The sequence below is a fragment of the Chelonobacter oris genome (assembly GCF_000772535.1).
Lineage (GTDB): Bacteria > Pseudomonadota > Gammaproteobacteria > Enterobacterales > Pasteurellaceae > Chelonobacter > Chelonobacter oris.
Genome location: NZ_JSUM01000019.1, coordinates 1 through 50378, shown reverse-complemented (window position 1 = coordinate 50378; position 50378 = coordinate 1). Strand labels below are relative to the sequence as shown.

Sequence of the window (50378 nt, the reverse complement as noted above, 5' to 3'; positions counted from 1 at the left end):
TTGATTACAACGGCGACGGTACAGTAGATCAGGAGATCGTCTTGAAGCAAGATGATATTGATAACGGCGTAACCATCACCGTACCAAAAGACAGCGTACCGACAGACGGTGAACTGAAAGTGGTAGCGACGGTGACTGACACCGCAGGCAATACCGGTGAGGAAGGCAGTGATACCAGCACCGTTGACAGCACTGCACCTAATGCAACATTGGTTATTAATCCGGTAACGGAAGATAATCGAATCAATCTCTCTGAGGCGGGTTCGGACATTCCGGTAACAGGAAAAATTACAGGGGAATTTACTGCCGGTGATGAAGTTACTTTGGTTGTGAACGGTAAATCATTCACAGGTGCGGTAAATGCCGCAGGAGAATTTTCAATTAACGTACCGGGTGCTGATTTGTATAAAGATCCTGATGTGAAAATTGAAGGTTCTGCTGTTGTGCACGATAATGCCGGTAACTCAAACACAGTGACGGCTGAAAGAGAGTACGCTATCGTTGAGCCGACATTATCACCTGAAACCGTGAATGTATCGGAAGAAGGCTTGGTAAATGGTTTGAAAGACAGTGACGGCGTAGACGATACGACTGATGCTGCTAATGTTACCGGTACAATGACCTTTGACAATTTTGCCGCTGTAGATTTCAGCTTGTCGTTCGATAGTGCCAATTCAGGCTTGACCACAAATAGCGGCGCAGCTGTGACTTGGGTACAGGTAGATGCAGAAAATGTTGTTGGGCGTGCGATAGAAAATGGTCAGCAAGTAGATGTTATCAAAGCCGGTATTAATGACAGTGGTGAATATAGTGTTACCTTGTTGCAGGCGGTGAAGCATCCTGATATGACTAAAGAAGATGTTGTTTCTACTGCGTTGAAAGTGACGGCGACCGACACTGTCGGCGGTGTCAAACTGAGTGAGAATCTCTCTATCAGTATCGAAGACGACACTCCGAATGCGGAGAATATTACACAGGGATTGAGTTATTCCGGCAATGGCGGTGCGGCACAGGATACCAATGTGATGTTTGTGGTGGACGTGACTACATCAATGTCCAATGAGCAAGTGGCGGCGACTAAAGAAGCGATTGTAAATCTGTTGAATCAGTACCAAACAATGGGTGATGTGAAAGTGACTTTGATTACTTTCGGTCGTATTGCAGAAAGCCATTTCTCTACTTGGGCTGATGCGGATAGTGTGATTAATCTGGTTCAAAACAGTAATGTGATTACCAATAAAAATACATCGTATGGCGGTAGTACTTTCTACCATGAAGCGCTATTTGGTGCTCAGGGGGCGCAAGCTGTATGGCAATATAATGGTAAGCTGAATACGGATATCACCAAGAATGAGCTGTTCTTTATCTCTGATGGTGCGCCAACAGGAGTACCTAATTGGCTGAGAACTTCATTGGAAGGAACCGGACGTTCCGACTGGAAGCCGTTTTTGACAAATAATAAAATTAATGCCGAAGCATATGGTGTGGGCGTGCCGACTAGCCAACAAGCGGCTGCCAAAACATGGCTTGACAGAATTGCATATGACGGAGCAACCCAAACGGATACAAGTGGAGTCTTTACCGAGCCGACTGCTTTAGGTGATGCTATATCTATTGACATGGTCGGTACGGCGGAAGGAACATTGCTAATCGGTGAGACCATTGGGTTTGGCGCAGATGGCGGATATATTTCTAAAATCTCTTATGGCGATGTGGACTATTTATTCAATGGCACGGTTTCCGGCAGTACTTCTAACGGAACTTGGGATGTTGCAGACCATGAATGGAAGATTACAACGGATAACGGTACTTTCACTATTGACATGGATGACGGCGTATACAGCTATACTACCGAAAAATCCGACGTAACCGAGGAATTCAGCTATACATTGATTGATAATGACGGCGATCAAGCCATGGCGGCATTCAAGCTTGTCAGCAGTAACATCATTAGTGGAGACGGCGGTGACAATATCCTGATCAGCGGCGCGGGTAACGATACATTGACAGGTGGTGCCGGCGCCGATCGGTTTGTATTCCAAACAGACAGTAAAAATGGTGAAGATACGATTACCGACTTCTCTGCAAGCGAAGATAAGTTGGTATTTTCTGACCTTGTCGATGCCAATGAGCTGAAAGCGTTAGATGCCAAGTGGGATGATGCCACCCATACGCTCAGCTTCACCGGCAAAGATGATAATGCGGCTTATAGCATCACTGTCAACGGGTTGTCGTCCGGTGAAACCCTTGATACAGTGCTGACGAAGTACGTTGAATTTATCGGCTAAGTTTTATCCGAATCAAAGCCCTGCTTCACGGCAGGGCTTTTTTTGTCATAACAGGCTAGGGTTTTAAGCACGGTTGTTCATGGATGAAAATACGATTTTAATTGGCAATTAAACAATAAAAACATAAAATCCGGGAAGGGAGTTCTAGATTTATCTTATTGAATATACAATAAAAGCTAGGTTTATATGAAAAAAATCATGACGATGGTGATCATGGCGGTATCGTTTAGCGTCGGCGCGACGGGAATACGGCAAACCTCACTTTTTAATCGTTGGCTGACGGATACTTCGACATTTTTTGATGCAGAAGAATTGGACAGACATCAATCACAGGTCATTTTCTATCGCGAAGCGACTGCAATCAATGGGCCGGCAGTAAATATTTATGTGGACGGTAATTATCACACCTCTTTATTGCCTGAACACTATAAAGCTGTTGTGCTGTGCGCACAAACACATTTTTTCAGCACGGCATTTAGTCGTGCGACAAATTTTGCCGATAAAAGTCAAGGCGTCTATTTTACCGTTCCGTCCAAGCAGAGCAGTTTTATCAAAGTCGTCAGCGGCAGTAACGGAGAGCCTGAATTTGAACGGGTCGATGCCGTAACGGGCAAAAGTGCGGTTCAACGTATGCCGCCGCAAAAACAGACTTTATCAAGGGTCGCTTCAGCGGGCGAATGTCGGGAAAAAATTGTGCTGCAAAATTTTGCACTCTCTGCAAAAGCGTTGTTTCAAAATGGCAGAGCGGATTTGAATGGTATGCTGGAAGCGGGGAAAAAAGAAATGCATGATTTGGCAAGTGATCTCAAACGGTTGGATCCGCGCCGTATCAGCCATATTGTGATCAGCGGGCACAGTGCGCCGGGAGAAAGTGTTGCCACCAGCATGAAGTTATCGGCAGAGCGGGCAAAGACAGTATTGAATTTTTTGCAGCGTGAAGGCGTGCAATTTCCGATGGAAGTGACCGGATACAGTTCACAGCAGTCACTGTCCCAAAGCTGTGCAGCCGGAAATTCGAATGATATTAATTCGAATAATATTAAAATGAAAGAAGCTTGCGATCAATCGAATCGTCGGGTTGAGGTAACGGTTTATGCCATTCAGTAAATTAAATTGAATTCCTGAAAATTTTAATTGGCAAATTTTTATATTTTTTATTTTGTAATTTAAATTGCAATTGAGTAAATTTAATAATTATGATATAAGAACACCGGTTTATTTAATTATTTATTATTCAGCTCTGCTGAAACTCCAAAAAGGAAATCTGATGAAAAAACAAATGATATTATTGGCTACAGTATTTAGCTTAAGTGCTTGTTCTTTGCCTGATTCCGGCAGGCCGTTGGAGACATGGCAAAATTATATCCCGGCAACAGTCAGCACAGAGAATCTGGCGGTGAATCAAGGTTTAGTCGTCTTTTATCGTGATTCCAGTGTACACGGTCCGGCAGTTAATGTATATGTCAACGGCGATTACCAAACATCATTATTAGAAAACGGCTTTAGTCCGATTATTCTTTGTGCGGATCGCAATTTAATCACAACCTCTTTCAGTACAAATACGGGAGCCGGTAACCGCACTCAAGGTATCAAATTTGTGACCCCGAGCCAGCAAGTCACTTATATCAAAATCAAGCAGTCAAAACGTGACGGTTTGCCGATGTTTGAACAAGTTGATCCGGAAATAGGCTTTGAAGAAGTGAAAGCATTGCAAATGCAGTCGCAAACCCTTTCTCGTGTTTTGCCGACAGCTTGCAACCAAACCGACTATATTTTGGATGCGAAATTACTGAATGCAAATGCTACTTTTCCATTAAACAAATATAACTACAACGATGTGCTGCCGGAAGGCAAACGCAATATACAAGAATTTGCCGATAAAATTAAAGGAATGACCAAACAGACGATCAGTAAAATTGAAATTAATGGGTATACTGATCCGGCCGGTTCTCCTGTTTATAACCAAACATTATCCAAGCGACGTGCCGATGCAATTCGTGAGGTATTGGTAAATGAAAATATCACATTTTCGATGACGGCTGTAGGATACGGCGAAAAAGATTTGGTCGTACCAAACTGCCAAGCCGAACATCCTAAAAGTGTTGCAGCCAGAACGGCTTGTAATCTGCCGAACCGCCGTGTAGAAATTATTGTTTACGGTAATCAGCCGAATTAATAAACAAACCTAGATTAAAATAAAAAAATCTCTCTTTTTTCTGTATCTAAGCCTTAATTCCGCTTACCATATCAGAAATGGAGAGATTTTTATTTTGATATGAAAATAAGGTGGTCAATTTTATGTTAGATATTCAACCCAGCCACTTTTTTGCCTGTTTGGATCGCCTGAAGCTGATTCAGCGTTGGTCGTTAATGCGAAATATCGATAAAGAAAATCTGGCGGAACACAGTTTGCAGGTGGCGTTTGTCGCCCATGCGTTGGCGCTGATTAAAAATACGTTTTTTAACGGAAGCGTCAATCCGGAGCGGATTGCATTGATTGCGATGTATCACGACAGCAGTGAAATTTTCACCGGTGATCTGCCGACACCGGTAAAATATTTTAATCCGCAAATCACACAAGCTTATAAACAGATTGAAGTCGAAGCGGAAAAGCATCTGCTGCGTTTATTGCCGCAGGCGTTGCAGCCACAGTTTGCGCCGTTATTGTGTGCGGAATTGATCAGCCGTGAGGATAAGCATTTGGTCAAACAGGCGGATTTGATTTGCGCTTATATCAAAGCCAGAATGGAATTGGAACACGGCAATCAGGAATTTATCCCGGCATTGAAACGGCTGGAAACACTTCTGGACGAATGGCAAAGTGAAGAAATGCAGTATTTTTTAACGGTGTTTGTGCCGAGTTTCGGGCGGGCATTGGACGAATTGACATTGTAACGGCAAAGTGCGGTCAGGGGCGGCTATGGCAATAACAATCAAAAAAGAATGGAAACAACGTTATATCGATGATCCGAAACGTGAACATGATCATCGTTCTCCGTTTCAGCGCGATCGCGGCAGGATCTTGCATTCGGCGGCATTTCGCTGTTTACAGGCAAAAACCCAAATTCATGCGGTCGGGGAAAATGATTTCTACCGCACTCGGCTGACTCACTCGCTGGAGGTGGCGCAAATCGGCAGCAGTCTGGCGGCACAGCTCGGATTAAACGAGCCTTTCCAAGCGTTATCCGCGCAGCTGAATATCGCAGAAAGCGAACTGCAAAGAAAATTGAAACCGCTGTTGCCGCCGATCAGTTTGATTGAAACACTGTGTTTTGCCCATGATATCGGGCATCCGCCTTTCGGACACGGGGGTGAGGTGGCGCTGAATTATATGATGTCGCAGGCCGGCGGATTTGAAGGCAATGCGCAAACATTCCGCCTGATCACGAAATTAGAGCCGTATACTGAAAAAGCCGGTATGAACCTGACCCGTCGTGCCATTTTGGGTGTGGTGAAATATCCGGCGATTTTGGATGAAGCCTCGCCGCAATATGATAAGTGCGGTCTGCAACCGCACTTGACCGATCCGCGTTATGTCAATATGCGGCATTGGAAGCCGGGCAAAGGGCTGTTTCGTGATGATCTGGCGGTATTCGATTGGTTATTAAAACCGTTAACGGCGGAAGATCGGCAAGCGTTCCGCCGTTATCAAAACGGGCGTTCTTCAGCGCAAGATAGCCTGAAAACAATTTATAAGTCAATAGATTGCAGCATAATGGAGTTGGCGGACGATATTGCATATGCGGTGCATGATCTGGAAGATGCGATTGTAGTCGGTGTGGTCAATCTGCAACAATGGCAACAAGCGCAGCGTGAACTAAGTGCCTGCCGTTCGGCGTGGATTCAGAAAAATATTGATGAATTGAGTGAAAAGCTGTTTTCAGAACATCATTACCAACGTAAAAATGCGATTGGGGCGTTGGTCAACTATTTTATCACCGCCGCCCGTTGGAAAATCAATGAAACACTACAGGAGCCGTTATTACGTTACAATGCGGAACTGCCGCCGGAAGTGGTGGAGGTGTTGGGGATTTTCAAGAAATTTGTCTGGCAGTATGTAATTTGCCATGTGGATACGCAGCGGATCGAATATAAGGGACAACGGATTTTGTCGGAACTGTTCCGAATTTTTGAATCCGATCCGCAACGGTTGTTGCCGCCGAATACGGTAAAACGTTGGCAGGCGGCGGCAGATCGGGATAAAAAACGGGTTATTTGCGACTATATCGCCGGCATGTCCGATGCCTATGCATTAAAAGTCTACCAACAATTATAACGATAACCAAAAGGCGAAACATGATTTTATCCGGTGTATTGGTCAATGCCGTGTTAGTGATTCTCGGCGGCATTATCGGCAGTCTGCTTGCCGCCCGTGCCAAACAGCATATTATCGACAGTGTGTTACAAGGTTTGGGCTTGTGCGTGCTGTATGTGGCGGTGCAGAATTTAATCGCAGGCGGCAATATTTTTATTATCGTCTTGTCGATTGTATGCGGGGCGATTATCGGCGAAGCATTGAAAATCGACAGTAAACTAACCGCACTTGGCGACTGGGTGCAGGCGAAAGTGAATCGTGGCGGCAGACAGTTGGCGATTGCCGAAGGGTTTGTCAATGCTTCGCTGCTGTTCTGTGTGGGGGCCATGGGATTGGTCGGATCACTGGAGAGCGGTTTGGCGGACAATCATGAAACATTATATGCCAAAGCGGTGATCGACGGCATGGTGTCGATTGCGTTTGCTTCGACGATGGGCATCGGTGTGGCGTTTTCGGCGGTGTCGATTGTGATTTATCAGGGCGTGATTGTGCTTAGCGCCAGCCTGATCAGTCCGTATCTGTCCGAGCAGGCGATCACCGAAATGAGCTGTGTCGGCGGCTTGTTGATCTTAGCCATTGCATTGAATATGCTGAAAATTACTAAAATCAGAGTTGCCAATTTTATCTTCGCCCCCTTGTTGGCGATCGTGTTTTCGCTGTTTTTGTAACATATGGTGAAACCGCACTTTGATGTCGGCGGCTGTATTCAGAGCAAAATCCGGACAAAAAAAAGCCCTTTACAAGAAAGGGCAAACTATATTTGGAGTCATACTTTTTTAGGGTATGGCGTAATTATACCTAACTAATTTCACAAATCAATAACAAAAGTGAAATATTTTGTTAAATTTGGTGTTTATTTATTATGCGGATTGCGTGTGGTGCCGCCCGCAAGGTTACGCATTAACAGCGCATAATTCAGTTCAATGTCGTCAGGAACGCTCAAAAAGACAAAATGACCGTCGCCCGGCGCAACATCAACCGTTTCATTTTTGCGATTTAACATTTTCTCAATCTTAAAGACGATATTGCCTTTCGGCGTCATTAATTCCACGTCATCGCCGAGCAGAAATTTGTTTTTCACCGCAACTTCCGCCATGCCGTTTTTGCGGATGCCGGTGAATTCGCCGACAAACTGTTGGCGTTCGGAAATAGAGTAGCCGTAGTCGTAGTTTTGGTATTCGTCATGGGTATGGCGGCGCAGAAAACCTTCGGTATAGCCGCGATGCGCCAACGATTCGAGCGTATCCATCAAGGATTCGTCAAACGGCTTGCCGGCAGCGGCATCGTCAATCGCTTTACGGTAAACTTGGGCTGTTCGCGCACAATAGTAGAACGATTTGGTGCGCCCCTCTATTTTTAACGAATGCACGCCAAGTGCGGTCAGTTTTTCAACGTGTTGTACCGCTCTTAAATCTTTGGAATTCATGATATAGGTGCCGTGTTCGTCTTCAAATGCCGTCATTTCTTCGTCAGGGCGTTGTGATTCGGTCAGTAGGAAGACTTTATCGCTCGGTTTGCCTTCGCCGAGTGTCGGCGCAACGTTTTTGACGTCAATCATTTGCTCAGGATTGATAATATTGCCGATGGCGTCTTCTTCCCCTTCCTTGACGTTGTATTCCCAGCGGCAAGCATTGGTGCAGGTTCCCTGATTCGGATCGCGTTTGTTGATATAGCCCGACAGCAGGCAACGACCGGAATAGGCCATGCACAATGCGCCGTGTACGAAAATTTCCAGTTCGATTTCAGGTACTTGTCGGCGGATTTCGGCGATTTCGTCCAGTGACAATTCACGGGATAAAATCACACGGGTCAAGCCCATTTGCTGCCAGAATTTAACGCTCGCCCAGTTGACGGCATTGGCTTGCACGGAAAGATGAATATCCATGTGCGGAAAATTTTCACGCACCAGCATAATCAATCCCGGGTCGGACATAATCAGCGCATCGGGTTTCATGTCGATAACCGGTTGCAGATCGCGGATAAAGGTTTTCAGTTTGGAATTATGCGGCGCAATATTGACCACCACATAAAACTTTTTGCCCAAAGCGTGGGCTTCGTCGATGCCGATTTTCAGGTTGGCATGGTTAAATTCGTTATTGCGCACCCGCAGGCTGTAGCGAGGCTGTCCGGCATAGACCGCATCGGCACCGTAAGCAAAGGCATAGCGCATGTTTTTGAGTGAGCCGGCAGGAGAGAGCAGCTCCGGTTTGAAATTCGTTTGGGTCATGATGTTTCTCTTGTCTGATGTCAGGTCAGGTTATACCTGTTTGCCTGTGCGATAAGCGGCAAAGCAAAGTGCGGTATAAATCGAGCGGCGATTTTATCCTGTTGCTATTTTTTGTGCAAGCAGGGAAATTGTGTGAGCGTTCTCACGAAAAAAAGTGAAACTGGGTTTGATATTCAATGATAATCACGGCATACTATGCACTAGTATGATAGTACAACATCAACAGGACAAAAAAAATGAAATTAGTCAAAACCCTACTGACAACCGCACTTGGCGGGTTACTTTTTTTCACGGCTGCGCAAGCGGCAGAATCCCAACAAAAAGTTGCGATTACGACAATCGTTGAACACCCTGCCTTGGAAGAAATCCGCAAAGGGATTATTGAACAGTTGGCAAAAGAGGGATTTGTCGACGGTGAAACGATTAAAATTGATTATCAAAATGCACAGGGCAGTTCGGCAACGGCGGCACAGATTGCCCGTAAATTTGTCGGCGATAAGCCGGCGGTGATTATTCCGATTACCACCCCAAGCGCACAACCGGTTGCCGCCGCAACCCGTCAGATTCCGGTGATTTTCAGTGCGATTACTGATCCGATCAGTGCCAAGCTAGTGAAACAGTGGGGCAAAAATGCCGGCAATGTTGCGGGAATTTCCGATCAAATTCCGCTGGAACCGCAAGTGGAATTGATTCAGGCATTGGTGCCGACGGTGAAAGCCATCGGTTATGTTTATAGCCCGGGCGAAGTGAATTCGGTTGCCGTACTCGATATGCTGCAAGCTGCGGCTGAAAAACAGGGGCTTAAAGTCATTGCCGTACCGGCGCAGCGCACCATCGACATCAGTACGGCAGCACGCAGTTTAATCGGCAAAGTGCAGGTGATTTACACCTCCACCGATAACAATGTGGTTTCGGCTTATGATGCGCTGTATAAAGTTGCCGTCGAAAATAAAATTCCGTTGGTTGCGGCGGATTTTGGTTCGGTGGAGCGGGGCGCTATCGCCGCTTTGGCGACCAACCAATATCATGTCGGCGTTGAAACCGGCAAAATGGCGGCTGAGGTATTGCGCGGTGCGAAAGTTGCCGATCTGGATACCATCCGTATGCCGGATCAGGATTTGTATTTGAATCCGCAAGCGGCGGCATTGCAAGGGGTTGAGATTCCACAGGCATTGTTGGAGAAGGCGACAAAATTGACTCAACCTTAAATATGCTTAATGTCTTTTTGAAACCGCACTTGTCTTGCTGATGAGTGCGGTTTTTTGTGCGCCTATTTTTGTTGTGCTGCCACTGACGGGATTAATGACTTATAAGTGGATAGTTTTTGTTACGAATGTATTGCTTTTATTACAAGGCTTGATTATCTTTAGTAGTCAGATAATGGTGTCTTACAAGGAGTGAAGCATGAAAACAGGAAAAACAATGAAAACAATCTGGTGGTCGGTATTCAGTGCGGTTTTGATCTGCGGCAGTGCCGTAGCAAACGAGGTGAAAAATGTGGCGATTACCGCCATTGTAGAACATCCGGCATTAGATGCGGTGCGTGACGGGGCATTGGCAGAGCTGAAAAAAGCCGGTTATGAACCGGGTAAGAATCTGAAAGTAGATTTTCAAAGCGCACAGGGCAATACTGCAACGGCGGCACAGATCGCCCGTAAATTTGTCGGGGATAAGCCGGACGTCATTTTAGCTATCGGTACGCCGAGTGCGCAATCGGTTGTGGCGGCAACCCGTACTATTCCGGTGGTATTTTCAGCCATCTCCGATCCGGTGGCGGCCAAGCTGGTGAAAGATTGGGGCGCTTCCGGCACCAATGTGACCGGTGCTTCCGATACACTGTTGATCCAGCCGCAAATCGATCTGATCAAACAGTTGATCCCGAATGTGAAAAAAATCGGCTATGTTTACAGTAGCGGCGAGGTGAATTCGGTTGTGGTATTGAAACAGTTGCAAGAAGCGGGCAAAACAAACGGCTTTGAGGTTGTCGAAGCGCCGGCGCCGCGCACCACCGATATCGGCACTGCCGCCCGCAGCCTGAAAGGGCGAGTCGATGTCATTTACACCTCAACCGACAATAATGTGGTCTCGGCCTATGAATCGTTGTATAAAGCGGCACTGGATTCCGGCATTCCGTTGGTGGCATCGGATACCTCGACCGTGGCGCGCGGTGCGATAGCCGCCTTGTCGAACAACTATTATGGCTTGGGTGAGGAAACCGGCAAAATGATGGCAAGAATCCTTGACGGTGAAAAAGCGGGCGATATGCCGGTGAAAACCATGGACAAGTTGGATTTGCATTTGAATCTGAAATCGGCTAGCGCTTTCGGCGTGAGTGTACCACAGACGTTGATTGATTCGGCGAAGGAAGTGATTGCGCAATAACTGCCTGCTTTTTAGGCAGTCTGCCGGTTTGACCGAAATGATACAGGCATAAAGCTGTATCGCTGTGATAGTATAGCGAGACGTTTATGCCTTGTTTTGTATACCGCACTTGCACCGATTTGCCGGTACTAAGTGCGGTTTTGACGATTAAAGATTGATTATTATGACTTCGGTATTATTTTTAGGCGCATTAGAGATTGGTTTGATTTATGCTTTGGTTGCATTGGGCGTGCTGATTTCCTTTCGTATTTTGGACTTTCCCGATTTGACTGCCGACGGCAGTTTTCCGCTTGGCGGTGCGGTGTGTGCGGTGTGTATCGTCAACGGTGTCGATCCCTGGATTGCGACTTTTGCGGCGGCGTTTGCCGGTGCGGCGGCAGGGTTGGTGACGGCATGGTTACACGTTTCACTCAAAATCTTACAGCTGCTTGCCAGTATTTTGGTGATGATCGCGCTCTATTCGGTGAATTTACGGGTGATGGGGTCGCCGAATCTTTCGTTGCTGAACGAGCCGACCATTTATGCGCCGTTTGTAAATGAAGATGCCAGCAATCAGCTTTACATTCAGCCGCTGTTTGTGCTTGGATTTGTGATTGTGGCGAAATTGGCACTGGACTGGTTTTTCAATACTGAAATCGGTTTGGCGGTGCGGGCGACCGGCGCAAATTTACGCATGGCAAAAGCGCAGGGGATCGCGACCGGAAAAATGATTTTTCTCGGTATGGCGATTTCCAATGCGTTGATTGCTTTGGGCGGATCGCTGTATGTGCAGACACAGGGCGGCGCTGATATGTCAATCGGCGTAGGTACGATAGTCATCGGTTTGGCGGCGGTCATCATCGGGGAAACCCTGATTCCGTCGAAACGGATTCTGGTGATTACGCTGGCGGTGGTGGTCGGCTCGATTTTATACCGCTTCTTTATCGCCGTTGCGTTGAGCAGCGAGACCTTGCGTGAAATTGGATTCGGCGCACAGGATTTGAATCTGGTGACGGCAATTTTGGTGGTGCTGGTGCTGATTGCGCCGCAAATGAAAAGTCAATTTTTAGCGAAGAACAAGAAGTCGTGACAGATATGATGAAATTAGAAGAATTGAGAATCACCTTTAACCGTGGAACGCCGATTGAAAATCCGGTGTTGCGCGGGCTTTCGTTGGATATTGCCGACGGCGAATTCGTGACGGTTATCGGCAGTAACGGCGCCGGAAAATCGACGTTGTTAAATGCGATTTGCGGTGATTATTTAGTTGATTCCGGTAAGGTATATTTAAACGGCAAAGATGTCACCCGCCGCAGCACTTGGCAACGCGCGGCATCGGTTGCCCGTGTTTTTCAGGATCCGATGCTCGGCACGTGTGAAGGGCTGACTATTGAAGAAAATATGGCGTTAGCCTATAACCGCGGCAGAAAACGGGGCTTGGCTTTCTTCACCGACAAATCGGCAAGGGAGCTGTTTCGTGAAAAATTATCGATGCTGAAATTGGGCTTGGAAAACCGCCTGACCGATCGCATGGGCTTGTTGTCCGGCGGACAGCGGCAAGCGGTGAGCCTGTTAATGGCATCGTTGCAGCCGTCGAATATTTTGTTGCTCGATGAGCACACCGCCGCCCTCGATCCGAAAACCGCCGCATTTGTGATGGAGCTGACCGACAGAATCGTTAAAGAGAATAATTTGACGGTTATGATGGTGACTCACTCAATGCGGCAAGCGCTTGATCACGGCGAACGAACCGTGATGTTGCATCAAGGACAAGTAGTGCTTGATGTGAAAGGCGAAATTCGCGATAAGATGGACGTGCCGGATTTATTGCATATGTTCGAGAAAACCCGGGGTGAAGAAATTAGCGATGATAGTCTGTTGCTGGGCTAAAATATGTCAAAACGGGAAGCCTACACTTCCCGTTTTTTATCGGCTTAAATCTCAGGGCGGTGGCTGCAAATAAATTCGCCTTCTTCCCCTTCCCACTCGATTTCGGCGATCGTGCCGGTACTGAAGCCGACTTGTTGCGGCGATTCGCAAAGTGCGGTCACCAAATCTTCCACAAACGGCAAATGAGAAACAATCAATACGTTTTTTACGCCTTCTTTATGAAGGGTTGCCAAATAATCCACAACAATGGTGCTGTTGCCGTACGGTGTGACCGCTTCCCAAGTCTCGATTTCCAACGGCAGGCGGGTTTCGGTTTTGCCCGCCAGATGGTCATAGCTTTGCAGCGCACGGTTATAAGGGCTGACAATCACTTTGTCGATATGGTTGGCGGCTTCGCTCAACCAAAGTCCCTGCTCTTCGGCTTGCCGAATGCCGTGGACGGTGAGATTGCGTTCCGCATCGCTTTTCGCCGCCATTTCGGCTTCCCCGTGACGCATAATAAAAATTCGCATATAACCTCCTGATTATTTATCATGATTTTCCCTTACTAAGATAACCGTTTGTAATGGCAAACAAAACAAAAATTTCCAGTTTGTGATCTCGATCTAAATTTAATTTCAGCGTATAATACCGCCAATTTGCCGATTGGTCGTGATTTGCTTGTCAATCGGTCTAAATTAACATTGAGTAACCGATAACCAATACTTTTAGGGGTATGTTCATGTCCAGAAGACTGAGAAGAACGAAAATTGTTTGTACTATGGGGCCGGCAACGGACCGTGATAACAACTTGGAAAAAATTATTGCCGCCGGTGCGAATGTGGTTCGTATGAACTTTTCGCACGGAACTCCGGAAGATCATATCGGACGTGCCAATAAAGTTCGTGAAGTTGCGAAAAAATTAGGCAAACAAGTGGCGATTCTGGGCGACTTGCAAGGGCCGAAGATTCGTGTTTCTACCTTTAAGGACGGGAAAATTTTCCTGAATATCGGTGATAAATTTGTGTTGGATGCCGATTTACCGAAAGGTGAAGGCAATCAGGACGGTGTCGGTCTGGACTATAAAGAGTTACCGAAAGACGTTGTGCCGGGCGATATCCTGTTATTGGACGACGGCCGTGTACAATTGAAAGTGTTGTCCAGCGAAGGCAATAAAGTGTTCACTGAAGTCACTGTCGGCGGCCCGCTGTCGAACAACAAAGGGATCAACAAATTGGGCGGCGGTTTGTCGGCCGATGCTTTAACTCCGAAAGACAAGGCGGATATCATCACGGCTGCGAAAATCGGTGTCGACTATTTGGCGGTGTCTTTCCCGCGTAACGGCGCAGATTTGCATTATGCCCGTCAATTGGCGACTGAAGCCGGCTTGAATGCCAAAATCGTTGCCAAAGTGGAACGTGCCGAAGCGGTTGCATCGGACGAAGCTATGGACGATGTGATTTTGGCCTCCGATGTGATCATGGTCGCCCGTGGCGACTTAGGCGTTGAAATTGGTGATCCTGAGTTGGTCGGCGTGCAGAAAAAACTCATTCGTCGTTCACGCAAATTGAATCGTGTGGTGATCACCGCAACTCAAATGATGGAATCAATGATCAGTAATCCGATGCCGACCCGTGCCGAAGTCATGGACGTGGCGAATGCGGTCTTGGACGGAACCGATGCGGTGATGTTGTCGGCGGAAACGGCGGCAGGTCAATATCCGGCGGAAACAGTCGCATCAATGGCGAAAGTGTGTCTGGGCGCAGAAAAAATGCCGAGCATTAATGTCTCTCGCCACCGTATGGACGCCGTATTCAGCAGTATCGAAGAGTCGGTGGCAATGTCGGCGATGTATGCTGCCAACCATTTGAAAGGCGTGAGTGCGATTATTGCGATGACCAGTTCCGGCCGTACCGCACTTTTAATGTCCCGTGTCAGTTCCGGCTTGCCGATTTTTGCCTTGTCCCGTAACCAAAAAGCCTTGAATTTGGCGGCATTGTATCGCGGCGTTACCCCGGTTTATTGTGAAGAAGCCAGCCGTACCGTCGAAGGCGCACGCAATGCGATCGAATTGTTAAAAGAAAAAGGCTATTTGGTCTCCGGCGATTTGGTCTTGCTGACGCAGGGCGATGAATTGGCGGAAGGCGGTACCAACACGTGCCGGACTTTAGTGGTAGAATAATCGTTTATTCTCGTTAACGTAATAAAAAACCTCTTGTCTGATTTTACAACAGCAAGAGGTTTTTGTTTATCGGAGAGATATTGAAAGTGCGGTATTATGTGCGATGATTTGAGGATCGCCAATCATATGACAAGGGCAGAGATCAATCCGCCCTTGTGTGTTTATCTGAAATCGCTACGTTTAACGGCAATAAAACCGCACTTTAGCTTGTTGTAGTTTGTCATAAGCCGATAGCAGTTTTTGGTGCGCAGTGAAGTGTTGCAACGACTCATCGCCGGCAAGCAAATCATGGAACGGATTGCCGCCGTTGACGGTCGACCAACAAGCATTGACCGCACTTTCACCGTATAAGCGGTTAAACACCGTCCGATACTGTTCCGGATCGCGACTGTCGTCCAAATGCAATTCTAACGATTGAATCAAACAGTGATAATAGTTATTGCGCTCGGCGCTAAACACCGAAGAGGTGGTGTCGATTGTCCAATTTGCCCAATCCAACGCATTTTCCCAATCGCCGCAGGCAAGGTACAACATGGATTTCAGCTCGCCGATACGTAAGGTCTGCCAGCCGCTTTTGGGCGGGGCGACAATGCCGATAAATTCACGCACGCGGGTGAAATCATCAATTCCTTGTTCATCCAACGCTTCCAACAATGTTAAATAGGTTTCGCGATCGTGGTGAAAGTGCGGGAGATCCAATAGTATTTCACGCCAATCCATGCCCATATTGTTATTGGCATAAATCAGATCGTCGGCTGGGTAAATATCCGACATACCGGGCACGATAATCCGGCAGGCATAAACGCCCAAATGATTATAATCCATGATGTAGACTTCTTTTTGCTCGGTATGAAAGATCGACATCAAATTAGCAAATTCCTGTTCAGTGGTGCCGGAAAAATCCCAATCGACAAAAGGGTAGTCACTTTGTTGTTTGAATAAATCCCACGAAATCAGGCCGCTGGAATCAATAAAATGGGTTTCCAGGTTGGCATGCTCCGCCACATCGTCATTGTCGAAGGAGGGCGGCGTGAAAACGTCCAAATCTTTTAGGCTGCGGCCTTGCAACAGTTCGGTGACGGTGCGTTCCAAGGCGACTTTGAAATTCGGGTGCGCACCGAAAGAGGCAAAGCAGGTGCCGTTACTCGGATTCAGCAAAATCACGCAAATTACCGGATATTTGCCGCCCAGCGAGGCATCGTAAGCCAAAATCGGGAAACCCTCTTTTTCCAGTGCGGCGATGGCTTCCTGAATATGCGGATAGCGGTTGAGGACCGCACTTGGGATTTCGGGCAGGCTGATCGCTTGTGCAATAATTTTGTTTTTCACATAACGTTCGAAGACTTCCGACAAACCTTGTACTCTGGCTTCATTTTCGCTGTTGCCGGCGGACATACCGTTGGAAACATATAAATTGGCGATAATGCTTTGCGGGATATAGACGGTGTGTTGATCGCGCTGGCGAATATAGGGCAGGGCAACGATGCCGCGTTCGGCATTGCCGGATTGTAAATCCACCAGTTGTAACGGCGTTAATTCGCCATGCGGATTGTAATAGCCGTGTAAATACTCGTCCAGAATGCCGTCCGGCAGGCTATCTTCATCATCTTCGATTGCAAACCATTTTTCATTAGGATAATGGACAAATTCGCCGTTGGCGACGGATTCGCCCAGAAAAAAATCGGCAAAGAAATAGTTGGTTGAGAGGCGTTCGAAATATTCGCCCAACGCGGATGCCAGTGCCGCTTTTTTGCTGGCGCCTTTACCGTTGGTGAAACATTGCGGGCAGTCTTTGTCGCGGATATGCACCGACCAGACATTCGGCACCGGATTCAGCCATGAGGTTTCTTCAATATTGAATCCTAAGCCGATCAATTTCTCTTGAAAACGGCGGATACTGTCTTCCAATGCCGCGTCTTTGCCGGTGATATAGGTTTGTTGGGTCATAATATACTCTTTTTCAGGTAAATGTTGTGGTTGGACGGCATGATAGGCAAGAACCGCACTTTCAGCAAGAAACATTTGTGATCCAGGCACGTTTTCCGTTATAAAAGCATTGAAATTAATTGGAAAAAATTTATTCTAAACGGAAGCGGTCTGTTATGAAAATAAACCGCTTAAATTAAGCAGACGGAGTTAATCAACATCAAGGAGAGTGAAATGGCACAAGGTTGGTATGAATTAAGAGTAGCGAAAGACGGACAGTTTATGTTTAATCTGAAAGCGGCCAACAGTCAGGTGATTTTGACCAGTGAACTTTACAAAACCCGTGCGGCGGCAGAAAACGGTATCGCTTCAGTACAAAAAAACGGTGCCGATGAAGGTGCTTATGAAATTCGTGTAGCAAAAAACGAAAAGCCGTATTTTGTTTTAAAAGCGAAAAACCATCAGGAAATCGGGCGCAGCCAGTATTACAGCTCGGAAGAGGCGGCGAAAAAAGGCATTGCTTCGGTGGCGCATAATGCGGCAACGACAGTCGTGAAAGATAAAACGGCAGAATAGTTTTTTTAGCTGTTTGGGAAAAGAAAAGTGCGGTTCGGCATGATGTCGACCGCACTTTTGTGTTTTTAATCACCCCGGCGAGTTAATACGGAACTTCCAAGCGGCCGCCGTCCAGATACTGGATACTCTGCGGCAGCGTAATCGCTTCAATTTCCGGATTGGGAGACAGAAAAAAGATTCGGTTATTGCGTGAGACGGATTCAATCGGGAAGACGAAATCAACACTGCGGGTTTGGTGTTGATCCATGCCGGAATTGAACACAATCTGAAATTCCTTGTTGAAAATGATATGCCCTTGATAGGTGTAGAGTGTCAGCCATTCGACCGAATGCACCGGTTTTTGTGAGTTGATATTGATTTGATAGCGTAATACCAGATTGGTATCTTCCTGATCGGTGGCTAAAAAGTATTCCGGCCCTTGCAAATGAACACGGGAGTTGAATTCATTCAGTAACGGTGAATTTTGCGATGTGTAAGAGCCAATGTTATTAACGTGTTCAGTGGAGTTGCTTGCATTGATGTTGAGAGAATTCGAACCGATAATCAATGCGGTAACCGCAACAAAAATCGAACCGTATTTTAAGAATACATTCATTATGACCTACCTGACAACATAATATAGAAAGCATAAATCAATCTATATTATGAAGTCAATGACAACGAGTAAAACCGCACTTTATGAATCTTGGTATTCCGCCATAAAATCGGTTGCTTTTTCCACCATGTTTTTCGAGCCGACAAATAGCGGGGTACGTTGGTGTAATTCGGTCGGCTCGATATCCAAAATGCGTCGGTAGCCGTCACTTGCCAAACCGCCCGCCTGTTCCGCCAAAAATGCCATCGGATTGCCTTCATACAACAAACGCAATTTTCCTGACGGGTAGTGGGTTGAGGTCGGATAAATATAGATGCCGCCTTTCAGCAGATTGCGGTGAAAATCGGACACCAGCGATCCGATATAGCGTGAAGTGTAAGGGCGGTTGCTGTTATCGTCCTCTTCTTGGCAATATTTTAAGTATTTCTTCACCCCCATCGGGAATTTCAGGTAATTGCCTTCGTTGATCGAATAACAGCTGCCGTTTGCCGGAATGCGGATATTTTCATGAGACAGAATAAATACGCCCAAGGACGGATCGTAAGTGAAACCGTTAACACCGTTGCCGGTGGTATAAACCAACATGGTGGAGGAGCCGTAAACGATATAACCGGCGGCGACTTGTTTATGACCGGGCTGTAAAAAATCGTCCAGCGTTACGGCGGTGCCGATAGGGGAAATACGGCGGTAAATCGAAAAAATCGTACCGACCGCCACATTGACATCGATATTGGAAGAGCCGTCCAGCGGATCGGTCAAAATCACATATTTGGCGTTGCGCCCGCGTTCGGTATCAAAAGAGACAAAATTTTCTTCCTCTTCCGAACCGAAACCGGCGACTTCATCGCGGGCAATCAAGGCGGCTTTCATTTTTTCATGGGCAAACGCATCCAGTTTCATTTGTGCTTCGCCCTGTACATTTTCCACGCCGGAATTGCCGATAATGTCGTTGGTCAGCCCCGCTTTGTTGATATCACGATGTATGATTTTGGCAACTAAACGGATAGAGGAGAGGATGCCGCTCAATTCGCCTTTGGCATTCGGGTAATCGGCTTGTTTTTCTACGATAAATTCGCCTAACGTTTTCATTTGTTCTCCTGATAATTAAAACAGAACGGTGCTGTTTTTTATTGTATAATCGACGGATTTTATTATAACAGCCATTCGAATCAAACGGGGTCGACAGATTGCAAGTTGTGATCCAAGGCACATTTTTTACAGGGATAAAAGAGCGGTTAAGATTATGAAACAGCAACACATTCACATCTTGGGCATTTGCGGTACATTTATGGGCGGCGTTGCGATTATCGCGCGGCAAATGGGATATAAGGTCACCGGATCGGACGTTAATGTTTATCCGCCGATGAGCACCTTTTTACAAAAGAGCGGTATTGAGATCACGGCGAATTATGATCCCGCACAATTAACGCCGCAGCCGGATATGGTGATTGTCGGCAATGCGATGAAGCGCGGCAATCCGAGTGTGGAATATGTGCTGGACAACGGCATTCCTTACACCTCCGGTCCGCAATGGCTGCATGACAATTTATTGCGTAAGCGTAAGGTGCTGGCGGTTTCGGGGACGCACGGTAAAACCACAACGTCCAGTATTTTGGCATGGATTTTAGCGGATAACGGCTTGAATCCCGGCTTCTTAATCGGCGGTGTTACCGGTAATTTCGCCGCCTCGGCACAGTTGGGCGATAGCCCGTATTTTGTGATCGAAGCGGACGAATACGATACGGCGTTTTTTGACAAACGCTCTAAATTTGTCCATTACAATCCGAATACCTTGATTATCAATAATATCGGATTTGATCATGCGGATATTTTTGATGATTTGGCGGCTATTCGGCGCCAGTTTCACCACATGATTCGGATTATTCCGCAATCGGGGTTGATCTTATCGGTGAAAGATGACAGCACGGTAAAACAGACGCTGGAAATGGGCTGTTGGAGCGAACAGCAGCATTTAGGCGCCGGGGAAGCGTGGTTCGCCGAGAAAATTGTTCAGGACAGCAGCCATTTTGCCGTTTACCATCACGGGCAAAAGATCGCGGAAGTCCGTTGGGACGTATTTGGCGAACACAATATGCACAATGCCTTGATGGCGATTGCCGCCGCTTATCGTGCCGGTGTTCCGGTGGCGAAAGCCTGTGCTTCGTTAACGCGTTTTATCAATACTAACCGTCGTTTGGAAGTCAAAGGCAGCATCAATGAAATAACGGTTTATGACGATTTCGCCCATCATCCGGCTGAAATTGCGGCGACAATCGGCGCATTGCGTGATCGGGTCGGTGGAGCGAAACGGATTTTGGCGGTGCTGGAGCCGCGTTCCAATACCATGAAAATGGGCTTACATAAAAATGAATTGGCGGCTTCGCTGGTTAAGTCCGATTATGTGTTTTTGTTGCAGCCGGACAACATTCCGTGGGAAGTGGCGGAAATTGCAGAGAAATCGACCGTGCCGACAAAATGGAGCGGAAATATTGATTTGTTGATTGAATTGATTATTGCGCAGGCACAGCCCGGCGATCACATCTTGATTATGAGTAACGGCAGTTTTGACGGCATTCACCAAAAATTATTGGACAGGTTGGCGCTTTAAGTTAAAAAAAACCGTTATTAAATTGTGACCTTTTTCACATTATGGGAATAAAAAGTCTATTTTCCTGTAATATCGCAAATAAAAAGTGTACTTTTTTATTTATATTGGTACTATTCAACCGCTCTTTGAGCAAGATTTACCATGTCATGAAAATCAAACTTTTTTGGTCGTCGTGTTGTAAGGTAAGATTTTTTTAACTATTTATTTAGGATGTAGCAATGTCTCAAGCAAAAGGAACCGTAAAATGGTTCAATGAAACTAAAGGTTTTGGTTTTTTACAAGTTGATGGTGGCGAAGATGTATTCGTACATTTCTCAGCAATCCAAAGCGAAGGGTTTCGTACTTTAAAAGAAGGCCAAGCAGTGCTTTTTAATATTGTTGATGATCAACGTGGTAAAAAAGCTGAAAACGTAACAGTTATTGCTTAATTGAGCTGAACTTATCGAATTCATAAAAGTCGTCCGTTTCGGACGGCTTTTTTTATTGGGACTGCATTCGGTTGTGCTGCGCCGAATGCAAAGAAGTGCGGTATTGAAAAAGTGCGGTATCGGATATGAAAAAAGCACCTCAAAAGGTGCTTTTAGAAAACTGGTTGCGGGGGCTGGATTTGAACCAACGACCTTCGGGTTATGAGCCCGACGAGCTACCAAGCTGCTCCACCCCGCGTCTGTGAGTGGCGTAATATACGCTTTTTTTTAAATAATACAACCCTATTTTTATACTTTTTTTCTTTTTTTCTTCTAGGTGGCGATATAATCGCCGCATTGTTCGTGTTGTCGGCAAATTGTCCGGCGAAACCGGCGTAATATCTTACTGTGAACGCTGTATTTTTGATTTTTTTTTTGCTAAGGTACTGCCTCTCGACTGGTACTCCGCTTTATCACCACAGGAAAGACAAACATCACCATGAAACTGAGTTTTAAATTTGTACTGACGGCATCGGCCATGTTACTGCTGTCTGCTTGCGGTTCCACACCGAAAACAACCGTTACGCCGTCCTATCAAGATGAAATCGCACTGCACGAAAAAATGGGCGCAGTGTATAAAGGGCGCAGCTACATTGAACCGAACCAAAATCTGTTTTCGGTTTCTCGTGTTGCCAATGCGGGAAGTGTCGTCAATCAAGGGGATTTTTTGACGCAACTGTCGATAGTGCAGAATACGTCACCGCGTATGGCAAACAATAATGCCTCAACTTACAACAAAGTGATGAACTGGGTGTTATCCGGCGGCAATGTCGAACAAATCACGCAATATGGCGTTAATTTACAGCAAATGCGCGGCGAAGACGGTTATCAAAACGTCCTGATGACCGGTTATTTCTCGCCGGTGATTCATGCCCGTCGGACGGCGCAAGGAAAATACCGTCACCCGATTCACGCCATGCCGAAAGATAAGCGTTATACCCGTGCGCAAATTTATGCCGGCGCATTGAATGGGCGCGGCTTGGAGTTGGCATATAGCGATTCGATGTTGGACAACTTTTTATTAGGGGTACAGGGCAGCGGATATGTGGATTTCGGCAACGGCAATTTAAATTATTTTGCCTATGCCGGACAGAACGGCTTTAAGTATCAGGCTATCGGGCGCTTGTTGGTCGAACAGGGTGAAATTGAAAAGGAAAAAATGTCGATTCAGGCAATTCGCGAATGGGCGACACGCAATCCGTCACGCTTGCGGGGGCTGTTAGAACGCAATCCGTCATATGTCTTCTTTAAAAACGATCCGACCGGCAAAGTGCGCGGGTCGGCAGGTATTCCGCTAGTGCCGCTCGCTTCTTTGGCATCCGATCGCAGTGTGATTCCGTCGGGCAGTGTTTTGCTGGTGGAAGAACCGTTGATCGACTCAAAAGGCAACTGGACGGGGCAACATCAGTTGCGTTTGATGATGGCGTTGGACGTTGGCGGCGCGGTGAAAGGTCATCACTTTGATTTGTATCAGGGAATCGGTGATGAGGCGGGACATAAAGCCGGATTAATGAAACACTATGGCCGCGTTTGGCTATTGAAATAACGCTACGAATGGAACGCATTGATAATTATGAACGCCGTTTCGGCGGTATAGCCCGTTTATATGGGCAACATGCATTGCCGATTTTGAGCGGCGCACACGTTTGTGTGGTTGGAATCGGCGGTGTCGGCTCTTGGGCGGCGGAAGCCTTGGCACGCAGCGGTATCGGTAAGATTACCCTAATTGACATGGACGATATTTGCGTGACTAACATCAATCGTCAGATCCACGCCTTGAGCGGGGAGATCGGGGCGTTGAAAACGGCGGTGATGGCGCAAAGGATTCAACAGATCAATCCGCAATGTGAAGTCAGTGTGATTGATGATTTTCTCACATTGGACAATATTGCCGATTATATTCAACCGCACTTTGATTATGTGATTGACGCTATCGACAGTGTGAAAGTGAAAGCGGCGTTGATCGCCTATTGCAAGCGGCATAAAATCAGATTGATCACCATCGGCGGTGCCGGCGGACAAACCGATCCGACACGGATTCAAATCGCCGATCTCAGTCGTACTGTCCAAGATCCGTTGGCGGCAAAAGTGCGGTCGCTGCTGCGCAAACAATACCGCTTTAGTCAGAATCCAAAACGAAAATTTGGGGTCGATTGTGTTTTTTCGACCCAACCGCTTATCTTCCCACAAACGGAAGGTGATTGTCAGTTGTCGGCAACCATGAATTGTGCAAATGGTTTCGGCGCTGCAACCATGGTGACGGCGACATTTGGTTTTTTTGCCGTTGCCAGAGTGCTGGAGAAGCTGTTACAGCCTCCGGCGAAATCTTAAATAACAAGGAAAAAGCATGAAAATAATAAATAAACCATTGGCAGGCGTGCTCCTCTCAACCATTGCCTACACTGCCCAGGCAGATATTGTGACGACAGTAAAACCGCTTGGTTTTATTGCGGCAGCGGTTGCAGACGGTGTAACGCCCACTCAAGTTTTATTGCCTACCGGCGCGTCTCCGCATGATTACAATATGCGCCCGTCGGATTTACAACGGTTGCAACAAGCGGAACTGGTGGTCTGGATCGGTCAGGATATGGAAACATTTCTGAGTAAAAGTATCGGTCGGCTAAAGGCGGAAAATGTCTTGCAAATCGACAAAATGGGCAGTATTCAGCAATTTTTGGGCGAAGCACTACATGTTCATGCGGATGACCACGATCATGACCATGACCACGACCATCATCACGACCATGATCATGACGGCCCGCCGGGATTCGAAGATGATCACGACCATGACCATGACCATGACCATGACCATGACCATGGCGGTATGACAACCGATTGGCATGTTTGGTTTTCCAGCGATATCAGTGAAAAAATTGCAGAACAGCTTGCAAAGCAGTTAAAAAATCATTATCCGGCCAAAACGGATTTGATTGAGGCTAATCTGTCGGCCTTTAAACAAGGTGTCGCCGGCAAAAAACAACAACTGAAAACACAATTGGAACCGATACAACAACGGGGCTACTATGTTTTCCACGACGCTTACGGCTATTTTGAACGTCAGTACGGTCTCAAACATTTAGGTGCGTTTACGATTAATCCGGCAGTGGCGCCGGGCGCAAAAACGTTGAATGAGATTAAAGCCGATATTGCGGCGAATAATGCAAAATGCCTGTTTGCGGAACCGCAGTTTACCCCCCGCCTATTGGAAACCCTGCATAAAAATACCGGGGTTAAACTGGGCGTATTGGATCCGATGGGAGAACAGATCGCTATCGGCAAAACCGCCTATATTGATTACTTACAGTCGTTGGCGGACAGCTTTTCCCAGTGTTTAGCGAAAAAATAATTTAAACTTTTTGTTTTATTAAACGGTCTAACACCTTGTAGTCTTGCAAGGTGTTTTTTTATAGGTGTCTTGAAATGTTGGGAAAATGATTTTCGGAGAGCGGATATGCGACAGAAAAAAAGCGTGGCGTTGGCAACGCTGTGCGGTTTATGGACAAGTCTTTCACTTCATGCCGACGTTTTGCCACTAGAACGGCAGCGTGAGATTTATCGGAAAGCCGAAGCGTTGTTGCCGTTATCGGGCGAAAAAAATAATTTTACTGTGGTGGATCAATTGATTGACCGTTTGGACGGTTATGTACTGCTGCCTTATTTGCAGTATCAGCGGCTGGTGAGTGATAAAGAAAATTTATCGGCGGACAAAATTCGGCAATTTGCACAGCACTATCCGGCGCTGGCAATAAGCAACAATCTTGACCGCACTTTATACCAAACTTTGCAGCAGCGTGCGGACTGGCAGGGCATTTTACAACTTAGCCAAACGCCGCCGAGCGATTTGATTTCGCGTTGCGTTTATTTTTCTGCCCAAGCCGAATCGCAAGGCGATAAAACCGCACTTTGGCAAGCGGTCGACAAAATTTGGCTAAACGGCAGCTCTTTACCATCGGCCTGTGATGATATTTTTACCCGTTGGCAACATGCAGGACGGTTGAGTGACGATTTGCTCAAACAACGTGCGGTATTGGCGTTTGAAAAAGGCAGTGACGGGCTGTTGCGCCATTTGCGTAATCAAAGTCACGATATTGTGATGAGCAACTGGCTGGAAAGTTTGCTGGAATTGCGCAATAACCCGCAAAGCCTCAGCCTGTTTGTACAAACTGCCGCGCTTAATCCGCAGAATGCCGATATTGTGCGCTTAACGTTTGCCCGTTATCTTCGATCGTTAACCGAACAGCAGTTTGCCGTGCCGGATCCTTTTGCAGAATATCAAGCATGGGGTTTACGTTTCGGCTTGGATCAAGCGGCATTGAACGAATGGCGCGCGGCGTTGATCAGCAAACTGTTCGATTCGGAGAATCCGTCGATTCGCCAATGGCGCGATCAACAGCTGCGTCTTTTGAAACAGGATAATTTGACCGAGCGCCGAATCCGTTTGGCGATTTTGGCACAAAGCGATTTAAGCGAGTGGTTGGCATTGTTGTCCGACACGGGAAAAGCGCAACAGGAATGGCGTTTTTGGCAAGCATTTAATGATAATAAGCAAGGCAGAAAAATACAGGAACAGCAGCAGTGGCAGCGTTTGGCACAGGAACGGGGCTTTTATCCGATGCTGGCGGCTGAGCAGCTGAATTCGGCATACAAACCGCACTTTGCCCGTTTGGCGCAGGCGGAAGCCGATGCGCAGCTGCAACCATTACGGCAAAATCTGGCGCAAATCGAAGAATTTTTAGCAATCGATCAATTTGCCCAAGCGAAACAAGCGTGGCAGGCATTATTGGCACAAGCCGACAGCAAGCAACAGATTGCGTTGGCGGATTATGCCAATCAAAAACAGTGGTATGCCTTCGGCGTTCAGGCTACTATTCAGGCAAAAGCCTGGACCTATCTGGCGCAGCGTTTGCCGTTAGCCTATCCATTGTGGTTTGAAATCAACCTGAAAGACAAATGGGTGCCAAACAGTTTTGCCATGGCAATCGCCCGTCAGGAAAGTGCATGGGATGTGAATGCGCAATCACATGCCGATGCCCGTGGCTTAATGCAGTTATTGCCGGCAACGGCAAAAGCGACCGCCGAGAAATTCCGCTTGCCTTACCGTCATGAGCGTCAGCTGTTTGATGCGTTTGACAATATTATGTTGGGTACGCAGCATTTACAGGAACTGGCGGATCGTTTCGGCGAAAACCGCATTTTTATCGCCGCCGCTTACAATGCAGGCAGTAGTCGGGTTGAGCGTTGGTCGGCACGTGCCGGCGGACGGTTGAGTATGGCGGAATTTATTGCCACGATTCCGTTTTATGAAACCCGCGGTTATGTGCAAAATGTGCTGACATTCGATTATTATTACCGCATGTTGTCGAATCAGCCGCTAATAAAATTCGCCAAAAGCGAAACCGATCGCTTATACTAGTGCAACAGTGCGATCAATCAATCACAGGTGGGCGAAATGTCGAATATCAAACAACAGCAATGGCATGATTTTGTCGAACTCGTGCGGCGTGCCTTTGCCGAGGGGCGTGAAGAAGAGCTGCTGACGTTGTTGCTGACTTCCGATGAACGGGATGCGGTCGGTTTACGGGTGAAAATTGTCGATGCGCTGCTGGAAAAAACGCTTTCACAGCGTGAGATACAGCAAAAGCTGAATACCAGCGCCGCCACCATCACCCGCGGCTCGAATATGCTGAAAACCATGTCTGTTGATTTTGTGCAGTGGTTGCAGCAGCGTTAAGTGATGAAACGAATGAAAAAGTGCGGTTTGTGGCATCAATTGCGCACCAAACCTCGCAAAACGGTTTGTAAATGGGCAATGCGCTTTTTGTTGGCGCTGTTGGCGTTGACCGCACTTTTACGATTTGTGCCGGTTCCGTTTTCGGCATATATGCTGCAACAGCAAGCGGCTCACTGGTTTAGTGGGGATTTTTCGTATGAGTGGCAATACGACTGGGTCAATCTGGATAAGATCAGCTGGCAAATGCAGATAGCGGCGATTGCTGCCGAAGATCAGCGCTTTACTCAGCATTTCGGGCTGGATTTTGATGCGATTCAATCCGCACTTGAAGATAATGCGGAATCGGCTCGAACTCGCGGCGGTTCGACGATTTCGCAACAAACCGCCAAAAACCTTTATTTGTGGCACGGGCAAAGTTGGCTGCGAAAAGGGATTGAAGTGCCGACCACACTGTTGCTGGAAGTGGTATGGGATAAAAGGCGGATTTTGGAAGTCTATCTGAATATTGCCGAATTCGGCGACGGCATTTTTGGTGTGGAAGCTGCTGCCCGTCACTATTTCAACAAATCCGCCGCACAGTTAAACCTCAATGAAGCGGCGCTGTTGGCCGCCGTATTGCCAAACCCGATTCGCTATAAGGTTAACCGACCGTCGGCGACCGTTCTGCGTAAACAACAATGGATCTTGCGTCAAATTAATGCATTGGGCGGTAAAGGATTTTTACAAAAACACGTCTCGTAAATCATTTTAAAATCACAGAAAACGACAGAACTTTTTTTGAAACCGATGCTCTAAGCTGCATCCGTACTTTAATTATAATAAAGGCAGTTAAATGTCTACGCTAAAAAAATTTTTGGGTTCGTTATACCCATTGGTTGTTTTTGTTTTTGTTAATCTGTTTGTACTCTCCGGCAGCCGAATCCTGTTGGCATGGTGGCAGCATGAACGGGTCAGTGCCGTTGACGGTTGGGCGGAATTGCTGTTGCAGGGCGTGCGTATCGATATTGTGTCGCTCTGTTGGCTGTTCGGGCTGTTTGCGCTGTTGAGCGTATTGTTGGTATCCGATAACACACTGGGTAAAGCGTATCTGTTAGTGTTGCGAGTGGTCTTAACCGTCGGCAGCATGTTTATTCTGTTTATGGAACTGTCCACGCCGGATTTTATTGCAACTTATGATTTTCGCCCGAACAGACTGTTTGTGGAATATCTCCTCAATCCGAAAGAAGTGTTCAGTATGCTGGCAAACGGGCATCTTTTGTCGTTGGTAGCGGTGCCGGTGGCGGCGATTCTAGCAAGCTGGCTGTTTTGGCGACTGGCGGGCAACGTTACCCGAAATTTGACACCGTTCCGCTGGCGTTATCGCCCGTTTATTGCATTATTGGTGGCGGCGCTAGTGTTTATTGGTGCTCGTTCCAGCTTACAACATCGCGGAATTAACCCGTCGATGGTGGCATTTTCTTCCGATGCGCTGGTCAATTCGCTGGTGCTGAATTCCGGTTATTCGGTGTTGTATGCCGTTCAACAGTTCAAAGATGAAGACAACTCCTCTGAAATCTACGGCAAAATGCCGTTTGATGAAGTGCTGCAAACCCTGAAAAACCTGCGTGGACGGGCGGAAAGCGACTACATTAATCCTGAGATTCCGACTTTAACCTATAATCGGGCAAGTTATCAGGGCAAACCGAAAAATATCGTGATTATCCTACAGGAAAGTCAGGGCGCACAATTTATCGGCACATTGGGCGGCAAACCGCTTTCACCGCACTTTGATCAATTGGCGAAACAAGGTTGGCTGTTTGAAAATTTATATGCGACCGGCACTCGCTCAGTACGCGGGATTGAAGCGGTTACCGCCGGATTTACGCCGACACCGGCAAGAGCGGCGGTGAAACTGTCCGGCAGTCAAAACGGCTTTTTCACCATTGCCGAATTGCTGAAACGGCAGGGATATCACACCTCGTTTATTTACGGCGGTGAGAAGCATTTCGACAATATGGCGAGCTTCTTCTACGGCAACGGCTTTCAGACCATCGTCGATCAGGCGGATTATCAAGATCCGAAATTCGTTGCCACTTGGGGTATGAGTGACGAAGATTTATTTGATAAAGCAAATCAGAAATTCAGCGAATGGGAAAAGCGCGGTCAGCCGTTCTTCAGCTTAGTATTTACCTCAAGCAATCACGATCCGTTTGAATTTCCCGACAATAAAATCGACTTGTACGAACAACCGAAACAGACCCGCAACAACACCGCCAAATATGCCGATTACGCACTGGGCTATTTCTTTGACTTGGCAAAAAAATCCGATTATTGGAAAGATACGGTATTTTTGGTGGTTGCCGACCACGATTCGCGCGCAGCCGGCGCGTCGTTAGTGCCGATTCGGAATTTCCATATTCCGGGGCTGATTTTAGGCGAAGGGATCGAAGCCAGACGTGATAATCGACTCATCAGCCAGATCGACTTACCGACGACATTATTGTCACTGGCCGGCGTGAGCGGCGAATATCCGATGTGGGGTTATGATTTGACCCGGAGCGAGAATCCGAATCGGGCATTAATGCAGTTTGATAAAAATTTGGCGTATATGCGTGGTGATGAAGTCACGATTCTACAGCCGAATATTGAAGCCAAAAGTTTCCGTTATCATGCCGACAGCCACGAGCTGACGGCAACGGATCTCAACCGCCGCATGGCAAAAGAAGCGTTGGCATACGCCTTATGGGGCAGCAACAGCTATAAAAACCGCTTGTATAAATTGCCGGAACAAAAATAGGCGTGACCAAAGTTGTCAGTGCCTTCTAAAGTGCGGTAAGATTTACCTTTTACCGCACTTTTGTTGTTAAGAGCGTTTATTATGCGACTGTTTATTGCCGAAAAACCCAGCCTCGGGCGGGCCATTGCCGACGTGCTGCCGAAACCTCACCAACGGGGCGACGGTTTTATCAAGTGCGGTCACGACGATTATGTCACTTGGTGTATCGGGCATTTGCTGGAGCAGGCCGAACCGGATACGTATAATCCGAATTTTAAACAGTGGCGTTTGGAACATCTGCCGATCATTCCCGAACAATGGCAGCTGAATCCGAAAAAAAGCACGGCCAAACAGCTGAACGTGGTGTTGAATCTGATTAAACAGGCGGATCAACTGATTAACGCCGGCGACCCTGATCGGGAGGGGCAACTGCTGGTGGACGAAGTCTTCAACTACGCAGGCTTGCCGGAAGCCAAACGCAGCGCAATCCAACGCTGTTTGATCAGCGATCTGAACCCAAGTGCGGTTGAAAAAGCGATTGTAAAATTGCAATCCAACCGTGATTTCATTCCGTTGGCGACCTCGGCATTGGCACGCGCCAGGGCGGATTGGCTATATGGGATCAACATGACCCGAGCTTACACTTTGCGCGGACAACAAGCCGGTTACAAGGGCGTACTGTCGGTCGGACGGGTGCAAACGCCGGTATTGGGGCTGATTGTGCGGCGTGATCTGGAAATCGAAAATTTTCAACCGAAAGATTTTTATGAAGTCCAAGCCTATATCCGCACCAACGACCAGCCGCCGCAAAGTTTTACCGCACTTTGGCAGCCGAGTAAGGCGTGCGAGGATTATCAGGATGAAAACGGACGGATTTTATCGCAGCCGCTGGCCGAAAATGTCGTTAAACGCATCACCGGACAACCGGCAACCGTAACGCAATACAGCGACACTCAGGAAAAAGAAACCGCACCGTTGCCGTATTCATTGTCGGCGCTACAAATCGATGCCGGCAAACGTTACGGATTATCGGCACAGCAGGTGCTGGATACCTGTCAGCGCTTATACGAAGTGCATAAATTGATTACCTATCCCCGCTCCGATTGTCGCTATTTGCCGGAAGAACATTTTGCAGGACGAAGTGCGGTTTTCACCGCCATTTCGGCACACAGCCCGAATTATCAATCTTTGCCGGAGGTTGTGAATCCCGAACAGCGCAATCGTTGCTGGAATGATAAAAAAGTGGAAGCGCATCATGCGATTATTCCGACCGCTAACAAGCGGCAAGTGGCGCTGTCACAAACCGAACAGCAGATTTATGCATTGATAGCCCGTCAGTATTTAATGCAGTTTTGCCCCGATGCGGAATACCGCAAGACAAAAATTACACTGGAGATTGCGGGCGGGCAGTTTTTGGCGCAGGCGCGCGGATTACAAACCGCAGGCTGGAAGCAATTACTCGGCAAAGAAGATCAGGACGAAAACCAGCAGCCGCCGTTGCCGAAGGTAAAAAAAGGTGAAGTGTTGTGGTGTGAAAAAGGCGAGATCATCAGCAAGAAAACTCAGCCGCCGAAACCGTTTAGCGATGCAAGCCTGCTTGCCGCGATGACCGGTATCGCCCGTTTTGTGCAGGACAAAGAGTTGAAAAAAATTTTGCGGGAAACCGACGGATTAGGCACGGAAGCAACACGGGCGGGCATTATCGAACTGCTGTTTAAACGCGCTTTCATCGTTAAAAAAGGGCGTAACATTATCAGCACCGAAGCCGGACGTATTCTGATTCAGGCACTGCCCGAAAGTGCGACCTTGCCCGACATGACTGCACATTGGGAATCCCAACTGGACGCTATCAGTCGAAAACAGACAAGTTATCAACAATTTATGCAGCAACTGCTAACACATTTGCCGGACATGCTTCATCAGTACAGTTTTCAGGCACTACGTTTGTTGAGTCGGGTACAAGTCCCGAATCATCAACGGGCAACATATCAAAAACGCACCCATTCAAAAAAACGGGTAGCGGACAAGACATCAAGTGCGGTTAGCAATCATAAAAAGATTGATTGAAATTAAGGCATTCAATACACATTTCGGAAAATAAACTTGCACAGTTTTCAGGCTTTCGCTACTATGCGCAGTCTAAAACGATTATTTCTGCTTTGCCGTGTCATTAGGCGAAGTAATAAAAACGCAGATAACATCACAAGAGTCAAGTGTAAAAATTATGTATGAAATTTTAATTATTGCTTATATCGTTGTCTCGGTCGCATTGATCGGCTTCGTGCTGTTGCAACAGGGGAAAGGGGCTGACATGGGGGCATCTTTCGGTTCGGGCGCATCAGGTACGATTTTCGGTGCTGCCGGCTCCGCCAATTTTCTATCGCGTACGACTGCAATTCTGGCTCTTCTATTTTTCATCATCGCCTTGGTTATCGGCAATATCAATACCCACCGCCAAGCGCCACAGGGGACATTTGATGATTTGACTATTGAAGCTCAGAAACTGGAACAGCAAAATACGGCGCCTGCGCCAGAGGTTCCTGCAAGTCAGCCGAACAGCGACATACCTCAATAAATTTAAAATCGCTCTGGTGGTGGAATTGGTAGACACGCTATCTTGAGGGGGTAGTGTCCATAGGATGTGCGGGTTCAAATCCCGCCCAGAGCACCAAAAATAAAAAGATCGCAATTTTGCGGTCTTTTTTTATGCCTGTTTTTTTACATTTTAAATAGCCCTATTTTTAAAGCTGCACTTTTCAGATTAATGTCATAAAAAAAGTTTATAGAGTATTTGAATCTTGTCGGGCTTATCATCAACAGCGTGAAAAATCATCTTTCCAGTTCTTCTGCCTTCTTACATTGTTTTGTTCGGAAATTATATAAAATCTTAGGTGTCTTTTAAGCAAATTTGCAACTTAATTTGCAGAAATTTGGCCGAAAATATAAAAATAGTGAAGTCAGCTTTCAATATTCCATTCGTCTCTTGAAGATAATGAGAAATTACTTAATATTTTTTACAACTATTCATGATGACTTATAGGAAGGGGTAAAATGAAAAAATTTATTGAGGGATTTCCTGATGATTTTCTCTGGGGGGGCGCTATTGCAGCAAATCAAGCAGAAGGGGCATATAATCTTGATGGAAAAGGTTTGGACATTTCCAATGGTTTTCCGAATGGAATTAAGCATGAATATGATTCGGTAATTGACCCGCAAAAGTTTTACCCTACTCATGAAGCAATTGATTTTTATCATCGTTATAAAGAAGATTTGGCATTAATGGAAGAAATGAATTTTAATGTATTTCGTACTTCAATTAATTGGTCAAGAATTTATCCCGACGGCGATGATATTAAACCTAATAAGGCCGGTTTGCAGTATTATCGTGATTTATTTGATGAAATGTTAAAACGAGGTATGCAGCCTGTTGTGACTTTAAGTCATTACGAAACACCGATTAATTTAGTTGATAAATATGGAAGTTGGAGAAACCGAAAATTAATTGATTTCTTTTTAAAATATTGTGAAACGGTATTTACGGCTTTTAAGGATCAGGTTAAATACTGGTTGACCTTTAACGAGATTAATAATATGCGTCGTATGCCGGGAGCTGCCGGTGGTATTTTTTTCAAAGAAGGGGAAAATCAGCAACAAATAGTTTATCAGGCAAGTCATCATATGTTTATTGCTCATAGCTTAGCAATAAAACTGTGTCGGGAGTTATGTCCCGGAGCCAAGATAGGCTGTATGTTATCGCTCAGTAATGTATATCCGCACACTTGTGATCCAAATGATGTATTTGAAACAATGGTATTGAGACGTCGCTCTTTATTCTATGGTGATGTTATGATCCGTGGAGAATACCCTACCTATACAGCACGCATTTGGAAAGAGGCAGGTATAAAAATAGAAATGGTTTGTGGTGATGAAGAGATCATCAAAGCCTATACTTCAGATTTCTTGGCTTTTAGTTATTACCGCACTTCGACTCATGAATTTGGTCAGCCGTTCCAAGGGGATACGGGAGGCGACCAAGGAACACCGAATCCTTATTTAGATACCACACCTTGGGGCTGGCAGATTGATCCTGTCGGATTACGCTATACCTTAAATGAACTTTATGATCGTTATCAATTACCGCTATTTATCGTAGAAAACGGCTTAGGTCAAATAGATACGCCTGATGAAAACGGTTTTATCAATGATGATTATCGTATTAATTATATTCGTGAGCATATTTTAGCCATGAAAAATGCGATTCAAGATGGCGTTGAGTTAATAGGCTACACTTATTGGGGACCAATTGATATTGTCAGTGCCGGAACCGGTCAGATGAGTAAACGTTACGGTTTTATTTATGTAAATAGAGATAACTATGGCAGTGGGAATTTAGAGCGGCGTAAAAAAGCTTCTTTTGAGTGGTACGGTAAAGTCATCCGCTCAAATGGTAATAACTTGGAATGATGATGTTATTTATTTGCGTTTTTATTTTATGTGATTATAAAAATAAGTTCTTTCCGCTTTATGTTTTGAAAAACGGGTGAGATTATTCAAGTTTTTTTCGTAATTTAAAGAAAATATTAATCCATAAAGACAATCTAGAGTGAATAACATTGAAGTACGGGAAGAGAAAGAACCCATTTTATAACGACTTTCTGTATTGGATATACGTAACGTTGCTATGGCAAGACGATCATAAGGCCAAGCATTCGGATTTGCAGTAAGTAATATAAACGGTGTTTTTTTACTGGCAAGTTCATCCATATTGTAATTAGTTTGCAGGCTATTACAGTAATGTGAAATAACTAATGCGACTTCTCGAATTGCTTGATCGGAATTAGTTGCACTGGCTTCTTGAAAGCCGGCAAGTGATTCAAGTTGGGATAATTTTCCAATACGTAATAATTTATAGTGAAAGTCTTCAGCAATGATAAGGGATTCTCCACGTGCGTAAATACGGACAATATCTGCATTTGCAAGTAGTTTGGCGGCTTTATCCAATTGATTGAAGTCAAAATTACGATAGGTTTCTTCCAATGCTTGATGAGATAAATTAAAGAATTTTTTAGCAATATTCTCTCTGCTGTCTTTGGGGGAAAGCGGAATATCAACGGAAATTTGTTCGCTGTTTTGTGCAAAAGAGGTTAGTTCTGAAGCCAACTGAATTTTAAATTCAGAAAACCCTTTGAAACCCAGCTTTTTACAAAACCGGATAATCGAAGCTTCAGAAGTGTAGCACTTTTGGCTTAGTTCTTCTAAAGAAAGGCTTAATGTCAGTTTGGGATAAGACTGAATAAATTTAATTAATAATTGTTCTGATCTGGTCCATTTTTTATTACTGATGAGTTGATTACTAAGCATTTGGTTTCCAATGAAAAATTAATTTAACATAAACACTTTAGGTTTAACCTAATAAAGAGGCCACGATGAATTATAAACAAGTTGCAGAAGAATTGATTGCATTATCAGGCGGTTCAGAAAATATTACGACTTATATGCATTGCGCTACTCGACTGCGATTTTATACTAAAGATAAAAATAAAATTCAGCAAGCAAAAATCAAAGCGGTTAAAGGCGTATTAGGTTTGGTTTTTGTTGGGGAAGAATTACAAATTGTTCTTGGTAAAAATGTGAATCCGGTATATGAAGAAGCTTCACGCCTGATTGAAATTTCACATTCAAAGCAGTCGGATGTGATTGCAACAAGGTCTGAACAGTTGGCTAAACCTAAACAGAAACGGACTGTCAAGGGTATTTTTACCAATGTAATTGGTTTTATCTCTGCGGTCGTTACCCCGATGATTCCGGGGCTGGTTGCCGGCGGTATGTTGAAAGTTTTTTTATTATTATTCAGGCTTGCAATACCCAGCTTCGGTGAGACACAGGTGTATTCCTTATTAGGTTTACTTTCTGATGTGCCATTCTTTTTTATGCCGGTTTTTGTCGCCTATGGCGCAGCGAAAAAACTGGGTGCAACACCGATTTTTTCAATGGTCGTGGCGGCAACACTGGTTTATCCGAATTTTACAGAATTTCTAAAATCGAATGAAAATATTGAAATTATGCAGATTCCTGTCATGGTAGTCAAATATAGCGGTTCATTGCTTCCTGCGTTATTAATCGGTTTGTGTGCTTATTATGTTGAGAAATTCATGACGAAAATCTTGCCGGGTATTGTTCGTCCGATTTTACTTGGTATAAGTACAATGGTGATTACTTATATTCTAGGGATTACGATTTTAGGACCATTCGGTGATTTTATCGGGTCTTATATGGTCAATATTTTCCTCTGGTCATCAGAAAATCTAGGGACTTTATCCGTTGGGTTATTATCGGCTTGTATGCCTTGGTTGGTCATGACGGGAATGCATCATGCAGTTACACCGTTTATGGTACAGGCTATTGCGAATCCGGGTTATGATATGCTGTTTCGCCCGGCTTATTTATTACACAATATGGCAGAAGGCGGAGCATGTCTCGGTGTGGCGTTACGAACTAAAAACAAAGCATTACGGACAGAATCTTTGAGTCTGGCCGTCGGTTGTATTGTGGCCGGCGTCACTGAGCCGGCAATTTATGGAATAAATTTGCCGCTGAGAAATCCTATGTTTGGTGTGATGGCAGGGGCGGCTTCAGGTGGCGTTGTCGCCGGTTTATTCGGCGCAACGGCTTATGTATACGGTTATTCAACCATACTGGCTATTCCGATTTTCCAACATACTGTTATGGCAATAATTGCAGCAATTATCACGGCCATTATAGTCGCGATGATGATAACCGCTATTCTTGGTTTTGATGAGAAAAATTTGAATCACTAAACTAAAAATACGGGTTAAACAGATGAAGATTATTTTCATCTGTTTAATGTATATATATGAAAATGATTTATGAGATACGATTAAACTCGGCAAAACAGGTTTCGGCGGCATCCAGCGTTTTCTCAATATCCGCTTCACTGTGCGCTAACGACATAAAACCGGCTTCGAAAGCCGAAGGGGCGAGATAAACGCCTTTTTTCAGCATAGCGTGGAAGAACTGTTTGAAACGTTCGCCGTCACATGCCATAACCTGCTGATAGCTACTGACTTCGGCTTGTTCGGTAAAATAAATACCGAACATAGCCCCGACGTAATTCACAATTAACGGAATGTTGTGGCGAGCGGCGCGTTGTTTTAACCCTTCAGCCAACCGCTTGGTCAATTGTGCCAGTTTTTGTTCGTTACCGCACTTTGACAGTTCGGTCAAGCAGGCTAAACCGGCCGCCATGGCAATCGGATTGCCGGATAGCGTTCCGGCCTGATAGACAGGCCCTAATGGCGCCAGATGCTGCATAATCGATTTTTTGCCGCCGAAAGCGCCGACCGGCATACCGCCGCCGATTACTTTGCCAAGACAGGTCAAGTCCGGTGTGACTTGATAATGTGCTTGTGCTCCGCCGAGGGCAACGCGGAAGCCGGTCATGACTTCATCAATAATTAACAGTGCGCCGTATTGATCACAAAGGGTGCGCAGTTCCTGCAAGAAACCCGCTTTCGGCGGAACGCAATTCATGTTGCCGGCAACGGGTTCGATGATAATACAGGCGATGTCTTGCGGGTATTGTTCAAAAACCTGTTTGACCGAATCCGGATCGTTATATTGGCAAACCAGTGTGTGTTTGGTGAAATCCGCCGGTACACCGGGCGAGCTTGGCTGACCTAAGGTTAATGCGCCGGAACCGGCCTTGACCAGCAAGGCATCGGCATGGCCGTGGTAGCAGCCTTCGAATTTAATGATTTTGTCACGCTTGGTGTAGCCGCGAGCCAGACGGATTGCCGACATGGTAGCTTCCGTACCGGAGCTGACCATGCGTACCATCTCGATTGAAGGCATTAATTTGCATACTAATTGTGCCAATTCGATTTCAAGTGCGGTCGGCGCGCCGAAACTCAAGCCTTTTTGCGCGGTTTCAATCACGGCATTGCGGATAGCGGGGTGATTATGGCCTAAAATCATTGGCCCCCATGAGCCGACATAATCGATATATTGCTTACCGTCGCTGTCATAAATATAAGCGCCGTCGGCTCTTTCAATAAATAACGGTGTGCCGCCGACACCTTTAAAGGCGCGCACCGGCGAGTTGACGCCGCCGGGAATAATATCCTGTGCTTGTTGAAAGAGTTGTTCTGAATGATTCATCGGCATATTCCTGTTTCAGTGATTTGTTTTAGCCGGATATTGTACCCGAAATTGATCTTTTTTACGCAGAAATAAAAAAAGATTATCAGTTGATTTTATCTTTATGTTATTCTTGCCCAATTCAAAACACAGACAACCCGACATTTGACAGGGGTGTTTTTTCCTCAAGAATGGTTATAACCATGAGTGTGGATCTTAATTCAGGAAAATGAAGTTTTTATATGTGGCTATCATTATTACTGCCTTTTATCGTTTCACTTAGCGCACTTATTTTCATCCGTCCTTTGGCGCAGAAAGTCGGGCTGGTTGACAAACCCAATTACCGTAAACGTCATCAGGGCGCGATTCCGCTAATCGGCGGGATTGCACTGTTTCTCGGCAATCTCAGTTTTTATTTATTACAATGGAATGAGATGCGCTTTCCTTATCTCTATCTGTTTTGTGTCAGTGTACTGTTGATTGTCGGCGTATTCGATGATCGCTTCGACCTCAGTCCGTTTTTGCGTGCGATTATCCAAATTATTTTGGCCGGTATGATGATTCATTATGCGCATTTGGAACTGGCCTCGCTCGGGCAAATTATCGGCCCGTTCCAATTGCAGTTGGGCTCGTTGTCTTTTGTGGTGACGGTGTTGATTACGCTGGCGGTGATTAATGCCTTCAATATGATTGACGGGATTGACGGTTTGTTGGGCGGATTATCCGGCGTTACTTTCGGCGCAGTGGCATTGCTGATGTTGCTGGACGGGCAGATTAATCTGGCGGTTTGGTGTCTTGCACTGATTTTTGTGATTTTACCTTATGCACTGTTTAATCTAAGCGTATTCGGCATAAGCAACAAAGTTTTTATGGGAGACTCCGGCAGTACATTGATCGGTTTTACCGTAATTTGGATTCTTTTGCTCAGTACGCAAGGCAGCGGGCATCCGATTAATCCGGTGACCGCACTTTGGGTGATCGCCATTCCGCTTATCGATATGGTCGCCGTGATTTTCCGCCGTTTGCGCAAGGGCAAAAGTCCGTTTCGACCGGATAGGCTGCATCTGCATCATTTATTAATGCGCGCCGGTCTAAGCTCACGTCAAGCACTGTTTTTAATTACCTTTGTTGCGGCGCTGTTTGCCGGATTCGGTATTCTGGGTGAAATTTACTACATTGACGAATGGATCATGTTCGGATTATTTATTCTGCTGTTTTTCGTCTACTATTATTCGATTACACGCGCTTGGCGGGTAACCCGTTTTATTAAACGGATGCGCCGTCGCACGTTACGTTATAAAAAAAGTGTGTAATCGCATGGCATTATCATAAAAAAGGAATTTTTTTATGTCGGAAACCTTACAAAAATCGGTGCGGCAACCGCACTTTCACACGGTAGAACAATTGGATTTACTGGCGTTTGTCAAAATTCTGCTGCGCAGCAGCTGGCTGATTCTGTTGCTGATGATCATCGCCGGGGGGCTGGCTTATGTCGTCAGTTCACTTGTGATCAAACCGGCATGGCGGGCGGAGGCGTATATTGAAGCGCCGAAAGAGAATGAATTGGGTAATTATTACGCATTGTATACTATGTACCAATTGCTTGAGGCGAAACCGCTTTCGGCACAATTGTCGGACGAGGCGGGAAAGACATTGCCGCAGGCTATCTATCAGCAATTCACACAACGAGCCAAATCCTATGATGTGTTGAAAGCATTTTGGGCGGACAGCGATTATTACAAGCAAATGATGAACGGCGATAAAAATCATGACGAAGCGTTGTTAGAGCGGCTGATTTCAAGTATTACGCTGACAGAAGGCAATGCCCGCAATAACAGCAATGATAAAGTCGAATTGACGCTGGATAATCCCAAACAGGCGGCCGAATTGCTGACGGCATTTATGACATATGCCAATATCAGCGCACGTCAGGCTGAATATGCGACCTTGATTGCCAAATGGAAGAATTTATTTGATCGGATCACGTTGGCGGCAAATCATCATTTGGGGCAAGATCAGCAAGGGCAATTGGTTTCGCCGGCGGTGTGGCAAAGTAAACTGGCCATGATGACTTCGGTGCAACCGTTGGATAACCAATTTCAGGCATTTCATTATTTGAAAACACCGGTACAGCCGCAGGCGCCGTACAGCCCGAATTCTTTGTTGTGGACGTTAACGGCGGCATTTGCGGGCTTGCTGGCAGGCTGTGCTTTGGCGATTATCTTGGCATTGAGAAAATTTTCGCAAACACGAATGCCGCATTCTCAAACCAACGCGGAGAAATCACATGAGCAAATTTAAGATTCTGACGGTTTTCGGCACACGTCCGGAAGCGATAAAAATGGCGCCATTGGCGCAGGCTCTGGCGGGCGATCCGCAAATTGAAGCGAAGGTCTGCGTCACCGCTCAGCACCGAGAAATGCTGGATCAGGTGTTACACCTGTTCGGGCTGGTGCCGGATTATGATTTGAACATCATGAAGAGCGGGCAGGATCTGACTGATATCAGCGTTCGTATTTTGCAAGAGTTAAAAGCGGTATTGGCAACGTTTAAACCGGATTTGGTGCTGGTACACGGCGATACCACCACGACATTTGCCGCTGCGCTCGCCTGTTATTACCAACAGATTAAAGTTGCGCATGTCGAAGCCGGACTTCGCACCAGTAATATCTATTCGCCGTGGCCGGAGGAGGGGAACCGCTGTTTGACCGGGGCGATTGCCAGCTATCATTTTGCACCGACACGCAGTGCGCAACAAAATTTATTGGCAGAAAAGAAACCGAATGAAAATATTGTTGTCACAGGTAATACGGTGATTGATGCCTTATTGTGGGTGAAACAAAAACTGGCGGCGGATACCGCACTTGCGCAGATACTGGCGGAAGGTTATCCGTTTTTAGATCCGCAAAAGAAATTGTTGCTGGTGACCGGACACCGTCGTGAAAGTTTCGGCGCCGGTTTTGAACGGATTTGCGAAAGTCTGGCTACGTTGGCGAAAAATCATCGCGATCTTCAAATCGTCTATCCGGTCCATCTTAACCCGAATGTGCGTGAACCGGTGGAGCGCTGGTTGAGCAGTATCGATAATGTCTTTCTTATTGAACCGCAAGACTATTTGCCGTTCGTTTATTTGATGAATCGTGCTTATTTGATTCTCACCGATTCCGGCGGCATTCAGGAAGAAGCGCCCTCACTGGGTAAGCCGGTATTGGTCATGCGCGATACGACCGAGCGGCCGGAAGCGGTGGCAGCGGGAACGGTTCGTCTGGTCGGCACCGATCCGCAAAAAATCATTACGGAAGTCGAGCGCTTGTTGGCGGAGCCTGAACATTATCAGGCAATGGCAAAAGCGAATAATCCTTATGGCGACGGCAAAGCTTGTGAAAGAATCGTCAGCGCCATTAAACAATTTTTATCCGTATAACACGGGTTGTTTGTATCACAGCGGATAGTAAAAATGACAGAAAAAAATATGAATGCAGAATTTAATACCATCTCGGTCATCGGCTTGGGCTATATCGGCTTGCCGACGGCAACGGCATTTGCCAGCAGCGGCAAACGTGTTTTAGGCGTGGATTTAAACCGTTATGCGGTTGATACCATTAATCAGGGCAAGATTCATATTGTCGAGCCGGATTTGGATGTGGCGGTGAAAAGTGCGGTTGAGCGGGGATTGTTGACGGCGAGCACGAAGGTGCTGCCGGCGGACGCCTTTTTAATTGCCGTCCCGACACCGTTCAAAGATCATTATCAGCCGGATTTAAGTTATGTCGAATCCGCCTCGAAGAGCATTGCGCCGGTATTGCAAAAAGGCAATCTGGTGGTGTTGGAATCGACATCGCCTGTCGGTGCAACCGAGCAGGTGGAAGAGTGGCTGTCACAAATGCGACCGGATTTAACCTTTCCGTCGCAAGCCGGGGATAATGCCGATATCAAACTGGCATATTGCCCTGAGCGGGTGTTGCCGGGCAAAATCATGCAGGAGCTGTTTTCCAACGACCGGGTGATTGGCGGATTATCCCCAGCGTGTGCGGCACAGGCTTCCCGTCTGTATAAATTGTTTGTCGAAGGCGAATGTATCGTCACCAACGCCCGCACGGCGGAAATGTGTAAATTGACCGAAAACAGCTTCCGTGATGTGAATATTGCGTTTGCCAATGAACTCTCGTTGATCTGTGATCAGCTGAATATCAGCGTATGGGAATTGATTAAACTGGCGAACCGCCATCCGCGGGTGAATATTCTGCAACCCGGTGCCGGCGTCGGCGGACATTGTATCGCAGTTGATCCGTGGTTTATCGTGGCACAAAGCCCTGAACAGGCTCGCCTGATTCGCACGGCACGCGAAGTTAATGATTATAAACCGCACTGGGTAATCGAACAGGTGAAAAAAGCCCTTGCCGAGGCAGTGACGGCACGTCACTGCAAAGCATCGGAGGTTACGATTGCCTGTCTGGGGCTGGCGTTTAAACCGGACATTGACGATTTGCGTGAAAGTCCGGCAGTGGAAATTACGGCGGAATTGGCAGAATGGCACGCCGGGAAAACCTTGGCGGTCGAGCCGAATATTGACAAGCTGTCGGCTCAATTAGAACAGCAGAAAGTGACATTGGCGAGTCTGGAGCAAGCATTGGCAGATGCCGATATTCTCGTGTTGTTGGTTGACCATCAGCAGTTTAAAGCGATTGACGCTGCCGCAATCAAACAGCAATGGGTGATTGATACCCGAGGAATTTGGCGTGGCTGAAAATAGCTCGCTACCGCTTCATTTTTCGGTTGCGCGCAATGCTTGGGAAAGTGAATTTTTCGGCATGGAAATCGGCAAATTGCAATTTTTGAGTACAAGCCCGACCGCACTTATCGCCGAAGCGGAACAAAGTGCGGTTTTTGCTGACTTTGACTTATTGCAATGTAAATTAAGCGCCGATCAAATTGAACAAATCGGCACGTTGCAACAGCTCGGTTTCCGCTTTATCGAAGGAGAGCTGGATTTCTGTCTGCCGCTGTCAGCCACGATGCAGACCTTGCAACCGCTTGACGTGGCGGGCGAGGCGGATATTGCCGAATTGGAAAGGATTTTCGGCGATGCTTTTGGCGTGAGCCGTTTTCGCCAACCGTGGTTCAGTGTAGAACAAAATCAAGCGTTTTACCGCACTTGGATTCGCAAAGCGGTCTTGGGGCAATTTGACCATGTCTGTTTGGTGAGCAGAGACATAAACGGCGGCATACGAGGCGCAGTCAGCTTACGCAAATTGGATGCGGACAATGCCAGAATCGGGTTACTGGCTGTGACGAAGCAGGCCAGAGGGCAGGGCGTTGCCGGGCAATTATTGCAAAGTGCGGTCAACCGGAGCCTACAACAACGGCATAAACAACTTTGGATTGCAACACAAAGCGGCAATTCGGCTGCAATCAATTTGTACCAAAAGCAGGGACGAATTGCACAGATTTCTTATTGGTTTTATCGTTAAGGTAACGATAACCGATTTTGTATTAGGGGATAATGATGATTCCATTCAATAAACCGCCGGTTGTCGGCACTGAACAACAGCAGATTGCCCACGCATTAAACAGCGGAAAACTCAGTGGTGACGGCCCGTTTACCCGACTGGCCGAACAGTGGCAGCAACAGCGTTTCGCCGCCAAAAAAGTATTGCTGACCCCGTCTTGTACCGCATCACTGGAGATGGCGGCATTGCTGATTGATATTCAACCCGGCGATGAAGTGATTATGCCGAGTTACACTTTTGTTTCTACCGCCAATGCGTTTGTGCTGCGTGGCGCAAAGATTGTATTCGTTGATGTGCGCCCCGAGACGATGAATTTGGACGAAAGTAAAATCGAAGCGGCGATCACACCCAAAACCAAAGCGATTGTGCCGGTGCACTATGCCGGGGTGGCGTGTGAAATGGACACGATTATGGCACTGGCGGAAAAATATAGGCTGTGGGTGATCGAAGATGCGGCACAAGGCGTGATGGCGAATTATAAAGGCAAAGCGTTGGGTACAATCGGACATATCGGCTGTTACAGTTTCCACGAAACCAAAAATTATACCGCCGGTGGTGAGGGCGGCGCGACCCTGATCAATGATGAAAAATTGATCGAGCGGGCGGAAATTATTCGCGAAAAAGGCACTAACCGCAGTCAGTTTTTTCGTGGGCAAGTGGATAAGTATACTTGGCGCGATATGGGATCCAGTTTCTTGATGTCTGATTTGCAAGCGGCTTATCTGTATGCACAATTGGAAGCGGCGGATGACATCAACCGTCGCCGTTTAGCGATTTGGGAACATTATTATCAAGCATTTCAACCGTTTGCCGGTAGTCGGATTGAGCTGCCGTATATCCCGTCGGCGTGTCGACATAATGCGCATATGTTTTATCTGAAATTGAAAGATGTCGCCGACCGCACTTCGTTTATTGATGCACTCAAAGCGGAAGAGATATTAAGTGTTTTCCACTATGTGCCGCTGCATTCCAGCCCGGCAGGGGAACAATTCGGGCGTTTTAACGGTGTTGATCAGTTCACCACGCAAGAGAGCGAGCGTTTGGTTCGTTTGCCGCTGTTCTATAACATGACTGATGACGAAGTAGTGAAGGTTATTGCAGTTGCCGCCCGTTATCTACAGCAGGCGCTATAGGCATGGATTGCTTATCCGTTCTATGAAAAAGTCGCTTGGAAAAACCACAATCTGGACGGCAGCCTCGACATTGATCAAGATTTTGATCGGCTTGTTGGTCGTGAAATTGCTAGCGGTATCTTTCGGCACCGAAGGTGTCGGGCGAGCGGCCAATTACATGACTTTATTAACGGTGCTGGGCGTTTTTGCCGGCGCCGGTATTTTTAACGGTGTTACCAAATATGTCGCTGAATATGAAGATCAATTACCGCACTTGAAAGCGGTTTTGGGGACATCTTCGACGATTATTTTACTGTTTTCCGCCTTACTCGGCATTTTGATGTTGTCGTTTGCCGGTTTGATTGCCGATTTTTTATTTGCCGAACAAGGCTATCAGCATGTCATTCGGCTGTTGGCGGTGATCCAATTCGGCATTGCTTTCAGTAACTATTTTTTAGCGATCTTGCGTGGTCAGCGCAATGCTAAAGGCAACGCCGTCAGTATTATTATCGGATCTCTGTTAGGCATCATCGGCTTTTTAGCCGGTTTATACGGCTTTGGTTATCACGGCGCCTTAGTCGGTTTGGCCATTGTGCCGGCAGTGGCGGTTTTCCCCGCCTGTTTGATATTAAAAAAAACGAAATCGACTTTTTCGCTAGCCTTACTTAAACCGCACTTTGAGTCGGCTCAGGCACGAAAGTTACTTAAATTTTCAGGCATGGTATTGGCTACTGCGATCACATTGCCCGTCGCCTATATCGTGATGCGTGATCGCTTAATGGCGTTTTACAGCGTGCATGATGTCGGTTTATGGCAAGGGGTAAGCAAAATTTCCGATGCTTATCTGCAATTTATCACCGCCGCATTTTCAGTTTATTTGTTGCCGACCTTTGCTAAACTGACACAGCACGAGGCGATCAAACGGGAAGTTTGGAAAGCCTTAAAATTCGTGCTGCCGGTGGTGCTGTCGGTCAGCCTTGCGATTTATGTCTTGCGGGAATTGGTGATTCGGATTTTGTTCTCGGAACAATTTTTGCCGATGGAAAATTTGTTTGCGTGGCAGCTGTTAGGGGACGTATTCAAAGTATCCGCCTATATTTTCGGCTATCTGATTGTGGCTAAAGCGGCCTTGAGGCTGTATGTTTTGGCTGAAATCTGCCAATTTAGCCTGTTACTCGGATCGTCTTATTGGTTAATTCCGTTATACGGCGCACAAGGGGCGACACAGGCGTATCTGTTTACCTATATGATTTATTTTCTGTTATGTGTGATCGGTTTTTTGATCTATCAAAAACGGGCGGTTAATAAGGGAAGTTGATGAGAATCTGCCATATTTTGGGTTCGGATATTCCGCACCATAATCAAACCGTTATGGATTTTTTTCGCACACAATTGTGGGATCGCATTCCGGCGCAAGCCAGAGCCGGTTTTTATATTGTCGGTGCAGCCAAGGCAGATGATCCGCAGGAAGTGGTGCGTTTTCACACTAAAAAAGCGTTGGCGGATTTTCTATTGCAGGAAGTAAAACAGCGCAATGATACTTTTTACCTGCTGCACGGGCAGTTTAATGTGGCGATTTGGCTGGCGATTCTCTGCGGTAAATTGCCGTTGGATCGCATCGGTTGGCATATTTGGGGGGCGGATCTCTATGAAGATTCGGTTAAATGGCAATTTAAGCTGTTTTACCCGTTGCGTCGGCTGGCACAAAAAAGATTACGTCATGTTTTTGCAACAGTTGGTGATCTCAACCGTTTTAGCCGGTTAAATTCAACAGCGGAACAGACGGTGCTGTATTTCCCGGCCAAAATGGATCCGACATTACGCACGGAGAAGCAAAATGCGGTTTCTGATAAGCCGTTAACGATTTTATTGGGCAACTCGGGCGATCAATCCAACCGACATCTCGCAGCCTTGCAACAAATCAGACAGCAGTTGGGTGATAAAGTTAACATATTGATTCCAATGGGCTATCCGGAAAATAATCAACCTTATATTAAGCAGGTGAAAAATAAAGCTCGTGAGTTGTTTGATGAAAGTGCGGTGACGGTATTTGAAAACAAAATCGAATTTCAGACCTATTTAGCGATTTTGGCGCAATGCGATTTGGGGTATTTTATTTTTGCCCGTCAACAAGGTATCGGTACAATTTGTTTATTGACACAGTTTTCTATTCCGTTGGTATTGAATGCGGAAAACCCGTTTTGCCTCGATATGCGGCGGCAACAAATTCCGTTTATCGAGATGAATGAACTCGATCGTGAAAAAATTGCAACAAGTCAAGTGCGGTTAACACAATTGGATAAAACACAAATTGATTTTTTTGCACCGAATTTTGCCGACGGTTGGGTTCAGCTTTTGACCAAATGGGGACAGAAATAGCATATGATGCTCGGTTTGACACAATTAAGCGCGTTGGTGCTGCTTTATACATTCTCTGTTGTGCTGATCGGTTATTTGGCCTATCAGTCGTTCAAAAAAGTGCGGTTCTCTTTTCACCTATTGTTCACCTTAGTTTACCTGCTGACTTTTTATTTGGGGTTTCCGTTCAGCATGATCCTCGCATTCGGCTTCAATGTACAGGCACTGCCGTTTGAGATTTTGTTTATTACCCTGTTTTCGGCACTTGCTTTCTATGTGCTGTATTATGTCAGCTATCAAGTGCGGTTATTGCCCAAGCGGAGCAATTACAGAGAAACGTTCAAACCACTTTCATCTTGGCAAACGGCACGTCTTAAGTCCGCTTCCGAAGGCGTGATCAGCGCACTGATTTTATTGCTGGTCGCCTTGACGACCATTGCATTGTTTTTCAGCTTGAACGGATTTTTACTGTTTAAACTGGACAGTTACAGCCAAATTTTTTCCCAAAGTGTCAGTGGTACAGCGTTAAAACGTTTCTTTTATTTCTTTTTGCCGGGATTATTGATTCTCTATTTTTTAAAACCGAGTAAATTAAATTGGTGGCTGTTTTTGTTGTTTGGTGTCGGCTTCGGCGTATTGACCTATTTGCTGGTCGGCGGTACACGGGCGAATATTGCGCTGGCGGTAGCGATTTTCTTTTTTATCGGCATCAGCAAACAGTATATTTCGATCGTGACGCTCGGCATTGCAGGGGCGGCGGCGATCGTGGCGATGTTCGGTCTGGCACTGGCCCGTTATGGATTGGACGTTAGCGGCAGTGAAGCATTTTACACGTTTCTGTATTTAACGAGAGATACGTTTTCCCCTTGGGAAAATTTGGCGTTGCTGTTTTCGCATTACGATCAAATTGAATTTCAAGGGCTGGCGCCGATCATACGGGATTTTTACGTTTTCATTCCTAAAGCATTGTGGGAAGCTCGTCCGGATCTGGTTGTCAATGCCGCCAATTATTTCACGTGGGAAGTGCTGAATTATTATGCCGGATTGGCAATTTCCCCGACATTGCTCGGATCTTTCCTGATCATGGGTGGTATTCCGCTGATGATTCTAGGGGCATTAGCCTGCGGTTGGCTGATAAAAGGCATGGATTTTTTATACCAATATGGCAGAAATACGCTGAATCGAAGCCGTGGCGCAATAATTCAGGCATATTGTTTTGCCAATCTTTTTAATATTATCGTTTTGGTGCGGGAAGGCATGGATGCATTTGTTTCACGGTTTGTATTCTTCTCACTGATTTTTATCATGGCGATAGTGATAACAAAACTGATTGTAGCGGTAATGCGCCAAACCGGCAGTGTCCGATATAAGCACATTACGGCAACAACCGAAGGATTGAAAATATGAAAATTGAAAAAGTCAATATTCGCGGAATCTACATTTTAGCCGTGGAAGATCAGCGCGCATTTCTGGATTTTTTATTGAATGAAAATGGTATTCAGCAGGGTAAATTAATAGCGATTAATGCCGAAAAAATCATTACGGCTGAAAAACAGCCTGAAATCAGAGAATTGCTGTTAAATGCCGAATTTAAATATGCCGATGGAATGAGCATTGTAAAATCCATACATAAAAAATATCCGCAACACCGTAATTTGCAACGAGTGGCAGGGTGTGATCTTTGGTATGCCCTGATGGAAAAAGCCGGTACATTGCAGACATCGGTATTTTTGGTCGGCGGACACCCCGAGGTTTTGCAACAAACTAAGCAAAAATTACAATCGCAGTGGAACGTGAATCTGGTTGGATCGCAAGACGGCTATTTTAAAGCGGAGCAACAGGCAGCGCTCATTGAAAAAATCAAAACCAGCGGTGCAAAAATTGTTACGGTAGCAATGGGGTCGCCGAAGCAAGAGCGGTTTATGTCCGCATGTCAGCAAGTTTATCCCGAAGCGCTTTATATGGGCGTTGGCGGCACTTATGATGTTTTCATCGGCAGAGTAAAACGGGCGCCCCTGATTTGGCAAAAAGCCAATCTTGAGTGGCTGTATCGCCTGTTAAGCCAACCGACCCGTTGGCGCCGACAAGTGAACTTGTTGAAATACGCATATTATTATTTTATTAACAAATTGTGATCTTGCCAGCAAAATAAACAGAATTTTGGTAAATAGTAAACAATCTGCATATTTTAACAGCAAGCAATAAAAAAAATAAAAAAATCACTAGACAAGCTATCGAGAAACACTTAATATGCGCTCCGCAACGACGCGATGTGCGCTCGTAGCTCAGTTGGATAGAGCGTTGGCCTCCGGAGCCAAAGGTCTCAGGTTCGAATCCTGTCGAGCGCGCCATGCGTTCGCGTTTTGATTCAGCTAACGCTCGTTGACAATGGTGGCTATAGCTCAGTTGGTAGAGCCCCGGATTGTGATTCCGGTTGTCGTGGGTTCAAGTCCCATTAGCCACCCCAATTTTACTTCTGGTTAATAATTAACAAGAAGTTACCATCGGCGAGTAGCGCAGCTTGGTAGCGCAACTGGTTTGGGACCAGTGGGTCGTAGGTTCAAATCCTATCTCGCCGACCACTTTCTCTTTCAGCCATTTTTAACCCGATCTTTTACCCCTCCCCGTATAACTAAATTTCAATATTCATCCTATTTTTTCTTATAGATCAGTTGGTTATAAGTTATGACAATTAGTCGGTAGCTGAGAAAAATTGCCGATGCTAAAATCCTTGCTTTCTAATCCATACTAAAAAGATAAACTAAACAAATGATGAATAGATTATTAACAAAATTTAATCAAGCTGTTGATCATCCAGAATTGGCGAAATTCTTATTAAGAATCGGCTTTTCGGGCATGTTCTTACTGCATGGTGTACATAAAATTTTTGCGGGGACCGCCTTTATCCAGGGGAAATTTGTAGAGTTAGACTTACCCGGATTTTTTGCTTACGCCGCCTATATTGGGGAAGTGGTCGCGCCTATTTTAATTATTTTAGGTATTTTTACGCGTTTATCCGCTTTTATCGCAGTAGGAACTTCTCTTATTGTCATTTTGCTGATGCACAGTGGCGATTTTTTCACATTGAGTCGAGTAGGCGCTTGGTCGGTTGAGGGGATTGCGACTTTCCTATTTGGTTTTTTGGCAATTATGTTGTTAGGGTCAGGAAAATATGCGTTAAAGCCTAATTCGTGATCAATCGCAGTTATTGAAAGCGCCGAATACGGTGCTTTTTTGTGCTAAAATCTCAAAAAAGCCTAGGTTGATTGATTTTAAAGCACTTAAGAAAAAAATCACATTTTTTTATAAAAAGGGTATTGCAAATATTTCCTGAATGTCTA

At 46.1% G+C, this 50378-nt stretch carries 43 protein-coding genes and 5 tRNA genes; 40 read left to right on the top strand and 8 right to left on the bottom strand.

Annotation, left to right across the window (positions count from 1 at the left end; translation table 11 throughout):
- The 6 genes from OA57_RS11380 to OA57_RS11355 form a co-directional block, all read left to right on the top strand.
- On the top strand, window positions 1-2288 hold a 2288-nt coding region (locus tag OA57_RS11380), incomplete at its 5' end, for an Ig-like domain-containing protein (RefSeq protein ID WP_152596754.1).
- Between the two features lie 186 nt (window positions 2289-2474).
- Complete coding sequence (locus OA57_RS11375) at window positions 2475-3395, top strand: OmpA family protein (RefSeq protein ID WP_034617971.1); 921 nt, start codon at window positions 2475-2477, stop codon at window positions 3393-3395.
- 160 nt (window positions 3396-3555) lie between these two features.
- Complete coding sequence (locus OA57_RS11370) at window positions 3556-4464, top strand: OmpA family protein (RefSeq protein ID WP_034617969.1); 909 nt, start codon at window positions 3556-3558, stop codon at window positions 4462-4464.
- 122 nt (window positions 4465-4586) lie between these two features.
- Window positions 4587-5183, top strand: a complete 597-nt coding sequence (gene yfbR, locus OA57_RS11365; RefSeq protein ID WP_034617967.1) for a 5'-deoxynucleotidase — start codon at window positions 4587-4589, stop codon at window positions 5181-5183.
- 25 nt (window positions 5184-5208) lie between these two features.
- Complete coding sequence (locus tag OA57_RS11360; RefSeq protein WP_034617965.1) at window positions 5209-6564, top strand: anti-phage deoxyguanosine triphosphatase; 1356 nt, start codon at window positions 5209-5211, stop codon at window positions 6562-6564.
- 20 nt (window positions 6565-6584) lie between these two features.
- Window positions 6585-7271, top strand: coding sequence for a DUF554 domain-containing protein (locus OA57_RS11355; protein WP_034617963.1), 687 nt, complete (start codon window positions 6585-6587; stop codon window positions 7269-7271).
- A gap of 185 nt (window positions 7272-7456) precedes the next feature.
- Here the strand turns inward: OA57_RS11355 and trhP are convergent, their stop codons facing one another.
- Window positions 7457-8830, bottom strand: a complete 1374-nt coding sequence (trhP, locus tag OA57_RS11350) for a prephenate-dependent tRNA uridine(34) hydroxylase TrhP (protein ID WP_034617961.1) — start codon at window positions 8828-8830, stop codon at window positions 7457-7459.
- Between the two features lie 236 nt (window positions 8831-9066).
- Here trhP and OA57_RS11345 point away from each other — a divergent pair, with 236 nt between their 5' ends.
- From OA57_RS11345 to OA57_RS11330, 4 genes are all read left to right on the top strand, one after another.
- Entirely contained in the window at window positions 9067-10038 is a 972-nt protein-coding gene (locus OA57_RS11345) for an ABC transporter substrate-binding protein (RefSeq protein ID WP_034617959.1), read from the top strand.
- Window positions 10039-10234: 196 nt separating this feature from the next.
- Complete coding sequence (locus tag OA57_RS11340) at window positions 10235-11212, top strand: ABC transporter substrate-binding protein (RefSeq protein WP_326979608.1); 978 nt, start codon at window positions 10235-10237, stop codon at window positions 11210-11212.
- A gap of 163 nt (window positions 11213-11375) precedes the next feature.
- Window positions 11376-12281 (top strand): ABC transporter permease, encoded by a 906-nt coding sequence (locus tag OA57_RS11335; protein ID WP_034617957.1) that lies wholly within the window; start codon window positions 11376-11378, stop codon window positions 12279-12281.
- Window positions 12282-12286: 5 nt separating this feature from the next.
- Window positions 12287-13081 carry an ABC transporter ATP-binding protein gene (locus tag OA57_RS11330; RefSeq protein WP_034617955.1) on the top strand — a complete coding sequence of 265 codons (795 nt, stop codon included), beginning with the start codon at window positions 12287-12289 and terminating at the stop codon, window positions 13079-13081.
- A gap of 44 nt (window positions 13082-13125) precedes the next feature.
- On the opposite strand, the gene sixA is transcribed toward OA57_RS11330, so the two are convergent.
- Complete coding sequence (gene sixA, locus OA57_RS11325; RefSeq protein WP_034617953.1) at window positions 13126-13593, bottom strand: phosphohistidine phosphatase SixA; 468 nt, start codon at window positions 13591-13593, stop codon at window positions 13126-13128.
- Window positions 13594-13802: 209 nt separating this feature from the next.
- Here sixA and pyk point away from each other — a divergent pair, with 209 nt between their 5' ends.
- Window positions 13803-15242: a pyruvate kinase gene (gene pyk / locus OA57_RS11320; protein ID WP_084589929.1), complete on the top strand. Its 1440-nt coding sequence runs from the start codon at window positions 13803-13805 to the stop codon at window positions 15240-15242.
- Window positions 15243-15422: 180 nt separating this feature from the next.
- Here the strand turns inward: pyk and ycaO are convergent, their stop codons facing one another.
- Window positions 15423-17189, bottom strand: a complete 1767-nt coding sequence (gene ycaO, locus OA57_RS11315; RefSeq protein ID WP_034617980.1) for a 30S ribosomal protein S12 methylthiotransferase accessory factor YcaO — start codon at window positions 17187-17189, stop codon at window positions 15423-15425.
- Between the two features lie 213 nt (window positions 17190-17402).
- On the opposite strand from ycaO, the gene OA57_RS11310 reads away from it, so the two are divergent.
- The gene (locus OA57_RS11310; RefSeq protein WP_034617946.1) at window positions 17403-17744 is read left to right on the top strand and encodes a YegP family protein; all 342 of its coding nucleotides are present in this window, start codon (window positions 17403-17405) and stop codon (window positions 17742-17744) included.
- Between the two features lie 82 nt (window positions 17745-17826).
- On the opposite strand, the gene OA57_RS11305 is transcribed toward OA57_RS11310, so the two are convergent.
- Both OA57_RS11305 and fbp read right to left on the bottom strand, forming a co-directional pair.
- The gene (locus OA57_RS11305; RefSeq protein ID WP_034617943.1) at window positions 17827-18339 is read right to left on the bottom strand and encodes a hypothetical protein; all 513 of its coding nucleotides are present in this window, start codon (window positions 18337-18339) and stop codon (window positions 17827-17829) included.
- 81 nt (window positions 18340-18420) lie between these two features.
- A complete protein-coding gene (gene fbp, locus OA57_RS11300; protein WP_034617941.1) occupies window positions 18421-19428 on the bottom strand; it encodes a class 1 fructose-bisphosphatase in 1008 nt (335 codons plus the stop codon).
- Window positions 19429-19582: 154 nt separating this feature from the next.
- Between fbp and mpl the strand changes: the two genes are divergently transcribed.
- Together mpl and OA57_RS11290 are read left to right on the top strand one after the other, a co-directional pair.
- Entirely contained in the window at window positions 19583-20947 is a 1365-nt protein-coding gene (mpl, locus tag OA57_RS11295) for a UDP-N-acetylmuramate:L-alanyl-gamma-D-glutamyl-meso-diaminopimelate ligase (protein WP_034617939.1), read from the top strand.
- Between the two features lie 218 nt (window positions 20948-21165).
- Window positions 21166-21375 carry a cold-shock protein gene (locus tag OA57_RS11290; RefSeq protein WP_034617937.1) on the top strand — a complete coding sequence of 70 codons (210 nt, stop codon included), beginning with the start codon at window positions 21166-21168 and terminating at the stop codon, window positions 21373-21375.
- Between the two features lie 161 nt (window positions 21376-21536).
- Here the strand turns inward: OA57_RS11290 and OA57_RS11285 are convergent.
- Window positions 21537-21613: transfer RNA gene (locus OA57_RS11285), tRNA-Met, on the bottom strand.
- A 234-nt stretch (window positions 21614-21847) separates the two neighbouring features.
- Here OA57_RS11285 and mltA point away from each other — a divergent pair.
- The 11 genes from mltA (at window position 21848) to OA57_RS11230 (ending at window position 34364) form a co-directional block, all read left to right on the top strand.
- Window positions 21848-22960: a murein transglycosylase A gene (mltA, locus tag OA57_RS11280; RefSeq protein WP_407637108.1), complete on the top strand. Its 1113-nt coding sequence runs from the start codon at window positions 21848-21850 to the stop codon at window positions 22958-22960.
- An 8-nt stretch (window positions 22961-22968) separates the two neighbouring features.
- On the top strand, window positions 22969-23745 hold the full coding sequence (gene tcdA / locus OA57_RS11275) for a tRNA cyclic N6-threonylcarbamoyladenosine(37) synthase TcdA (protein ID WP_034617935.1): 777 nt from the start codon (window positions 22969-22971) through the stop codon (window positions 23743-23745).
- Window positions 23746-23761: 16 nt separating this feature from the next.
- Window positions 23762-24760, top strand: coding sequence for a zinc ABC transporter substrate-binding protein ZnuA (gene znuA / locus OA57_RS11270; RefSeq protein WP_052122484.1), 999 nt, complete (start codon window positions 23762-23764; stop codon window positions 24758-24760).
- 105 nt (window positions 24761-24865) lie between these two features.
- Window positions 24866-26827 (top strand): transglycosylase SLT domain-containing protein, encoded by a 1962-nt coding sequence (locus OA57_RS11265; protein WP_052122483.1) that lies wholly within the window; start codon window positions 24866-24868, stop codon window positions 26825-26827.
- Between the two features lie 36 nt (window positions 26828-26863).
- Window positions 26864-27145, top strand: a complete 282-nt coding sequence (gene trpR / locus OA57_RS12780; RefSeq protein WP_034617915.1) for a trp operon repressor — start codon at window positions 26864-26866, stop codon at window positions 27143-27145.
- A 12-nt stretch (window positions 27146-27157) separates the two neighbouring features.
- On the top strand, window positions 27158-27886 hold the full coding sequence (gene mtgA / locus OA57_RS11255; protein ID WP_161788352.1) for a monofunctional biosynthetic peptidoglycan transglycosylase: 729 nt from the start codon (window positions 27158-27160) through the stop codon (window positions 27884-27886).
- A 91-nt stretch (window positions 27887-27977) separates the two neighbouring features.
- Window positions 27978-29921 (top strand): LTA synthase family protein, encoded by a 1944-nt coding sequence (locus tag OA57_RS11250; RefSeq protein ID WP_034617909.1) that lies wholly within the window; start codon window positions 27978-27980, stop codon window positions 29919-29921.
- 81 nt (window positions 29922-30002) lie between these two features.
- Window positions 30003-31967, top strand: a complete 1965-nt coding sequence (locus OA57_RS11245) for a DNA topoisomerase III (RefSeq protein ID WP_034617905.1) — start codon at window positions 30003-30005, stop codon at window positions 31965-31967.
- Between the two features lie 157 nt (window positions 31968-32124).
- Window positions 32125-32475, top strand: a complete 351-nt coding sequence (gene secG / locus OA57_RS11240) for a preprotein translocase subunit SecG (protein ID WP_034617902.1) — start codon at window positions 32125-32127, stop codon at window positions 32473-32475.
- 10 nt (window positions 32476-32485) lie between these two features.
- Window positions 32486-32571: transfer RNA gene (locus OA57_RS11235), tRNA-Leu, on the top strand.
- A 380-nt stretch (window positions 32572-32951) separates the two neighbouring features.
- Window positions 32952-34364 (top strand): family 1 glycosylhydrolase, encoded by a 1413-nt coding sequence (locus OA57_RS11230; protein ID WP_034617899.1) that lies wholly within the window; start codon window positions 32952-32954, stop codon window positions 34362-34364.
- A gap of 21 nt (window positions 34365-34385) precedes the next feature.
- Here the strand turns inward: OA57_RS11230 and OA57_RS11225 are convergent, their stop codons facing one another.
- Window positions 34386-35261 (bottom strand): MurR/RpiR family transcriptional regulator, encoded by an 876-nt coding sequence (locus OA57_RS11225; protein WP_034617895.1) that lies wholly within the window; start codon window positions 35259-35261, stop codon window positions 34386-34388.
- Between the two features lie 65 nt (window positions 35262-35326).
- Between OA57_RS11225 and OA57_RS11220 the strand changes: the two genes are divergently transcribed.
- Entirely contained in the window at window positions 35327-36718 is a 1392-nt protein-coding gene (locus OA57_RS11220) for a PTS transporter subunit EIIC (RefSeq protein WP_034617892.1), read from the top strand.
- A gap of 67 nt (window positions 36719-36785) precedes the next feature.
- On the opposite strand, the gene hemL is transcribed toward OA57_RS11220, so the two are convergent.
- A complete protein-coding gene (gene hemL, locus OA57_RS11215) occupies window positions 36786-38078 on the bottom strand; it encodes a glutamate-1-semialdehyde 2,1-aminomutase (protein WP_034617888.1) in 1293 nt (430 codons plus the stop codon).
- Window positions 38079-38299: 221 nt separating this feature from the next.
- On the opposite strand from hemL, the gene wecA reads away from it, so the two are divergent.
- The 14 genes from wecA (at window position 38300) to OA57_RS11145 (ending at window position 50232) form a co-directional block, all read left to right on the top strand.
- On the top strand, window positions 38300-39370 hold the full coding sequence (gene wecA / locus OA57_RS11210; RefSeq protein WP_034617885.1) for a UDP-N-acetylglucosamine--undecaprenyl-phosphate N-acetylglucosaminephosphotransferase: 1071 nt from the start codon (window positions 38300-38302) through the stop codon (window positions 39368-39370).
- Between the two features lie 34 nt (window positions 39371-39404).
- Window positions 39405-40358, top strand: coding sequence for a Wzz/FepE/Etk N-terminal domain-containing protein (locus tag OA57_RS11205; protein WP_034617882.1), 954 nt, complete (start codon window positions 39405-39407; stop codon window positions 40356-40358).
- Window positions 40345-41481 carry a non-hydrolyzing UDP-N-acetylglucosamine 2-epimerase gene (gene wecB / locus OA57_RS11200; protein ID WP_034617879.1) on the top strand — a complete coding sequence of 379 codons (1137 nt, stop codon included), beginning with the start codon at window positions 40345-40347 and terminating at the stop codon, window positions 41479-41481. Before OA57_RS11205 ends, wecB begins: the two co-directional genes overlap by 14 nt.
- 33 nt (window positions 41482-41514) lie before the next feature.
- The gene (wecC, locus tag OA57_RS11195) at window positions 41515-42804 is read left to right on the top strand and encodes a UDP-N-acetyl-D-mannosamine dehydrogenase (RefSeq protein WP_407637107.1); all 1290 of its coding nucleotides are present in this window, start codon (window positions 41515-41517) and stop codon (window positions 42802-42804) included.
- On the top strand, window positions 42797-43528 hold the full coding sequence (gene rffC, locus OA57_RS11190) for a dTDP-4-amino-4,6-dideoxy-D-galactose acyltransferase (RefSeq protein WP_034617876.1): 732 nt from the start codon (window positions 42797-42799) through the stop codon (window positions 43526-43528). The genes wecC and rffC overlap by 8 nt, the downstream gene beginning before the upstream one ends.
- A gap of 32 nt (window positions 43529-43560) precedes the next feature.
- Complete coding sequence (rffA, locus tag OA57_RS11185) at window positions 43561-44700, top strand: dTDP-4-amino-4,6-dideoxygalactose transaminase (RefSeq protein ID WP_200883628.1); 1140 nt, start codon at window positions 43561-43563, stop codon at window positions 44698-44700.
- A 22-nt stretch (window positions 44701-44722) separates the two neighbouring features.
- The gene (gene wzxE / locus OA57_RS11180; protein WP_034617871.1) at window positions 44723-45997 is read left to right on the top strand and encodes a lipid III flippase WzxE; all 1275 of its coding nucleotides are present in this window, start codon (window positions 44723-44725) and stop codon (window positions 45995-45997) included.
- On the top strand, window positions 45997-47058 hold the full coding sequence (locus OA57_RS11175; protein WP_034617868.1) for a TDP-N-acetylfucosamine:lipid II N-acetylfucosaminyltransferase: 1062 nt from the start codon (window positions 45997-45999) through the stop codon (window positions 47056-47058). Before wzxE ends, OA57_RS11175 begins: the two co-directional genes overlap by 1 nt.
- 3 nt (window positions 47059-47061) lie before the next feature.
- Entirely contained in the window at window positions 47062-48444 is a 1383-nt protein-coding gene (gene wzyE / locus OA57_RS11170) for an ECA oligosaccharide polymerase (protein WP_235424672.1), read from the top strand.
- Window positions 48441-49172 carry a lipopolysaccharide N-acetylmannosaminouronosyltransferase gene (wecG, locus tag OA57_RS11165; protein WP_034617865.1) on the top strand — a complete coding sequence of 244 codons (732 nt, stop codon included), beginning with the start codon at window positions 48441-48443 and terminating at the stop codon, window positions 49170-49172. Before wzyE ends, wecG begins: the two co-directional genes overlap by 4 nt.
- A 139-nt stretch (window positions 49173-49311) precedes the next feature.
- Window positions 49312-49388, top strand: a tRNA-Arg gene (locus tag OA57_RS11160).
- Between the two features lie 40 nt (window positions 49389-49428).
- A tRNA-His gene (locus tag OA57_RS11155) sits at window positions 49429-49504 on the top strand.
- A 38-nt stretch (window positions 49505-49542) separates the two neighbouring features.
- A tRNA-Pro gene (locus OA57_RS11150) sits at window positions 49543-49619 on the top strand.
- A gap of 187 nt (window positions 49620-49806) precedes the next feature.
- Complete coding sequence (locus OA57_RS11145; protein WP_034617862.1) at window positions 49807-50232, top strand: DoxX family protein; 426 nt, start codon at window positions 49807-49809, stop codon at window positions 50230-50232.
- The last annotated feature ends 146 nt before the right edge of the window (window positions 50233-50378 follow it).

Bases quoted from the DNA above. Each gene is read 5' to 3' on its own strand.
- OA57_RS11375 (WP_034617971.1), top strand. From the start codon at position 2,475: ATGAAAAAAATCATGACGATGGTGATCATGGCGGTATCGTTTAGCGTC.
- OA57_RS11370 (WP_034617969.1), top strand. From the start codon at position 3,556: ATGAAAAAACAAATGATATTATTGGCTACAGTATTTAGCTTAAGTGCT.
- yfbR (WP_034617967.1), top strand. From the start codon at position 4,587: ATGTTAGATATTCAACCCAGCCACTTTTTTGCCTGTTTGGATCGCCTG.
- OA57_RS11360 (WP_034617965.1), top strand. From the start codon at position 5,209: ATGGCAATAACAATCAAAAAAGAATGGAAACAACGTTATATCGATGAT.
- OA57_RS11355 (WP_034617963.1), top strand. From the start codon at position 6,585: ATGATTTTATCCGGTGTATTGGTCAATGCCGTGTTAGTGATTCTCGGC.
- trhP (WP_034617961.1), bottom strand. From the start codon at position 8,830: ATGACCCAAACGAATTTCAAACCGGAGCTGCTCTCTCCTGCCGGCTCA.
- OA57_RS11345 (WP_034617959.1), top strand. From the start codon at position 9,067: ATGAAATTAGTCAAAACCCTACTGACAACCGCACTTGGCGGGTTACTT.
- OA57_RS11340 (WP_326979608.1), top strand. From the start codon at position 10,235: ATGAAAACAGGAAAAACAATGAAAACAATCTGGTGGTCGGTATTCAGT.
- OA57_RS11335 (WP_034617957.1), top strand. From the start codon at position 11,376: ATGACTTCGGTATTATTTTTAGGCGCATTAGAGATTGGTTTGATTTAT.
- OA57_RS11330 (WP_034617955.1), top strand. From the start codon at position 12,287: ATGATGAAATTAGAAGAATTGAGAATCACCTTTAACCGTGGAACGCCG.
- sixA (WP_034617953.1), bottom strand. From the start codon at position 13,593: ATGCGAATTTTTATTATGCGTCACGGGGAAGCCGAAATGGCGGCGAAA.
- pyk (WP_084589929.1), top strand. From the start codon at position 13,803: ATGTCCAGAAGACTGAGAAGAACGAAAATTGTTTGTACTATGGGGCCG.
- ycaO (WP_034617980.1), bottom strand. From the start codon at position 17,189: ATGACCCAACAAACCTATATCACCGGCAAAGACGCGGCATTGGAAGAC.
- OA57_RS11310 (WP_034617946.1), top strand. From the start codon at position 17,403: ATGGCACAAGGTTGGTATGAATTAAGAGTAGCGAAAGACGGACAGTTT.
- OA57_RS11305 (WP_034617943.1), bottom strand. From the start codon at position 18,339: ATGAATGTATTCTTAAAATACGGTTCGATTTTTGTTGCGGTTACCGCA.
- fbp (WP_034617941.1), bottom strand. From the start codon at position 19,428: ATGAAAACGTTAGGCGAATTTATCGTAGAAAAACAAGCCGATTACCCG.
- mpl (WP_034617939.1), top strand. From the start codon at position 19,583: ATGAAACAGCAACACATTCACATCTTGGGCATTTGCGGTACATTTATG.
- OA57_RS11290 (WP_034617937.1), top strand. From the start codon at position 21,166: ATGTCTCAAGCAAAAGGAACCGTAAAATGGTTCAATGAAACTAAAGGT.
- tcdA (WP_034617935.1), top strand. From the start codon at position 22,969: ATGGAACGCATTGATAATTATGAACGCCGTTTCGGCGGTATAGCCCGT.
- znuA (WP_052122484.1), top strand. From the start codon at position 23,762: ATGAAAATAATAAATAAACCATTGGCAGGCGTGCTCCTCTCAACCATT.
- OA57_RS11265 (WP_052122483.1), top strand. From the start codon at position 24,866: ATGCGACAGAAAAAAAGCGTGGCGTTGGCAACGCTGTGCGGTTTATGG.
- trpR (WP_034617915.1), top strand. From the start codon at position 26,864: ATGTCGAATATCAAACAACAGCAATGGCATGATTTTGTCGAACTCGTG.
- mtgA (WP_161788352.1), top strand. From the start codon at position 27,158: ATGAAAAAGTGCGGTTTGTGGCATCAATTGCGCACCAAACCTCGCAAA.
- OA57_RS11250 (WP_034617909.1), top strand. From the start codon at position 27,978: ATGTCTACGCTAAAAAAATTTTTGGGTTCGTTATACCCATTGGTTGTT.
- OA57_RS11245 (WP_034617905.1), top strand. From the start codon at position 30,003: ATGCGACTGTTTATTGCCGAAAAACCCAGCCTCGGGCGGGCCATTGCC.
- secG (WP_034617902.1), top strand. From the start codon at position 32,125: ATGTATGAAATTTTAATTATTGCTTATATCGTTGTCTCGGTCGCATTG.
- OA57_RS11230 (WP_034617899.1), top strand. From the start codon at position 32,952: ATGAAAAAATTTATTGAGGGATTTCCTGATGATTTTCTCTGGGGGGGC.
- OA57_RS11225 (WP_034617895.1), bottom strand. From the start codon at position 35,261: ATGCTTAGTAATCAACTCATCAGTAATAAAAAATGGACCAGATCAGAA.
- OA57_RS11220 (WP_034617892.1), top strand. From the start codon at position 35,327: ATGAATTATAAACAAGTTGCAGAAGAATTGATTGCATTATCAGGCGGT.
- hemL (WP_034617888.1), bottom strand. From the start codon at position 38,078: ATGAATCATTCAGAACAACTCTTTCAACAAGCACAGGATATTATTCCC.
- wecA (WP_034617885.1), top strand. From the start codon at position 38,300: ATGTGGCTATCATTATTACTGCCTTTTATCGTTTCACTTAGCGCACTT.
- OA57_RS11205 (WP_034617882.1), top strand. From the start codon at position 39,405: ATGTCGGAAACCTTACAAAAATCGGTGCGGCAACCGCACTTTCACACG.
- wecB (WP_034617879.1), top strand. From the start codon at position 40,345: ATGAGCAAATTTAAGATTCTGACGGTTTTCGGCACACGTCCGGAAGCG.
- wecC (WP_407637107.1), top strand. From the start codon at position 41,515: ATGACAGAAAAAAATATGAATGCAGAATTTAATACCATCTCGGTCATC.
- rffA (WP_200883628.1), top strand. From the start codon at position 43,561: ATGATGATTCCATTCAATAAACCGCCGGTTGTCGGCACTGAACAACAG.
- wzxE (WP_034617871.1), top strand. From the start codon at position 44,723: ATGAAAAAGTCGCTTGGAAAAACCACAATCTGGACGGCAGCCTCGACA.
- OA57_RS11175 (WP_034617868.1), top strand. From the start codon at position 45,997: ATGAGAATCTGCCATATTTTGGGTTCGGATATTCCGCACCATAATCAA.
- wzyE (WP_235424672.1), top strand. From the start codon at position 47,062: ATGATGCTCGGTTTGACACAATTAAGCGCGTTGGTGCTGCTTTATACA.
- wecG (WP_034617865.1), top strand. From the start codon at position 48,441: ATGAAAATTGAAAAAGTCAATATTCGCGGAATCTACATTTTAGCCGTG.
- OA57_RS11145 (WP_034617862.1), top strand. From the start codon at position 49,807: ATGATGAATAGATTATTAACAAAATTTAATCAAGCTGTTGATCATCCA.